Here is a 46031-nt window from a genome sequence, read left to right on the forward strand (position 1 = left end):
GGGCTGGTGCGGCCTGGGAGGGTGGGCGGGGACGCGGGGAGGGCCCCCCCGCCCGACGGGGCCCCCCTCACCGCGTACGCGCTTCCTCTGGAGGCCGTGACCGGATTCGAACCGGTGTAACTCGAGTTGCAGTCGAGCCCCTGAGCCTCTCGGGCACACGGCCAAGCGGTTGCTGCTTCGTGATCGACGTTAGGGGGCGGGGGGAGGGGGCGACAAGGGAAAGGGCGGGTACGCCATACGACTGCCATACGGCGTTCACGCACGGCCCTGAGGCCTACGACCAAGGGACGATCACGAGTGGGCACAGCGACAGGGCTCAAACCGTTCCACGCCCCTTACTCTGGGGAAATGACCGCCCCCGAACAGCGCGACGGCACCGATGCCCCGCGCCCCGCGCCGACCGACCTACCGCCGCCACCGTACGAGCGCCGCCGAGCCGCACGGCCGCACGACCGCCGTCAGGCCGGCGGGTCCCGGGCCGGTGTGGCCCAGGGCGGTCCCGCCGACCCGGACACCGGGCTGCCCGCGGACCTTCCCGCCGACCTGAAGACCGGGATACCCGGCGACGTGCGGCCCGGCATGCCGGACACCCTGCCCGGCGATCCGGGCGGGGCGGTCGCGGAGGCGGCCGCCGAGGGGGTGCTCGGGCGGACCTACCGGGCGCTGAGCGTGGGCATCGTCTCCGTGGTGTTCCTCATCGCGTTCGAGGCGACGGCGGTCGGTACGGCGATGCCGGTGGCCGCGCGCGAGCTGCACGGCATCCCGCTCTACGCGTTCGCCTTCTCCGCGTACTTCACCACCAGCCTCTTCGCCATGGTGCTCTCCGGCCAGTGGGCCGACCGGCGCGGCCCGCTCCAGCCGCTCGCCACCGGGATCACCGCCTTCGGCGTGGGGCTGCTGCTCTCCGGGGCGGCGGGCTCCATGTGGGTCTTCATCGCGGGCCGGGCGGTCCAGGGGCTCGGCGGCGGGCTGGTGATCGTCGCCCTGTACGTGGTCATCGGGCGGGCCTATCCCGAGCGCATCCGGCCCGCCATCATGGCCGCCTTCGCCGCGAGCTGGGTGATCCCGTCCGTGGTCGGGCCGCTGGCCGCCGGGACGGTGACCGAGCAGCTCGGCTGGCGGTGGGTCTTCGTCGGGATCCCCGTCCTGATCGTGATCCCGCTGGCCCTGGCCCTTCCGCAGATCCGCCGGATGGCCTCGGGCCCGGCGGACCCGGACGCGCCGGCGCAGCCGTACGACCGCCGGCGTATCCGCTTGGCGCTGGGGATCTCGGCGGGGGCCGGGCTGCTCCAGTACGCGGGCCAGGAGCTGAACTGGCTCTCCCTGCTCCCCGCCGCCGCCGGTGTCGCGCTGCTGGTGCCCGCCGTACGGGGCCTGCTGCCCACCGGGACCGTACGGGCGGCGCGCGGGCTGCCGTCGGTGATCCTGCTGCGCGGGGTGGCGGCCGGTTCGTTCATCGCGGCCGAGTCCTTCGTCCCGCTGATGCTGGTGACCCAGCGCGGCCTGACCCCGACCATGGCGGGCCTCTCCCTGGCGGTGGGCGGGGCGACCTGGGCGCTCGGCTCGTTCGTCCAGTCCCGGCCGCGCCTGGAGCCGTACCGGGAGCGGCTGATGGTGAGCGGGATGGTGCTGGTGGCCGCGTCCATCGCCGTCGCCCCCACTGTGCTGATCGAGGCGGTCCCGGTCTGGATCGTCGCCGTGGCCTGGGCCTTCGGCTGCTTCGGCATGGGCATGGTCATCGCCTCCACCAGCGTCCTGCTCCTGAAGCTCTCGGCCCCCGAGGAGGCGGGCTCCAACTCCGCCGCCCTCCAGATCTCCGACGGCCTCTCCAACGTCCTCCTCCTGGCCCTCGGCGGCGCCGCCTTCGCCGCCCTCGGCGGCAAGGCCCTGGGCGCGGCGGCCCACGGCACGGCGGCGACCGGCGCCACGGGCTCCCACCCGATGGCCTTCGCGGCGGTGTTCGTGCCGATGGCGGTGGTCGCGGTGGTGGGGGCGTGGGTGGCTACGCGGGTCGTTGTACGGGAGAAGTAGCAGTATCACTCTGGCCCCATGAGTGGTACCTTTCTGGTATGGCTATGAATCTGCGCATACGCGAGGACCAACAGGAAGCGCTGAAGCTCCGTGCCGAGCAGGAGGGCCGCAGCATGCACGCCATAGTGCTGCAGGCGATCGACCGCTATCTGGAGGTCGAGGCCGACCGGGAGTCGGTCCGTCGGCTCGGTGCGAAGTACGCGGTGCACCACGCCGAGCTGCTGCGGAGGCTGGGGGAGTAGTGAAATACCTGACGGTCCAGGAAGTTCTGGACCTGGCGGAGCTGGCGTGCGGGGGGCAACAGGTTGCGGTGCGTGACTTGGGGCTGCTCAGCTCGGCGGTCCACCGGCCCCAGTCGCAGATGTTCGGTGTCGAGGCGTACACCGACCTTTTCCAGAAGGCCGCCGGGCTGTTGCAGTCGCTGGCCGTGAACCGCCCGCTCATCGACGGCAACAAACGCATGGCGTGGATGTCCACCGTTGTGTTCCTCGACATCAACGGGACCGACATGGTCGGGGTCGACCAGGACGAGGCGTACAAGCTCGTCATCGAGGTGGCCATGGGCAGCCTGGAGGATGTGGACCTGATCGCGGGGCGGCTGAGGGCGTTGCACGACGCGATGTGAGCACCGTCTCGTCCGGCTCCGGCGCGGCTCGTTCGTACCGGGTTTCAACCGGGCCCCCGGTAGGGTGGCCCGGTTGTCGTATCGCGGGCCGGGCCCCTCGGACCGGGTGCGGTACGGGCAGCGCCCCACGTACCCGAGAGCCTCGAACCGGAGACCGTGACTACTACCACCGCCTCCTCCCATCACCTCTCACCCGCCTTTCCCGGCCGCGCCCCCTGGGGCACCGCCGGGAAGCTGCGAGCCTGGCAGCAGGGCGCCATGGAGAGGTACGTCCAGGAGCAGCCGCGCGACTTCCTCGCCGTCGCCACGCCCGGCGCCGGGAAGACCACCTTCGCGCTGACCCTCGCGTCGTGGCTGCTGCACCACCATGTCGTCCAGCAGATCACCGTGGTCGCCCCGACCGAGCACCTCAAGAAGCAGTGGGCGGAGGCGGCCGCCCGGATAGGGATCAAGCTCGACCCGGAGTACAGCGCCGGTCCGCTCAGCAAGGAGTACCACGGCGTCGCCGTCACCTACGCGGGTGTCGGCGTCCGCCCCATGCTGCACCGCAACCGGTGCGAGCAGCGCAAGACGCTCGTGATCCTGGACGAGATCCACCACGCCGGTGACTCCAAGTCCTGGGGCGAGGCCTGCCAGGAGGCGTTCGACCCGGCGACCCGGCGGCTCGCGCTGACCGGTACGCCGTTCCGCTCGGACACCAACCCGATCCCCTTCGTCCAGTACGAGGAGGGCAACGACGGCATCCGCCGCTCCTCCGCCGACTACACCTACGGCTACGGCAACGCGCTGGCCGACGGCGTCGTCCGCCCCGTGATCTTCCTCAGCTACAGCGGCAACATGCGCTGGCGCACCAAGGCCGGTGACGAGATCGCGGCCCGGCTCGGCGAGCCGATGACCAAGGACGCCATCGGCCAGGCCTGGCGTACCGCGCTCTCGCCCACCGGCGACTGGATCCCCAATGTGCTGGCCGCCGCCGACAAGCGGCTCACCGAGGTCCGCAAGGGCATCCCGGACGCGGGTGGGCTCGTCATCGCGACGGACCAGGAGGCGGCCCGCGCGTACGCCAAGATCCTGAAGAAGGTCACAGGCGAGACCCCGACGGTCGTCCTCTCCGACGAGAAGGCCGCCTCGAAGAAGATCGACAAGTTCAGCGCGGACACGTCGCGCTGGATGGTCGCGGTGCGCATGGTGTCCGAGGGCGTCGACGTGCCCCGGCTCGCCGTCGGCGTGTACGCGACCACCATCTCCACCCCCCTCTTCTTCGCCCAGGCCGTCGGCCGCTTCGTGCGCTCCCGCAGGCGCGGTGAGACCGCCTCCGTCTTCCTGCCGACGATCCCGATGCTCCTCGACTTCGCCAACGAGATGGAGGTCGAGCGCGACCACGTACTCGACAAGCCGAAGAAGGGCAGCGACGAGGAGAACCCGTTCGCGGAGGAGGACCAGCTCCTCGCCGACGCCGAGAAGCTGGAGGACGAGGAGACCGAGGACCAACTCCCTTGGGAGGCACTGGAGTCGGACGCGGTCTTCGACCGGGTGCTGTACGACGGCGCCGAGTTCGGCATGCAGGCCCACCCCGGCTCCGAGGAGGAGCAGGACTACCTGGGCATCCCCGGCCTCCTGGAGCCCGACCAGGTGCAGCTCCTCCTCCAGAAGCGGCAGAGCCGGCAGATCGCGCACAGCCGCCAGAAGCCGGCCGAGGAGGCCGACCTCCTGGAGAAGCCCGCCGAGGCCCGCCCGGTGGTCACCCACAAGCAGCTGCTGAGCCTGCGCAAGCAGCTCAACACCATGGTCTCCGCCTACACCCACCAGAGCGGCAAGCCCCACGGCGTGATCCACAACGAGCTGCGCCGCGTCTGCGGCGGCCCCCCGAGCGCCGAGGCGACGGCCCATCAGATCCAGACCCGGATCGCCAAGGTCCAGGAGTGGGCGACCCGGATGACGTGACGCGCGGGTGTCCCCTCCGCCCCGTGCGGCCCGTTCCGGTTCCTCCGGAACGGGCCGCACACGTATTTGTGGACACCTCGATCCACGGTGGGTCGACGCCGGTTCACGCGGAGTGCGCGCCGGGCCGCCGTCGCGTCTCTCGACCTGGACGCGCGTAGATGTTCGCGTTGCGGACGCCACCGCGCTGACCGGCGGTTATGTCGTACGGTCGAGGCCCGGTCCGCGGGAGCGCCCGGATTCTGGACGAGGGCTTCCGCTGAGCGGACTGGCTCGCTACTGTCCCGGCCATATGAACGCCCCGTGGCAGAGCCGCCGCGGAGCGCAGCCGGTGCCTATGGCCAGACCGGCGGCCTCTCCGTGCGTCGCCGCTGGGACCGGTGTCGCAACCCCCGGAACAGGGCCGCCGTCGCTCACCCGAAGAGGAGAGGGCGTCGTGACAGCGGAGACTTCCCAGACGCTCGACCGAGGACTGCGGGTCCTCAAACTGCTCGCCGATACCGACCACGGCCTGACCGTCACCGAGTTGTCCAACAAACTCGGGGTCAACCGGACGGTCGTCTACCGGCTGCTCGCCACCCTGGAGCAGCACGCCCTGGTCCGCCGCGATCTGGGCGGCCGCGCCCGGGTCGGACTCGGGGTGCTGCGGCTGGGCCGACAGGTGCACCCGCTCGTCCGGGAGGCCGCGCTGCCCGCGCTGCGCTCCCTGGCCGAGGACATCGGGGCCACCGCCCACCTCACGCTCGTCGACGGCAGCGACGCCCTCGCGGTCGCCGTCGTCGAGCCCACCTGGACCGACTACCACGTGGCCTACCGGGCGGGCTTCCGGCATCCGCTGGACCGCGGGGCCGCAGGCCGCGCCATCCTGTCCGCCCGCCGGCACACGAAGGCCGGCCACCCCGGCTACACCCTCACCCACGGCGAACTCGAAGCCGGCGCCAGCGGGGCGGCCGCGCCGCTGGTCGGGGTCTCGGGGGTGGAGGGGAGCGTCGGCGTGGTCATGCTCGCCGACGCCGTACCGGAGCGGGTCGGGCCCAGGGTGCTCGACGCGGCGAGGGAAGTGGCGGACGCGCTGCGGTAGGGCGTAGGAAGGGGACGCCCGTTCCGCATGCACGGGGACGGGCCGGGCGCAGGGGGAGCGCGACAGGAGCGCGAGCGGGCGGGGGCGCGGTCGGGCGTGCGCGGGTGTGTTCCCGTACGTCCGGCGCCGTGCGTGTTCGCGTACGTGCCCCGCTCCGTCCTTCCGGCCTCCGGTCCCGCTCCCGTACATGCGGCGGTCACGGGAGCGACGGCGTACGCCTGGCGCTTTCCCGCCCCCGCGCGGCGGCTAGATTGGACGTGTGCTCACTCGTCTCTCGCGCCCCCGCGCCCTCGCCCTCTGCGCGCTGCCCGTTCTCGCCCTGTTCGGCACGGCGGCCTTCGCGCCGCTCCCGTTCACCCTGGCGCAGCCCGGGGTGACGGCCGACGTGCTCGGCATGGACCGTGGCAAGCCGGTGATCACCATCACCGGCGCCGAGACCCGGACCACCGAGGGGCAGCTGCGGATGACCACGATCGTGGCCACCGGGCCCAAGGCGGACGTCCGGATCGGTGACGTGCTGGACGGCTGGTTCCGTACGGACCGTGCGGTCATGCCCCGGGACTCCGTCTACCCGACCGGCGGCTCCGAGAAGGAGATCGAGCAGCACAACCTGAACGACATGAAGGAGTCCCAGAACGTCGCCGTCGACGCGGCCCTGAACCAGCTGAAGCGCGAGCCCGGCTCGATGCGGGTGAGCGTGGACCTCGGCGACATCGGCGGGCCCAGCGCAGGTCTCTTCCTCTCCCTCGGCATCATCGACAAGCTCGACGGCGACGGAAGGGGCGGCGACCTCACCGGGGGCCGCACCATCGCAGGTACGGGGACGATCACCGCGGACGGCAAGGTCGGCGCGGTCGGCGGGGTCTCCATGAAGACCCAGGCCGCCCACCGCGACGGGGCCACCGTCTTCCTCGTCCCCAAGGCCGAGTGCCGCGAGGCGGAGGCCGAGCGCCCCGACGGCCTCCGGCTGATCCCCGTCACGACCCTGGGCGGCGCGGTGGACGCGCTCAGGGCGCTGGAGAGCGGTGGCAAGGTCCCGAGCTGCTGACCGGCCGGGACTCCGGCGCGGCCGACGGCGGCGGTACGGGGACCCCCCGGCCGGTGTCCGGCGGTACGGGGACCCCCCGGGCCTCCGCCGCCTCCGCCTCCGGCTCCGGTCCTTCCATCGTCCGCCACGACGGGAACACCAGCGGACTCAGCGTCGCCAGGAAGTACACCCCGCCCATCGCCAGCAGTGCCCCCGAGGCGCCCATCCCCTCCACCAGCAGCCCGGCCGCCAGCCCGCCCAACGGCATCGCGAACTCGCAGCCCGCGGTCAGCGCTCCCGAGACCCGGCTCCGCAGCCGGTCCGGCACCCGCTCGTAGACCACCGTCGTCAGGATCGGGTTCAGCACCCCGCCCGCGATTCCGCCCAGCAGCATGGTCACCGCCAGCGGCAGCACCGTCCCGCTCACCCCGGCGACCAGGAACCTCGGCGCACCGCACAGGATCACGCACACCGTGAACACCGCCCGCCGCGAGAACCGGTGCCCCACCGCCCCGTACAGCAGCGCCCCTGTCAGTCCGCCCGCCCCGAACAGCGCGGTCAGCAGCCCGATGTCCCGCGCCCCGCCCAACTCGGCCTCGGCGTGCACCGGGAGCAGGACGGCGTTCCATCCCTGGTCGGTGCCGTTCATGAACATCACCATCACCACGACCGACAGCAGCAGCCGGTGGCCCAGCAAGTGGGCGTATCCCTCGCGGAGTTCGCAGCCGTACGTCCGCAGCGACACGGGCGCCTCGGCCTTGCGCGGCTCGGCCGCGCCCACCCCCCGTACGCCGAGGGCGACCAGAGCCGCGGAGAGACCGAACGTCGCCGCGTCCACCAGGAGTACGGTCTCCGATCCGGCGAAGGCGATCAGGACCCCGGCGAGCGCCGCGCCGACCATCCTGGCCCCGCGCGAGACCGCGTCGAAGAGGCTGGCGGCGCGGGGGAGCGTGGTGCCCGCGTGCTCCGCGAGGTCGGGGACGAGCACGTACCGGGCGGTGTTGCCCGGTGTGTGGGCGAACCCGTTCAGCGCCATCAGCGCGCAGAGCGTCCAGAAGGGGAGGGCGCCCGCGTGGTGCAGGAGCGGGATCGCGGCGACGGCGAGACCGCACACCGTGTCCGAGGCGACGGCGACCCGGCGACGGCCGATCCGGTCGATGAACGGCCCGCCGATCAGCGCGGCGAGGACGACCGGCAAGGTGGCGCAGAAGGCGACGACACCCGCTCGGCCCGCGCTGCCCGTGGTCTCCAGGACGAACCAGGGGACACCGATCAGCGTGAGTGAAGTCCCGGCGGTGGAGATGGAGTTGGCCGCCAGCGTGGCGGCCAGCGGTGCGCGGCGGTGCACGGTCGATTCCCCCGTCCGTCCGCGTCAGGCCGTACGGAAGTTCGTGTGCCTGCTCCCGGCCCCGCCGCTCTGTGTCAGCCGGAGGCCGACCTCGACCATCGCCCAGCCCACTCGGGTCCGGAGGCGGGGGCGAGGGATGCGGAACGTCCCAGCCTCGTCGCGGAGTTCGGCGGCACGGTCCGTGTGCAGGCGAAGGTGGATGTGGGCGTGCATGGGTAAGTCCCTTCTGTGCATGGGCTGTCGGGGTGGGCTGCTCATTCGGAGGGGCGCGGGAACGTGTGCAGGTGGGTCCGGACGACGGCCGCTCCCTCGGTGCCTTCCGGGACGCGGTCGCGGTAGCTCTCGACGAGTGCGTGCATCTTCTCGGCCAGTTCAAGGGCGAGTTCGGGTGTGAGGTGCATCGTGAAGTCGCTCAGATCCCAGCTCCGCTGCCACTCCTTCGGCCAGTCGTCCATCGTGCCCAGCCAGGTGTTCAGCTCCTGGGCGTGGGCGGTGGCCGTCTCGTGCAGGACGAAGTCGATGGCCCCGCGGACCTCCGGGTCGGCATGGTGCCGGAAGTCGCTGCTCTCGACCGTCGAACCCTGGTGCACCGACCGCCACCAGCGTTCGCGCCCCTTGCCCAACTCCGGTGCGTCCTCGACCAGTCCGGCCTCCGCCAACTGGCGCAGGTGGTAGCTGGTCGCCCCGCTGGACTCGCCCAGCCGCTCGCCGAGCCGGGAGGCGGTGGCGGGGCCGAACTCGCGCAGGGTGTTCAGCAGCCGGAGTCGCAGGGGGTGGGCGATGGCGCGCAGGGCGCGGGCGTCGATCTGGTGGATCTTCCGGTCAGTGGCTCCGCGGTGACGGGCGCGGGGAGGCCCCTCGTTGTCTGGCATACCCTGACAGTAGAGTTGCAAAGGTTGCTTTGCAAGGGTTTTTTGCAACGAACCCTTTGCAACTCTCGGCTTCGCCCCGGGGGAGCCTCACCCCTCCTCGATGAACCCCTCCGCCACCAGCCACTCCTTCGCCACCTTGTGCGGGTCCTCCCCCTCCACGTCCACCTTCGCGTTCAGGGTCCGGGCGACCTCCGTCGTCAGCTTCTTCGCCAGGGGGGCCAGCAGCTGGGCGATCACCGGGTACTTCTCGAAGGTCGCCAGGTGGATGACGGGGGAGGCGTTGTAGTTGGGGAAGAAGTACTTGTCGTCCTCCAGCACGTCCAGGTCCATCGCCTCGATCCGGCCGTCCGTGGTGAACACCTCGCCCAGCAGGCAGGAGTCGGACTCCGAGACCTGGGTGTAGATGATTCCGGCGTCCATCTTCTGGATGTTGGCGGCCGGGATCCTCATCCCGTACCGCTTCTCCATGCCGGGCAGCCCGTCGTCCCGTGAGGCGAACTCGTTCTCCACGCAGATCGTCACCGCGGACGGGTTCGTCCTCGCCAGCTCGGCCACGTCCGAGAGGGACTTCAGCCGGTACGTGGCGTTGTTCTTCTTGCTGATGGCCAGCGCGTAGGTGTTGTCGAGCGGAGCCGGCGGCAGCCAGACCACGCCGTTGCCGCGGTCCTCGTCCCGTACCGCCTCGTACTGCTCCTGCGGGTCCACGATCGGGTCGGCGTGGCCGAGGAAGGTGATCCAGCCGGTGCCGGTGTAGTCCCACTGGGCGTCGGCGTCGCCGTTGATGATGGCCTCGCGGGCGCTGATCGAGCCCGGCAGGTTCGTGCGGTCGATCACCTCCGCCCCGGCCGCCTTGAAGACCAGGCCGGTCATCTGGCCGAGGATGATGTTCTCGCTGAAGTTCTTCGACGTCACCGTGAGCGTCGCGCCCTTGAGCGGCTCGCCCCGCCCGACCGAGCCCGGGGAGACGTCGTCCACCATCGGGGAGCCGCTCTTGAGGCCGCAGCCGGCCGCCAGCAGGGCCAGCGTCAGTGAGAGGGCCGCCATCCTCCGTACCCGCGAGGGCCTTCCGTACGTACTTCTCACCGCTCCTCCAACCCGCGCGGCGTCAGCGCCAGTTCGGCCAGCGAGGCCAGCCAGTCCACCAGCAGCGCCAGCACCACCGTCAGCACCGACCCGATCACCAGCACCGGCATCCGCTGCGTCTGGATCCCCGAGGTGATCAGGTCGCCCAGGCCGCCGCCCCCACCGAACGTGGCCAGCGTCGCCGTGCCCACGTTCAGGACCAGGGCCGTACGGACGCCCGCCAGGATCAGCGGCACCGCGAGCGGCAGCTCCACCTTGAACAGGACGCCCCGCCCGGACATCCCCATCCCGCGCGCCGCCTCGATCATGTTCGGCTCGATCGCCCGCAATCCGGCCACCGTGTTGGAGAGCACCGGCAGCACCGCGTAGATCACGATGCCGATGATCGCCGTACGCGGGCCGATGCCCAGCCAGATCACCAGCAGCGCCAGCAGGCCGATCGCCGGGGTCGCCTGCCCGATGTTGGCCAGCGCCGTGAAGACCGGGGCCGCCTTCCGCAGCCGCCGCCGGGTCAGTGCGATACCGAGCGGGATCGCGATGATCAGCACCCAGAAGGTGGAGATCGCCGTCAGCCGGACGTGCTGCCACCAGCGCAGCTGCACGTTTCCGCCGGAGAGGGAGTTCTCCGCGATGGAGTCCAGGTGGATGTTGGTGATCCAGACGTACGTGACCACCAGGATGGCCACCAGGGCCAGGGGGAGGACGACCAGTTTCCGCCAGGTGATCCTGCGGGCCGGTGCGGACGGGGCGGGGGCGGGGTCGCTCTCCTCGTCGTGGAACGCGTGGCCCTTGACGTCGTGCTCGCCCGGCGGCCGGGTGGGGGTGACCGGGCCCTTGCCGGAGCCGGACTGGTGGCTGGGGCTCATACTCCGCCGCCACCCCCCTCCAGCTCCTGCTCGGTCCGGTGGACGCGGGCCTCCTCCAGCTCGTGCTGGTGCTCGATGGCGGTCAGCCGGTCGGCCTCCAGCAGCTCCTGCACGTTGTCCATCAGCGTCTTCATGTCGACGACCCCGATGAACTCGCCGCGCCGCCCGGTCACCGCCACCCGCCCCCCGCTGTCGGTCAGCACCGCCTCCAGCGCGTCGTGCAGCGTGGCGTCCCGGGTCACCGTGTCGTGCACCAGCTGTCCGGCCCGCGCCAGCGAACCGCGCGCCCGCATCAGGTCGCCGCGCCGCAGCCACTTGTACGGGCGGTTGCGGCGGTCCAGCATCAGCAGCTCGTTGTGCGGGCCGTTCCGCAGCTTGTTGAAGATCGTCTGGAGCGGGTCCTCGACCGTCACCGTCGGGAAGTCCGCGATACCCACATCCCGTACGCGGGTGAGGTTGAGGCGCTTCAGGGCCGCGCCCGCACCGACGAAACCGGAGACGAAGTCGTCCGTCGGGTTGGTGAGGATCGCCTCGGGGGTGTCGAACTGCGCGATGTGCGACCGCTCCCGCAGCACCGCGATCCGGTCGCCCAGCTTGATCGCCTCGTCGAAGTCGTGGGTGACGAACACGATCGTCTTGTGCAGCTCGTGCTGGAGCCGGATCAGCTCGTCCTGGAGGTGGTCGCGGGTGATCGGGTCGACCGCCCCGAACGGCTCGTCCATCAGCAGCACGGGCGGGTCGGCGGCCAGCGCCCGCGCCACGCCCACCCGCTGCTGCTGGCCGCCGGAGAGCTGGCGCGGGTAGCGGCCGTGGAACTCGCGCGGGTCCAGACCCACCAGGTCGAGCATCTCCTCCACCCGGTCCTTCACCCGGGACTTGGACCAGCCGACCATCTTCGGGACCAGGGCGATGTTCTCCGCGACCGTCATGTGCGGGAAGAGCCCGGACGACTGGATCGCGTACCCGATCTTGCGGCGCAGCTTCACCGGGTCGATGTCGGTGACGTCCTCGTCGCCGATCCTGATCCGGCCCGAGGACGGCTCGATCAGCCGGTTGATCATCTTCAGCGTGGTGGACTTCCCGCAGCCGGACGGGCCGACGAAGATCACGGTCTCGCCGGCCTTGATCTCCATCGAGACGTTGTCGACGGCCGGGTTCGGGTTGCCCGGGTACTTCTTGGTCAGGTCCTCCAGCTGGATCGTGGCCCCGGAGGTGGCCGCGGTCCCCTCCGCCGCAACGGCCTCGGTCTCGGTCTCAGGCACGGATCCCCCTCGGGATGGTCAGCCGTCCCAGCAGGACGTAGGCGGCGTCGAAGAGCAGGGCGAGCACGACGATGCCGAGCGTGCCCGCCAGGACCTGGTTGATCGCGTTGGCGCTGCCCAGCGAGGCGATGCCCCGGAAGATCTCGTTGCCGAGTCCGGGCCCGGAGGCGTACGCGGCGATGGCGGCGATCCCCATCAGCATCTGGGTGGAGACCCGGATCCCGGTCAGGATCGGCGGCCAGGCGAGCGGCAGCTCCACCCGGCAGAGCCGGGCTGTCCGGGACATCCCGATGCCCGTCGCCGCGTCCACCAGCGCCGGATCGACGCCCCGCAGCCCCACGATGGAGTTCCGGACGATGGGCAGCAGCCCGTACAGCGTCAGGGTGATCACCGTCGGCGCGACCCCGAGCCCCACCAGCGGGATCAGCAGGCCGATCGCGGCCAGCGAGGGGATGGTGAGGATCGTCGCCGTGGAGGTGATGGCCAGCGAACCGCCCCAGCCGCTGCGGTAGCTCACCACCCCGATGACCACGCCCAGCACGGTGGCGATGACCATGCACTGGAAGACCGCGCTGACGTGCTGGAAAGCGTCCGTCAGGAGCTGCTGGTGGCGGGTGGTCAGGTACTCCCAGAAGCTCACACGGCACTCCTTCGGCTCGGTCGGCGCCGGGGTCCGGCCCGGGCGGCGCTCGGGTTTCCCCGGGCCCTCCCCTGCCCGGATTCCCCCGGCTCAGACGGTGTCCTGGGCCGCCTGTTCCACCAGCGGGATGATCCGCAGCGGAACCGGGTTCTCCATCACGATCGCCGTGGAGGCCCGGACGATGCCATCAAATCCGACAACCCGGTCGATCACCCGCTGGAGATCGGCGTTCGAGCGGGCGACGAGGCGGCAGAGCATGTCCCCGTGGCCGGTGGTCGTGTGCAGCTCCAGCACCTCCGGCACGCCGCCCAAATGGGCCCGTACGTCGGCTCCTTGACCCTGTTTGATCTCCAGCGTCGCGAACGCGGTGACCGGATAGCCGAGCGCCGCCGGATCGACGTCCGGGCCGAATCCGCGGATGACGCCATTCGACTGAAGGCGGTCCAGCCGCGCCTGTACGGTCCCGCGCGCCACGCCCAGCCGCCGGGATGCTTCGAGGACGCCGATCCGCGGCTCCCGTGCCAGCAGCACGATGAGCCGGCCGTCCAGATGATCGATCGCCATGGCTCTCCTCCGATGGTCAGCCTGTACAGATAGTCCGGCCATCATGGCGATCCGCTGCGCATATTGACCAGTGAATGCGCAAACTATTGCGCACCTTGCGATGCGGGGAGAGCCTTCGAACATGACTGAGACTCTGCACACCAGCCCTGACACCGCCGCGCAGGCCGACCGCTTCCCGGTGAAGGGAATGGACGCGGTCGTCTTCGCCGTGGGCAACGCCAAGCAGGCGGCCCACTACTACTCGACCGCCTTCGGCATGAAACTGGTCGCCTACTCCGGACCGGAGAACGGCACCCGCGAGACCGCGAGCTACGTCCTCACCAACGGCGCCGCCCGCTTCGTCTTCACCTCCGTGATCAAGGCGTCCACCGAGTGGGGCACCTTCCTCTCCGACCACGTCGCCGCCCACGGCGACGGCGTCATCGACCTCGCCATCGAGGTCCCGGACGCCCGGGCCGCCTACGCGTACGCCGTCGAGCACGGAGCCCGGGGCATCACCGAGCCGCACGAGGTCAAGGACGAGCACGGCACCGTCGTCCTCGCCGCCATCGCCACGTACGGCAAGACCCGCCACACCCTGGTCGAGCGCTCCGGCTACGACGGCCCCTACCTCCCCGGTTACGCCGCCGCCGCCCCGATCGTCGAGCCGCCGGCCAAGCGCACCTTCCAGGCCATCGACCACTGCGTCGGCAACGTCGAGCTGGGCCGGATGAACGAGTGGGTCGGCTTCTACAACGAGGTCATGGGCTTCACCAACATGAAGGAGTTCGTGGGCGACGACATCGCCACCGAGTACTCCGCCCTCATGTCGAAGGTCGTCGCGGACGGCACGCTGAAGGTGAAGTTCCCGATCAACGAGCCGGCGATCGCGAAGAAGAAGTCGCAGATCGACGAGTACCTGGAGTTCTACGGCGGCGCCGGCGTCCAGCACATCGCGCTCGCCACCAACGACATCGTCGCCACCGTCCGCTCGATGCGCGCGGCCGGTGTGCAGTTCCTGGACACCCCCGACTCGTACTACGACACCCTCGGTGAGTGGGCCGGGGAGACCCGGGTGCCGGTCGAGATCCTGCGCGAGCTGAAGATCCTGGTCGACCGCGACGAGGACGGCTACCTGCTGCAGATCTTCACCAAGCCGGTCCAGGACCGCCCGACCGTCTTCTTCGAGATGATCGAGCGCCACGGCTCCATGGGCTTCGGCAAGGGCAACTTCAAGGCACTCTTCGAGGCCATCGAGCGCGAGCAGGAGAAGCGCGGCAACCTCTGAGCCGTACATATCCCGCACACGACCGCGGTCCGGGGCAGCACCCCGGACCGCGGTCGTATGCGGGGGCGGACCGCCGTGGTCAGCGGCCCGTGGCCCCCGGGCCGCCCGGCGGCGGCTCGCCCAGGGCCTCCAGCGCCTCCCGCGCCTTCGGCGCGTCGAGGGGTGAGAACGCCGGGTTGGTGCGCAGCGCCTCGTCCAGGTGGCGGCGGGCCGCGCCGTGCTCGCCCAGCTGCCGTTCGATCATCCCCAGGTGGTACGCGTACGAGGCGTTCCGCACCCCCGTGTCCACCGCCCGGCGCGCGTACTCCAGCCCCTCCTCCGACCGCCCCGTCCGGTGCAGCGCCCACCCCAGCGCGTCCGCCACCGCCGCACTGCGGTGCTGCTTCTTCCACTGGGCGCGCAACAGCTCCACCGCCACGGCCGGGTCCCCGTGCCCGCTCTCGTACCGGGCCCGGAGCACGGACTCGTCCACCCCTGCCGCCTTCGACCGCGCCAGCAGCTTCTCCAGCTCGGCGTACTGGCTGCGGGCGTCCCCGTCGAGCCCGAGGGACGCGTACAGCTCGCCCAGTTCGAGGGCGTACAGCGGGCGCGGCAGCTTGGTGAGCGCGCTCTGGTACGCGGCCAGCGCCTCATCCGTGCGGTCCAGCGCGGCCAGCGCCCGGGCCCTGCCCGCCAGGGACGCGTGGTGGCCCGCGTCCGTGCGCAGCGCCGCGTCGAACTGCGCCACCGCCTCCTCCGGCTCGCCCCGCTCCCAGGCCAGCTCACCGAGCCGGTGCAGCGCCTCGGCCTTCTCGGCGGGGGTCGTCGCCCGGTCGGCGGCCTCCCGGGCGGTGGCCAGGGCGTCCTCGCGCCAGCCCCGGTCGCGGTAGAGCTCGGCGGTCCGGGCCAGCGCGGGGACGCCCTTGCGCAGCTCACCGAACTTCTCCGTCGCCTCGGTCGCCGCCTTCCGGTCCCCGAGGCCGGTGTACGCGTCGATCAGGACCGGGTACACCCGCCAGGTCTTCGGCTCCTGCTTCCGTACGGTCTCGCCCCACCGCTTCGCCGCCAGGAAGTCCTGCCGGGCGTTGGCCAGAGCCGCCATCCCCACCCAGGCCTCCCCGTTGCCCCGCTCGCCCGGCTGCGCCGCCAGCGACTGCTTCAGCGCCTCCTCGGCACGCTCGTAGTACGCCGCGTCCGCCGAGCGCCGCCCCCACTCCACGTACGCCGAACCGAGCGTCGCCCACGAGGGGGCGTCCTGCGGGTGGGACTCCACCCACCGCTGCCGGTCCCCGATCAGCGCGGTCAGGTCCGAGAGGGAGGCGGGGGAGCCCGCCGTCGCCGCCGCCTCGGCCCGCTCCACCGGCCCCGGTTCCTTCGGCGCGTCCCGGCCCCGGTCCGGTACGGCCACCAGCGCGCCGGCCAGCAGCACCCCCGCCGCCACCGCCCCGAACGCGGCCCGGCGCAGGGTCGTCCGCAGGGTGGGAGGGGGCGGCGGTACGGCGGTGGCGCCTTCGACGGGCGGAACGGAGAGGTCCGCACCGGGCGGCACGGACGGTTCCGCCCCGGGCACCGCATCGGACTCCGTGCCGGAGGCCGTACGGGGCGTCGTCGCGCCGGACCTCGCATCGCGCGCCCCGGCGTCGTGCGGGGACGGCTCCTGCGGCCGGCGGCGGGGCTCGGGATCCTGCTGGGGCATGACATCCATGACCATCACTGTGCGTCAGTCATACGAGCACACCGCGTTCCGGGATCGCCGCCGCCGACGGGTTCACACCATTGGCCCCGGGTGTCAGGCTTGGATCATGAGCGATCTTCTCGAACGGCTGCGCACCGGCCTTCCGCCCGAGGCCCTGATCACCGACCCGGACGTCACCGCGTCCTACGCCCGCGACATGGCGAGCTTCTGCGCGGCCGGCACCCCGGCCGTCGTCGTGCTCCCGCGCACGGTCGAGCAGGTCCAGCACGTCATGCGCACCGCTACCGCGCTGCGCGTCCCGGTCGTGCCGCAGGGCGCCCGTACCGGCCTGTCCGGCGCGGCCAACGCCTCGGACGGCTGCATCGTGCTCTCCCTGGTGAAGATGGACCGGATCCTGGAGATCAGCCCGGTCGACCGGATCGCCGTCGTCGAGCCCGGTGTCGTCAACGCGGTGCTCTCACGCGCGGTCGGCGAACACGGGCTGTACTACCCGCCGGACCCCTCCAGCTGGGAGACCTGCACCATCGGCGGCAACATCGGCACGGCCTCCGGCGGCCTGTGCTGCGTGAAGTACGGGGTCACCGCCGAGTACGTCCTCGCCCTCGACGTCGTCCTGGCCGACGGGCGGCTCCTCACCACCGGCCGCCGCACGGCCAAGGGGGTCGCCGGCTACGACCTCACCCGGCTCCTCGTCGGCTCCGAGGGCAGCCTCGGGATCATCGTCAAGGCCGTCCTCGCCCTCAGACCGCGGCCGCCGCAGCAGCTCGTCCTCGCCGCCGAGTTCCCCTCCGCGGAAGCCGCCTGTGACGCTGTGTGCCGGATCATGGAGGGCGGTCACACCCCGTCACTCCTCGAACTGATGGACCGTACGACCGTGCGTGCCGTCAACCAGCTCGCCTCCATGGGGCTGCCCGAGACCACCGAGGCGCTCCTCCTCTGCGCCTTCGACACGCCCGACCCGGCCGCCGACCTCGCCGCCGTCGGCGCGCTCTGCACCGCCGCAGGGGCCACCGACGTGGTCCCCGCCGACACGCAGGCCGAGTCCGAACTGCTCCTCCAGGCCCGCCGGATGTCGCTCCCCGCGCTGGAGGCCGTCAAGTCCGCCACGATGATCGACGACGTCTGCGTACCGCGCTCGCGGCTCGGCGCGATGCTGGCGGGCACCGCCGCCATCGCGGAGGAGTACGGACTCACCATCGGCGTCTGCTCCCACGCGGGCGACGGCAACACCCACCCCGTCGTCTGCTTCGACCACACCGACCCCGACGAGTCCCGCCGGGCCCGCGAGTCCTTCGACGCGATCATGGCGCTCGGTCTGGAGCTGGGCGGGACCATCACCGGCGAACACGGCGTGGGCGTCCTCAAGAAGGAATGGCTCGCCCGTGAACTGGGCGAGACCGGTATCGCGTTGCAGCGCTCCATCAAGGCCGCCTTCGACCCGCTCGGCCTCCTCAACCCCGGCAAGCTCTTCTGAACCCCGCTCCCCGCGGGGGCCCTCACGCCTCACCCTCCTGCGACGACGGCTCGTCCGCGGACCACGGGTCGCTCAGCCACAGGTCGTCCGCCGGCAGCGGGGCCAGCAGCTCCGCCAGCCCCTCGTCGATGCCGAGCCGCTCGCACTCGGTGCCCGGCGGCACGATCCGCAGGGTCCGCTCCACCCAGGCCGACACGGCGGCCGAGGGGACCTCCAGCAGGGCGTTGCCGTCGGGGGAGGTGAGGGCCACGCAGATCACGCTGCGCTGGTCGACCTTGGTCGGCCAGATCCGCACGTCCCCGTGCCCGCACGGCCGGAACACCCCTTCCACCAGCAGCTCCCGGGCGAACGTCCAGTGCACGGGCGACTCGGAGCCGATGTGGAAGGCGATGTGCACGGCGTACGGGTCGTCGGTGCGGTACGTCAGTCGGGCGGGGACCGGGATGGACCGCTCGGGGGACAGGACGAGCTTCAGCTCCAGCTCACGTTCCACGATGTTCATCATGAGAATGCACGACCTTCCGGTGCTCCTGGGGCGGTCCCGCTGACCGTCCCGCACAAGGAGAGAGCGCCCTCCCCGCCACCTATTACGCGACTTCCCAAGAAAACTTCGATCCGTTTCGGAAGTGGTCCCAAAGAGGCGGACCGGCCCGGGGGTACGCGGCGGTCTGATAGATGTGGACCCTTGTATGGAGGCCGTCCGCCCTCCCGGCGCCGAACGGCCTGAGGCCTCGAAGAGATACGGGACCCGCTGATGAGCGCGCCAACTCCGGCACCCGGTGACGACAGCCCCCGCGAGGGCTACTACCCCGACCCCTCCATCCCCGGCTACGTCCGGTACTGGAACGGTGCGGCCTGGGTCCCCGGTACGAGTCGGCCGGCGCCCGAGCAGCCCGCTGCCACCCCTTCCACCGCTCCTGCGCCCGCCCCTGCTCCGGCCTCTTCCCCGGCCCCTTCCCCGGCCCCTTCCCCTGCCTCGCAGGCCGGGTCGCAGGCCGCGCCGGTGGAGGAGACCGGGCCGATCTTCTTCGACGAGGAGGAGGCCGGGGGTGCGGCCTCCTCCGGGTCCGTCTGGCAGGCGGACTCCGCGCGTCAGGGCGGCTTCGGCGGCCCCGGGGACCGCCCGGTCGCGTGGGGCGGCCCGGCGCCGGAGCCCGCCGCCGACCCGAGGGCGTCCCTCGCCCAGGACCCGACCGGTGGCGCGCTGCCGGGGATGCGGGCACCCGAGGAGGAGGCGGCGGCGCGCCCGCCGACCGAGGGGACCGTCACGATCCGCGCGACGGGCCCGCGGCAGGCGGCGGCCGCCCACGCCCCGGCTCCCCAGGAGGCACCCCAGGGCCCGGTCCAGGTCTCCGCCGCCGCACCCGTGCCCACGCCGCCCCCAACTCCCGCGCCCACGCCGCCCCCGGCCGCCGCGTCCGGACCTGCCCCGGCTCCCGTCGCCCCGGCCCCCGAGCCCGTACGCCCGGCGGCTCTGCACACACCGCTCACCCCCGGCCCCGGCGGCGGTTCGGCCTCCTGGGCGCAGCAGGTCCACCAGCTGGCCCGGCCCGAACCGCAGCAGCAGGCGCCTGCACCGAACCAGCAGGGCCCCCTGCCCCCGCAGAACCAGCAGAGCCCCCAGCCGTCCCCCGTCGCGCAGGCCGCCCCCGTGGCCGCCGACCAGCCCGTCGTGCCCTGGAAGCCCCCGGCGGCCGACGACCCCTTCCAGCAGATGGTCCGGGCGCAGACGGCGGCCCGGCCCGCCGGGCTCGGCAAGCGGTTCGCTGCCCGGCTCGTCGACAACCTGGTGCTCGGCGCGGCGGTCGGCGCGGTGGCCCTCCCCCTGGCCACCCAGGGGTTGGACCACATCGACCGGAAGATCACCGCGGCCAAGCAGACCGGTGAGACCGTCACCGTCTGGCTGCTGGACTCCACCACCGGGGCGCTGCTCGGGGCCCTGCTCGCGGCCTTCCTCGTCCTCGGTTTCCTGCTGGAGGCGCTGCCCACCGCCAAGTGGGGCCGGACGCTCGGCAAGAAGCTGTTCGGGCTCGACGTGCGGGACATCGAGTCCCACGACACGCCCACGGTGGGGGCGGCCCTGCGCCGCTGGCTCGTCTACGGGGTGCTGGGGCTCCTGGTCATCGGCGTGGCCAATGTGCTCTGGTGCCTGGTCGACCGCCCCTGGCGCCAGTGCTGGCACGACAAGGCGGCGCGCACGTTCGTGGCGGGCTGACGGCGGAGCCGGGCCGGCGGCGGACCGGCCCGCCTATCGGAAGAGCCGACCGGCCGGGCGGAGACACGCGGGTCCGGCCTCGTATGCCGCCCCGCGTCCCCCGAACGCGCCTGAGCCGTTGCGGGCCCCGGTGGCCCGGGGTGCACTGCCCCCATGAGCAACGACCAGCCGACGCCCGGCCAGCCGCCCGAGGACGACGATCCGTTCCTCAAGAAGCCGCAGGAGCCCCCGCCGCCGTCAGACGGTCGGCCGCCGTTCGGACAGCCGCCGTACGGAAGTGCGCCGCCCCCTCCGCCGCCCCCGCCCCCGCCGAACGACCCGTACGGCAGCGGCGGGGGTTTCGGGGCTCCTGACCCGCTGGCCGGGATGCCGCCGCTGGCCGAGCCGGGCAAGCGGATCCTGGCGCGGCTGATCGACTTCCTCATCATCTCGATCCCGCTCTATCTGATCTCGCTGCCCTGGGGCGGGGCGATCGACGTCGACGGGGACGGCGGCAGAGGGTTCAACGCCGCCTACAGCGGCAACCAGTTGCTCTGGTCGCTCATCGGGCTCGCGGTGTACGTCGCCTACGACACGTACTTCACGCACAAGGACGGCCGCACGATCGGCAAGCGGCTGCTGAAGCTGCGGGTGGCGATGCTCAACGACGGGCGGGTGCCCGACACCAGCGCGGCGCTGATGCGGGCCGTCGTGCTCTGGGCCCCGGCGCTGCTGTGCTGCCCGTGCCTGTGGTGGCTGATCAACATCGTGCTGATGTTCACGGACAAGCCCTACCGGCAGGGGCTCCAGGACAAGGCGGGCAAGACCGTGGTGGTCGTGGCCCGTTAGGGGCGGACCGCTCAGAGGACCGATCACCGGACCGGGCCCCGGACCGATCACCGGACCGGGCTCAGGACGGCTCACCGGACCGGGCTCCGGCATGGCGACGGCCGGGCGGGTGGACACCCCCGCCCGGCTACCGGGACCGTGATCGGCTCAGCGGCGCAGCGAGTGTTCGCCCTCCCGCCGGGACGGGCGGCCGGACGGGACGCGCTCCTGGGCCCCGAAGGCCTCCGGCAGGTGGAGGGTACGGGTCGGGGCGCCGGCGGACGCGGTCCGCGGGCGGTCCGCCGGGCCGTGCGCGGCCGGACGCGGACGGGGCGCGGCCTGCGGCAGACGCACGGCCACCAGCAGGCCGAGCGCGAGTCCGGTGGTGGCGGCGATGGCCACGCCGATCTCCGATTCCGTACCGGAGAGCAGCAGCAGGGCGAGGGTGGTGCAGACGACGGTGGCCGAACCGTAGACGAGCTGTGCGGCGGTCGGACGCGGCATGGCGGTTTCCGTCCTCGGGACGTCGGATGGGCGGGTGGTCGGCACATGCACAGGCACCTTCCGACCCTACGACGGTGGATGCCCGACCGGGACCGGTAGTAAGCGTGACCTAACCCACGGTGCCGGTGCACAGGGGGCGCACGGAGTCACGCCTCTCACCAACCGGACAGCTCGGCGCGCCCGTTGACGGAGAATCTGTCCGCATACCGGAAAGGCGCTCCTGCATAGTGCACTTGGTCTGTTCAAGTCAAGGTCTGTCTTTTCGCTCGCAACTCCGATCGAATGTCGTCACTTGTGACGCGTTCACGCGCGCGGCCCTCTCCACACCCCCCTGGCCGCCGCGCGGGACGCCCGGGGAGGACTGCATCAAGTGATCAATCAGAGACGGGCGCTTCGCGCCGCTGCCGTTGTCGTGGCCATGGCTGCGACGGCCGCGACGGCGTCGACCTTCGCCACCGCCCAGGCGCATGACGTCACGTCAGGCCCTGCCGCTTCCGCCGCTCCCACCGTCGACCGCCATGACCCGGCGCCCGGCAAGGGGCACGTGGAGCACAACCTCGAAGGCCCCTTCAGCGAGCAGCAGGCGGCGCAGCGGGAGGCCGCGCTGGAGCAGGTGCTCGCCGGGGACAAGAAGGTGACCACCAAGGGCGGTTCCAAGGTCGTCAAGCTCGGCGACAAGAAGTACGTCGAGCTCGGCCGGGAGAAGACCGACAAGATCTTCACCATCCTGCTGGAGTTCGGGGACAAGGTCGACGACACGACCATGTTCGACCCGGACGGCGACGGCCCCAAGCCGCCGATCAAGAAGTACGGCGGCACGCCCGGCCCGGCGCACAACGAGATCGCCAAGCCGGACCCGAAGAAGGACAACAGCACCGCCTGGAAGGCCGACTACAACCGGGCGCACTTCGAGCAGCTGTACTTCGGCGAGGGCAAGGGCGTCCACTCGCTCAAGACCTACTACGAGAAGACCTCCTCGGGCCGCTACTCGGTCGAGGGCGAGGTCTCCGACTGGGTGAAGGTCGAGTACAACGAGGCCCGCTACGGCTCCAACTACTGCGGCCAGTCCAACTGCGCCAACGTCTGGGACGCGGTCCGCGACGGCGTCAACGCCTGGGTCGCCGACCAGAAGGCCAAGGGCCGCACGGACGCGGAGATCAAGGCGAACCTGGCCGAGTACGACCAGTGGGACCGCTACGACCACGACGGTGACGGCAACTTCAACGAGCCGGACGGCTACATCGACCACTTCCAGCTGGTCCACGCCGGTGAGGACGAGTCGGCCGGCGGCGGCGCGCAGGGCGGCGACGCCATCTGGGCGCACCGCTGGTACGCCTACGGCACCAACGCGGGCGCGACCGGCCCGGAGTACAATAAGGCCGGTGGCGCCCAGATCGGTGACACGGGCATCTGGGTCGGTGACTACACCGTCCAGCCCGAGAACGGCGGCCTGGGCGTCTTCGCCCACGAGTACGCCCACGACCTCGGTCTGCCGGACCTGTACGACACCTCCGGCGGCGGCGAGAACTCGGTCGGCTTCTGGTCCCTGATGTCGGCGGGCTCCTGGCTCGGCACCGGCAAGGGCGAGATCGGCGACCTGCCGGGCGACATGACCTCGTGGGACAAGCTCCAGCTGGGCTGGCTCGACTACGAGACGGCCAAGGCGGGCAAGACCTCGCTGCACAAGCTGGGCGTCTCGGAGTACAACACCAAGAACCCGCAGGCGCTCGTCGTCGAGCTGCCGGCCAAGCCCGTCACCACCACCGTCGTCAAGCCCGCCCAGGGCACCAAGCAGTGGTGGAGCGACCAGGGCGACAACCTGTCGAACACCCTGACCCGTTCCGTCGACCTGACGGGCAAGTCCTCGGCCAAGCTGGACCTTTCGGGCTGGTACGACATCGAGGCCGACTACGACTACCTCTACACCGAGGTGTCCGACAACGGCGGCACCAGCTGGACCGCGCTCGACGGCACCGCCGACGGGCAGGCCATCCCGCGTGACGCCAGCGACAAGCCGGCGCTGACCGACGTCTCGGGCTCGTACAAGAAGCTCTCCTTCTCGCTCGACGCCTACGCGGGCAAGAAGGTCGACCTGCGCTTCCGCTACCAGACGGACGGCGGCGTGAGCGGCAAGGGCTTCACCGCCGACGAGATCGTCATCACGGCCGACGGTGCCACGCTCTTCTCCGACAACGCCGAGGGCGACGACAACGGCTGGACGTCGAAGGGCTTCTCGCGGATCGGCGAGTCCTTCTCGAAGGACTACCCGCAGTTCTACATCGCGGAGAACCGCCAGTACGTCAGCTACGACGAGACCCTCAAGGTCGGCCCGTACAACTTCGGCTTCTCCACCACCCGTCCGAGCTGGGTCGAGCACTACGCGTACCAGACCGGTCTGCTGATCTGGCTCTGGGACACCTCCCAGAAGGACAACAACACCTCGGCCCACCCGGGCGAGGGGCTGATCCTGCCGATCGACGCGCACCCCAAGCCGCTGAGGTGGAAGGACGGCTCGCTCGTCCGCAACAAGATCCAGCCGTTCGACGCCCCGTTCAGCTGGTACCCGAACAAGGGATTCACGCTCCACAACGCGGACGTTCCGCTGTACATCAAGCCGGCCCTGGGCAACCCGGTCTTCGACGACCGCAAGGGCACCTACTGGTACAAGGAGAACCCGACGGGCAGTGTCAAGGTTTCTGACACCAACACCCGCATCTCCATCGTCCACGAGCCGCTGAACGGCTCCACGATGACCGTGCTGGTCGGCCCCTCGGGTCGATGATTTCGTAAAGCCGCAGGTCAGAGCATGATCGGCCGTTGCCCTCTAGCGGGCAGCGGCCGATCGTGTTTAGGTGCGTCTTGTTCACATCCTTATTGACACGACGTCTCACGGGGGAGTGCGGATCATGGCAGGCGGAGGTTTCTGCAGGTTGCCGAACGGCTCGGTGGTGGTGGCCCTGACCCTCACCAGACCGGGCGGTACGGGATCGGAGCCCGGCGCTCCGGTACGCGTGCTGGTCCACGCGGCGAACCGGGCGCGCGCCCTGACCAGGCTGCGCAATCTGGGGCTGCGGGCGGTCTATCTGCGCGGCAACGCGGCACCGCCGACGCCGGACGAGGTGACGGCGGTGCTGCACCACCCGGACGGCCTGCTGTGGCGGGGGGCGCCGTCGGCGGACGCGCCCGGCCGCTCGCCGCAGGCGCACCTGACGCTCCAGCCGGGCCAGGAGCTGTGGCACCCGATCCGCGCCCTGCTGGGCCCGGCGGGGCATGCCGGACCGGCCCGCCCGGCGGCTTAAGGGCTGTCCCGCGATCCCTGGCGGGCGCACGACGACAGCTACGGCGCCTCGCCGCGTTGTCGGAACGCCCGAATACATCCAGTATGCGGACGTCCCTCCGCCTTGCGATGCACCGCATCTGACGCCGCGCGCTGATCCACCAGGGATTGCGGGACAGCCCTTAGGTGCGGGCCGGACGCGGTCGCCCCGGGGCCTACAGGGCCTCGGCCACGACGGGCTTGCCGGAGAGCTTCACGCCGGCCGCCCGCAGCTCGTCCAGGGCCTTCTCGGTCGTCGCCGGTGCGACCCCGGCGGTCAGGTCGAGCAGCACGTGGGTGACGAAGCCCTCGCGGAACGCGTCCAGGGCGGTGGCCCGTACGCAGTGGTCGGTGGCGATGCCGACCACGTCCACCTCGGTGACGGACCGGTCGCGCAGCCACTGGGCGAGAGTGGTGCCGTTCTCGTCGGTGCCCTCGAAACCGCTGTACGCGGCCGAGTAGGCGCCCTTGTCGAAGACGGCCTCGATGGCCCCGGAGGCGACGGCGGGCGCGAAGTTCGGGTGGAAGCCCACCCCCTCCGTACCGGCGACGCAGTGCACCGGCCAGGAGTCGACGAAGTCCGGGGTCGCGGAGAAGTGGTCCCCGGGGTCGACGTGGTGGTCCCGGGTGGCCACCACGTGGCGGTAGCCGGGCTGGGCCGCGCCGATGAGGTCGGTGATGGCGGCGGCGACATCGGCGCCACCCGCCACCGCGAGGCTGCCGCCCTCGCAGAAGTCGTTCTGAACGTCCACGACGATCAATGCGCGGTGCATGGCGGGTGTCCTTCGGTGGGTGGGGGAGCGGGGTGGTGGTTCCACGTTCACGGTTCACGGGGGATGGCATCGAGCGTAGAGGTCGGGGCCTGACAATCAACCCCTACCCGTTTCGGCCACCCCGGCCCGTGGGGCGGCCGGTCCGACCCGTCCGGCGTTCGGGGACGAGACCTCCGCGGCGGGGACCACCGCACCTTCCGGACCGGGCCCCGCCCTCATGCGTACTCCGTCCCGATCACCGGCTCCCCCCGGGACAACTGCATCGCGGACAGCGGCAACCCGGCCCGGGCCGCGACATGCCGCTCCCGCGCCGCCTCCAACGGCTCCCGGGCCACCACCTCGCCGCCCCGCACCAGCTCCACCGGCAGCTCCCGCCCCGCCAGCTCCTTCGGGACCGCCCCGGTGCCGATCACCTCGGCCTCGGCCACCCCGTGCTCGTCCACCCGGCGCGCGGCCCACTTGCGGCCGCCCTTCGAGGACTTCGCACCGAGCGACTTCTTCGCCACCGGCACCAGCGGAGCGTCCGGCTCCGCCGACCCGGCGCGGGCCACCAGCTTGTAGACCATCGAGCACGTGGGGTGCCCGCTCCCGGTGACCAGCTGGGTGCCGACCCCGTACGCGTCCACCGGCGCGGCGGCCAGCGAGGCGATGGCGTACTCGTCCAGGTCCGAGGTGACCACGATCTTCGTGCTCGTCGCACCCAGCTCGTCCAGCTGCTGCCGCACCCGGTGCGCGACCAGCAGCAGGTCCCCGGAGTCGATCCGTACGGCACCCAGCTCGGGCCCCGCGATCTCCACCGCCGCCCGCACCGCCTCGGCCACGTCGTAGGTGTCGACCAGCAGCGTGGTGCCCCGCCCCAGCGAGTCCACCTGGGCCCGGAACGCGTCCCGCTCGGTGTCGTGCAGCAGGGTGAAGGCGTGCGCGCTGGTGCCGACCGTCGGGATCCCGTACCGGAAACCGGCCGCCAGGTCGGAGGTGGCGTCGAACCCTCCGACGTACGCCGCGCGCGCGGAGGCCACCGCCGACAGCTCGTGGGTGCGCCGCGCCCCCATCTCGATCAGCCGGCGCCCCCCGGCCGCGGCCGACATCCGTGAGGCGGCGGCGGCGACCGCGGAGTCGTGGTTGAGGATCGACAGGATCACCGTCTCCAGCAGCACGCACTCGGCGAAGGAGCCCTCCACCCGCAGGACCGGCGAGCCCGGGAAGTACACCTCACCCTCCGGGTAGCCCCAGATGTCGCCGCTGAAGCGGTAGTCCGCCAGCCACTGGAGAGTCGGCTCGTCCACGATGTGCCGCTGGCGCAGGAAGCCGATCATCTCGTCGTCGAAGTGGAAGTTCTCCACCGCGTCCAGCACCCGCCCGGTGCCCGCGACGACTCCGTACCGCCGCCCCTCGGGCAGCCGGCGGGTGAACGCCTCGAAGACGGAGCGGCGGGAGGCAGTGCCCGCCTTGAGTGCCGCCTGCACCATGGTCAGCTCGTACTGGTCGGTGAAGAGCGCGGTCGACGGAACGCCGACCCGTCGCCCGAGGTCCGCTGAGTTCATGGCTCGGATGCTACCCCCTATTCGTCAGAGTGACGAGATGTGGGGTCCGTTTGTGCGCCCGGCCCGTCCGAGTGGCAGCATGGGACAGGTGAGCGTTGCTACCCCGCTGGAGATCGAACGTCCCGATGCCGCCGAGGAGACCTTCGTGGTCCCCGAGCCGGACGTCCCGTGGGTGACGCTCGTCCACAACGACCCGGTCAACCTCATGAGCTACGTGACCTATGTCTTCCAGGCCTACTTCGGCTACTCGAAGGACAAGGCCCACAAGCTCATGCTGGACGTGCACCAGAAGGGCCGCGCCGTCGTCTCCAGCGGGAGCCGCGAGGAGATGGAGCGCGACGTCCAGGCCATGCACGGGTACGGGCTGTGGGCCACCCTCACCCAGGACCGCAACTAGAACCCCCTCAGCGCCCCCTGCCCCGTTCGACCCACCATCGGAGAATCCATGGCCGGCCATTTCGAGGCCACCCCGGGCGGCGGCGCGGCCGTCGCGCTCGACGAGGTCGAGATCTCGATCCTGCGCTCCCTCGCCGTGCAGCTGCTCGAACTGATCGGCCCGGGCGACACCCCCGCCGAGGGCGAGGACCCGCTCGCCGCGCTCTTCGCCGAGGGGCCCAGCAAGCCGCCCTCGGACCCGGCGCTGGCCCGGCTCTTCCCCGATGCCTACGGCGGCCCCGACGGGTCCGCCCCCGAAGGCAGGAGCGAGGAGGAGCTGCGGGAGCTGTCCGCCGAGTTCCGCCGCTTCACCGAGATGGACCTGCGGTCCCGCAAGCGCGAGGACGCCCTCACCGTCGTACGGACGCTGGACACCCTCTCGCCCGCCGGGGGAGGCGGGGCCGTGCTCACCCTCACCGCCGTGGAGTGCCGCGCCTGGCTCGGTGCGCTCAACGACCTGCGCCTCACCATCGGTACCCGGCTGGACGTCTCCGACGAGGACGAGGGCGAGAACGGCTCGCTCTACCGGCTCCCCGACAGCGACCCGCGCAAGCCCATGGTGATGGCCTACCTCTGGCTCGGCGCGCTCCAGGAATCGCTCGTCGAGACCCTGATGCCGTAATCGGCCGACGGTGTCCTCCGGGCCGGCCCGCACGCGTAATCCGCGCGTACGTCTTCGCTCAACGGACGCTCAGATCCGGGTAACGATCACCCCAAGACATAAGTGTCCGTTCGTGGGGGATGGAGTTTCTTGTCCGCTTTTATCTGTGGAGTGCGCCACAGAATGTCCCGTCGTGTCCTGTGGCGGCCGTGATAGATCTTCACGACCGCCCGGGGACGTCACCCCTGTTCCCGGGGGTCGCCACAAGCCGGCCGAACGCCGGTGGCACTCCATCCATATCCGGGGGGATCAGGACCTGGTCCGCAGCCTTGAGGGCGCGGATCGGCGTGGAGAAAGGCGCACCACACATGGCATCGGCACAGGTCGACGAGGGACAGGCCGACAGCGGAAGGCCCGGCGCGGACGCCGCGGCGGCCGAGACCGGTGGCGAGGGGTACCAGCGGGGTCTGGGAGCCCGTCAGATCCAGATGATCGCCATCGGCGGAGCCATCGGTACCGGGCTCTTCCTCGGCGCGGGCAAAGCGATCGACCGGGCCGGACCCAGCCTCATCCTGGCCTATGTCCTCGCGGGCCTGGTCATCTTCTTCATCATGCGGGCCCTGGGCGAACTGCTCATGTACCGCCCGGTGTCCGGCTCCTTCTCGGAGTACGCCCGTGAATTCATCGGGCCCTTCTTCGGATTCGTCACCGGCTGGACGTACTGGCTGTTCTGGGTCGTCACCGGAATCACCGAAGTCACCGCCGCCGCCACCTATATGACGTACTGGTGGGACATTCCCCAGTGGCTCTCCGCGCTCGCCTTCACCGTCATTCTCTACGGTGCCAACCTGATCTCCGTGAAGCTCTTCGGTGAGCTGGAGTTCTGGTTCTCCATGGTCAAGGTCACCGCGATCGTCGGCATGATCCTCATCTGCGCGGGCGTCCTGACCATCGGCTTCTCCGACGCGGGCGACACCGCGACCGTCTCGAATCTCTGGAACGACGGCGGGTTCTTCCCCAACGGCATCGGCGGCACGCTGATGACGCTCCAGATCGTCATGTTCGCCTTCCTCGCCGTGGAACTCGTCGGCGTCACGGCGGGGGAGTCCAAGGACCCCGAGACCGTGCTGCCCAGGGCCATCAACACCGTGCCGTGGCGCATCGCCGTCTTCTACGTCGGCGCGCTGATCATGATCCTCTCCGTGGTGCCGTGGTCCACCTTCAAGCCGGGCGTCTCGCCGTTCGTGAAGGCCTTCGAGGAGATGGGGCTCGGCATCGGCGCCGCCATCGTCAACTTCGTCGTCCTGACCGCGGCGCTCTCCTCCTGCAACTCCGGCATGTACTCCACCGGCCGCATGCTCCGCGACCTGGCCATGAACGGCCAGGGCCCGCGCGCCTTCACCAAGCTGACGAAGGGCGGCCTGCCGCTCGTCGGCACCACCTTCTCCGCCGCCCTGATGCTCGTCGGCGTCTGGATCAACTACCAGTGGCCTGGCGAGGCGTTCACCTACGTCGTCTCCTTCGCGACCATCTCCGGCATGTGGGCCTGGATCATGATCCTGATCAGCCAGATCCGCTACCGCCGCCTCGCCGACCGGGGCGTGCTCCCGCACTCCTCGTTCAAGGCCCCGGGCGCCCCGTACACGAGCTGGTTCGCGCTCTGCTTCATCGGCACGGTCATCGTGATGATGGCGGTCGACAAGGACGCCCGGATCTCGCTCTACTGCGCCCCGCTCTGGGCACTCGTCCTCGGCGTCTCCTACCTGGTGCTGACGTCGCGCAGCCCGGAGAACACCGCCTTCGCCAAGCGCTGACCCCTTCGACCCCGAGGGCGGGCCCGCTGACCACGGGCCCATGACCGGCCCTCCTCCCGGACACCCCGGCCACTCCCCCCACGGCCCCGGGTGCCCACCATGCGGCCCCCTGCGTACCACCCACCGGTACGCAGGGGGCCGCATGCTCAGACCGGCAGGGAACCGGGGGCGGCGTCGCGGGGCTGCGCACGCGCATCTGCGGCGTTGTCGTCAATCACCGACGCTCCGCGTCGACCCAACCCTCCGCCTTGCAGCCGCACGCACCCAGCCCCGCTTCTTCTCCCACCCCCCGGTTCCCGGTCGGTCTTATCCTGGCGCCATGCTGACCATCACCCAGGCGCTCCACGACCAGATCGTCGCCCACGCCCGCGCCGACCACCCCGACGAGGCGTGCGGTGTGGTGGCGGGTCCGGCCGGGACCGGGCGCCCCGAGCGCTTCATCCCCATGCTCAACGCCGCCCGCTCGCCCACGTTCTACGAGTTCGACTCCGGCGACCTCCTCAAGCTCTACCGCGAGATGGACGACCGCGACGAGGAGCCCGTGATCATCTACCACTCGCACACCGCGACCGAGGCCTACCCCTCCCGCACCGACGTGACGTACGCCAACGAGCCCGGCGCCCACTACGTCCTGGTCTCCACCGCCGACACCGACGGCTCCGGCCCCTTCCAGTTCCGCTCGTACCGCATCGTGGACGGCGAGATCACCGAGGAAGACGTACAGGTCGTCGAGGCGTACTGAGCCTCAGCGCTTCTTGCCGGGGGCCCCGCCGACCCGCCGGGCGGGTCTGGCACACTGCACCCCAGACCCGAACACAAGGCAGCAGGAACCAGGAAGCCGGTGCGAATCCGGCACGGTCCCGCCACTGTGACCGGACCCCCTCCCGTACGGACACCTCCGCGCGGGAGGGCGGCCCGGAAGCCAGGAACTGGCCCGCCGCCTTCTCCCGCATCGACCAGGGGACGCGGAAATCCCCCGGAGAGGCCCCGCCATGTCCCGGCGCACCCCCGCGCTCATAGCAGCCGCCGTGCTGCTCCCGCTCGCCCTCACCGCCTGCTCCTCCTCGGAGGGCCCCGACGCCAAGGGCAGGCCCGAGGCCGCGGCGAAGAGCGACGGCTTCCCGTACACCGTCACCAACTGCGGTGTCACCACCACGTACAAGGCCCCGCCGAAGCGCGTGGTCACCATGAACCAGCACGTCACCGAGATCATGCTGGAGCTGGGCCTGGCCAAGTCCCTCGTCGGCACCGCCTACCTCGACGACAAGGTCCTGCCGAAGTACGCGAAGGACTACGCCTCCGTCCCGGTCATCGCCAAGGAGTACCCCTCCTACGAGCAGGTCCTCGCCACCAACCCCGACTTCGTCTACGGCGGTTACGCCAGCGCGTTCGCCGCAGGCGACGGGCGCGGGCGCGAGGCGCTGAAGAAGTCCGGCATCGAGACCCGGCTCAACACCGAGAGCTGCGCCGAGGCCGACACCCCGATGGAGACCCTCTACGAGGAGATCCGCGAGGTCGGCCGCACCTTCGGCGTCACCGACCGCGCCGAGGCCTGGATCGAGCAGGCCAAGGCCGACAACGCGGCCACGGCCGAGAAGCTCAAGGACCTCAAGGCCCTGCCCGTCTTCGTCTACGACAGCGGCGACAAGACCGCGTTCACCGCGGGCGGCAAGGGCATCGGCAACGAGCTGATCAAGCGCGCCGGCGGCACCAACGTCTTCGCCGACCTCGACAAGTCCTTCGGGGACGCCTCCTGGGAGAACGTCGTCGCCCGCAAGCCCGAGGCGATCGTGATCTACGACTACGGCTCCACCACCGTCGAGCAGAAGAAGAAGCGCCTCCTCACCGACCCGGCCCTGGCGGACGTCCCGGCCGTCAAGAACAAGCGCTTCGCGGTGATGCCGCTCTCCGACGTGGTCCTCGGCGTCCGCGTCCCCGCCGCCGTCGAGAAGCTCGCGGCCCAGCTCCACCCGGCGGCCACCACCCCGTGACCTGCCGCGCCCCCGCACCGCGGCGGCTGCTGCGCTACACCCTGGTCGTCGGCGTCCTCGCCGCCCTCCTCGCAGCCGCCGTGGTCGCCGCCCTCGCCCTCGGCTCCGTCCGCATCCCGCCCGGCCAGGTGATAGACATCCTGACCGGGCGGGCGGAGGCGAGCCCGTTCCGCACGATCGTCCTGGACGTGCGGCTGCCCCGGGTCCTGCTCGGCATCGTCGTCGGCGCCGGACTGGCCGTCATCGGCACGGTCCTCCAGGCCCTCGTACGCAACCAGCTCGCCGACCCGTTCCTCCTCGGCGTCTCCTCCGGGGCCTCCACCGGCGCGGTCCTGGTGATCGTCCTCGGCATCGGCGCCTCCCTCGCCACCACCGTCACGATCCCCGCCGCCGCGTTCGCGGGCGCCCTGCTCTCCCTGCTGCTCGTCTACACCCTGGCGCGCGGCGGAGGCGGTCTCACCACCAACCGGCTCGTCCTCGCCGGGGTCGCCGTCTCCTACATCCTCTCCGCCCTGACCAGCCTGATCCTGGTCACCTCCGCCCGCGCCGACCACCTCCAGGAGGTCCTCTACTGGACCCTCGGCGGCCTCGGCGCGGCCCGCTGGGACATGCTCGCGCTCCCCGTGACCGCCCTGATCGCCGGTACGGCCGTCCTCCTCACCCTGGCCCGCCCGCTCGACCTGCTCCTGGTGGGGGAGGAGGGCGCGACCGTGCTGGGCCTGGACACCGCCCGCTTCCGGGCCGCCGTCTTCGTCCTCGCCTCGCTGATGACCGGGGCGCTCGTCGCGTACAGCGGGGCCATCGGCTTCGTCGGGCTGATGGTCCCGCACATGGCCCGGATGGCGGTGGGCGCCTCGCACCGCGCGCTGCTGCCGGTGGTCGCGCTCGGCGGCGCGGTGTTCCTGGTCCTCGCGGACCTCGCCGCCCGCACGCTCGCCGCCCCGCAGGACATCCCGGTCGGCGTGCTCACCGCGCTCACCGGCGGCCCGTTCTTCCTGTGGATGCTGCGGCGCAGGCCGGAAGGGGCACCGGCATGAGCACCGTACGCTCCGCGCCTCCGGCCGGGGGCGGCGCCCGCACGACCACCGCAGGTACGGCTGAGGGAGTGCCCCGCATGAAGACGCCACTCCCCGAGGGAGCCCGCCCGTGACCACCCTGCGCGCCGAGGCCCTCTCGTACGGCACCGGCGAAGGCCGCCACCTCGTCGACGCGGTCGACCTCACCGCCGCCGACGGCGAGACGGTCGGCCTGGTCGGCCCCAACGGCAGCGGCAAGACCACCCTCCTGCGCTGCGTCTACGGCACCCTGCGCCCCACCCACGGCCGGGTCCTCCTGGACGGCGACGACCTCGCCACCCTCCCGGTGAAGGCCCGCGCCCGCCGCATCGCCACCGTCCCGCAGGAGAGCCACGCCGGGTTCGAGCTGACCGTCGGCCAGGTCGTCGCCATGGGCCGTGCCCCGCACAAGCGGTTCTGGGAGGCGGACAGCGCCGCCGACACCGCCCTGGTCACCGACGCCCTGGAGCGGGTCGGGATCGCCGCGCTCGAACCCCGTACCTTCGCCTCCCTCTCCGGCGGCGAACGCCAACGGGCCCTGGTCGCCCGCGCCCTGGTCCAGCAGCCCGCGCTCGTCGTCCTGGACGAGCCGACCAACCACCTGGACATCCGCTACCAGCTGGAGATCCTCTCCCTGGTCCGCGGCCTCGGCACCACCAACCTGCTGGCCCTGCACGACCTCAACCTCGCCGCGTACTACTGCGACCGCGTCTACGTCCTCAAGGACGGCCGGGTCGTCGCCTCCGGCACCCCGGAGGAGGTGCTGACGGCGGAGCTGCTGGGCGAGGTGTACGGCGTCGCCGCCGAGGTGAGCACCCACCCGAAGACCGGCGCCCCCACCGTCGTCTACCTCCCGGAAGGGCCCGGACGCCCCGCGCTGTCCAGATGATGGTCGCCAATCATCCACCATGTGGGATCACACTCGGGTTTCCGGACCGGGAATCGATACGATGCCCGCATGGTTCCCCATGACGTGAGCAACAGGACGCCGGGCACACTGCTCGTCGCGCGGCTGCACGTCGACCTGTGCAGGCTCAAGAGCGCGATCTGTCCCCCGCCCGCAGCCTGACCGCGAGCCGCACGGCCTGACCGCCGGGCCCGCGCGAGCCCCACGCCCCACACCCCCTGCGCGGGGGAAGAAACGCGCGCCCCACGCCACCTCCCGCTTTCGACAGGAGCCCACGCCATGGCCATCGAGGTCCGCATCCCGACCATCCTCCGCACCTACACCGACGGCGCCAAGGCCGTCGAAGGCAACGGGGACACCCTCGCCGACCTCTTCGCCGACCTGGACAGCCGCCACAACGGCATCCGTGAGCGACTCGTCGACGCCGCGAACGGCGAACAGCTCCGCCGCTTCGTGAACGTCTACCTCAACGACGAGGACGTCCGCTTCCTGGACGGCATCTCCACCAAGCTCAGCGACGGCGACAACGTCACCATCCTCCCGGCCGTCGCCGGCGGCATGCGCTGATGCGGTACGACTCCCCGCTGGCGGCCGTGGGGAACACCCCCCTCGTCCGCCTCCCGCGGCTGTCCCCGTCCGAGGACGTCCGCATCTGGGCCAAGCTGGAGGACCGCAACCCCACCGGCTCGATCAAGGACCGCCCCGCGCTCCACATGGTCGAACAGGCGGAGAAGGACGGCCGGCTCACCCCCGGCTGCACCATCCTGGAGCCCACCAGCGGCAACACCGGCATCTCGCTCGCCATGGCGGCCAAGCTCAAGGGCTACCGCATCGTCTGCGTCATGCCGGAGAACACCTCGCAGGAGCGGCGCGACCTGCTCGCCATGTGGGGCGCCGAGATCATCTCCTCCCCGGCCGCCGGGGGCTCCAACACCGCCGTCCGCGTCGCGAAGGAGCTGGCCGCCGAGCACCCGGACTGGGTGATGCTCTACCAGTACGGCAACCCGGACAACGCGGGCGCCCACTACGCCACCACCGGCCCGGAGATCCTCACCGACCTCCCCTCCATCACGCACTTCGTGGCGGGCCTCGGCACCACCGGCACCCTGATGGGCGTCGGCCGCTACCTCCGCGAACACCGCCCCGGCATCCAGGTCGTCGCCGCCGAGCCGCGCTACGACGACCTGGTCTACGGCCTCCGCAACCTGGACGAGGGCTTCGTCCCCGAGCTGTACGACGCCTCGGTCCTCACCACCCGCTTCTCGGTCGGCTCCGCCGACGCGGTCACCCGCACCCGCGAACTCCTCCAGCAGGAGGGCATCTTCGCGGGCGTCTCCACCGGCGCCGCGCTCCACGCGGCGATCGGCGTGGGCAGGAAGGCGGTCAAGGCGGGGGAGAGCGCGGACATCGTCTTCGTGGTGGCGGACGGTGGCTGGAAGTACCTCTCGACGGGCGTCTACACGGCCGAGACCACGGAGGCGGCCATCGAGACGCTCCAGGGCCAACTCTGGGCGTAGCACCAGCCCGTCCGGGCGCACCACCCCAGCCGGCCCGGCGTCGGAGGACATCCTCACGCCGGGCAGGGGTCCGCCCCCACAGGCCCGGGGCACCCTTTCCAGCCCCTGTGGCGCTTGAGGAGCGGGGCCCGGGGCAGCGCCCCGAGGGGCCCCGCCCTCACCCCGCCCCCAACCCCCGCACCCGCTCCCACACTCCCGCGTCCACCACGCCCACCCGGCGCCGGAACGCCCCCACGCGAACCTCCCGCAACTCGTCCGTCTCCAGGAAGCTCCGCCGGCCCCGCTGATCCCCGACCGCCCCCGCCGGCAGCGGGATCACCCCGGGCCGCCCACCCTGGTCCTTGCTGGTGATCTTGGCGACGAGCGCCGTGGCGCCCCGCCCCCGTCCCCGTACGGAGAGGACCAGGCACGGCCGGTCCTTGGACCCGGGCCCGTCCTCGTACGGCACATCGGCCCACCACACCTCACCCGCCCGAGGCGCACGCCCCTCCCCGCGCCCCGCCGGACCCGAGGGCCGAGACGGAGGCCTGGTCGATGCCGCAGGCCGTCCGGGCCGTCCTGATCGCCCGGGCCCCCGCCCATCCGGCCCCCGCCCCGACCGTCCGCGCCCGTCCACCACCGCGGCGACGAGGGCCAGCAGAACCACGGCGACCAGCGCCACCCACCAGAACGTGTCCATGCCCCGACCGTACCGGCGCCGGGTACGCCCCTCATGCCCCGCCCACGCCCCGCCCGACGCCGGCCCCCGGGCGGCGCGCCCGGGCCCACGGTGGACGCGCTTCCATCGAACCGGTGACAGAGCAGGTGAGTTCCCCCACAACGGCAGGCGGCAGAGGAGCGACGCGGAGTTCCGCGCCTTACGCTCGACGGACCGCAAGACGTTCCGGCAAGCAGGACGCGCACGGCCCCACCCGCACGACCTGCCCGTACGAACTCCACCCGCACGCACCCACCCGCACGAACCCTCCCCGTTCCCAGGTCCCGGAGGTTCACGCTCCATGAAGCTCACCGTCGTCGGCTGCTCCGGCTCGTTCCCGTCCCCGGGGTCGGCATGCTCGAGCTACCTCGTAGAGGCCGACGGCTTCCGGCTGCTCCTCGACATGGGCAACGGCGCCCTGGGCGAGCTGCAGCGCCACGTCGGTCTCTACGACCTCGACGCCATCTTCCTCAGCCACCTCCACGCCGATCACTTCATCGACATGTGCGCGTACTTCGTGGTGCGCTACTACCGCCACGACGGCGCCCGTCCCGTCCCCCTTCCGGTCTACGGCCCCGAGGGCACCGAGCAGCGCCTGACCGCCGCGCACGGCGACACCCCGTCCGACCGGGCGATGAGCGAGGTCTTCGACTTCCACACGCTCAAGGGGGACGCCTTCGAGATCGGCCCCTTCTCGGTCGTGACGGAGAAGCTCCGGCACCCCGTCGACACCTTCGGCATCCGGATCGAGCACGGCGGCTCCACCCTCGCCTACTCCGGCGACACGGGGACCTGCGACGCCCTGGAGGAGCTGGCCCGGGACGCGGACCTGTTCCTCTGCGAGGCCTCGTTCGTCGACGGCAAGGAAGACATCCCCGACCTGCACCTCAACGGCCGGGAGGCCGGTGAGGCCGCCGCCCGCGCGGGTGTGCGCCGACTGGTCCTCACGCACATCCCGCCCTGGACGGACGAGGCCCGCAACCTCGCCGACGCGCAGGCGGCCTACCCGGGTCCGGTCGAACTGGCCGTGCCGGGCGCGGTGTACGAGGTCTGAGTACGCGTACGACGAGACCCCCGCCTCCAGGAGGAGGCGGGGGTCTCGTCGTACAGGCCGTGAGGTGCGTACGGGCTACTTCGCCTCGGCCTTCTGCAGCTCGGCCAGCTCCTCGTCCGACTCCCGGCCCGGGGTCGGGAGGTTGAACTTGGTGATCGCGAAGCGGAAGACGACGTAGTAGAGCGCCGCGAAGCAGAGGCCGACCAGGACCAGCAGCCAGGGCTTCGACGCGATGCCGAGGTTCAGCAGGAAGTCGATCAGGCCGGCGGAGAAGCCGAAGCCGTCCCTGATGCCGAGCGCCCAGGTCAGGGCCATCGACACACCGGTCAGCACGGCGTGGATCGCGTACAGCACCGGGGCGATGAACATGAAGGTGAACTCGATCGGCTCGGTCACACCGGTGACGAACGAGGTCAGCGCGAGGGAGAACATCATGCCGCCGACGACCTTGCGGCGCTCGGGGCGGGCGCAGTGGACGATGGCGAGGCAGGCCGCCGGGAGGGCGAACATCATGATCGGGAAGAAGCCGGTCATGAACTGCCCGGCGTTCGGGTCACCGGCCAGGAAGCGGGCGATGTCACCGTGCTTGCCCTCGAACTCACCGGCCTGGAACCAGGGGAAGGAGTTCAGCAGGTGGTGCATGCCGACCGGGATCAGCGCACGGTTGGCGACACCGAAGATGCCCGCGCCGACGGCGCCGGAGCCGACGAGCCACTCACCGAAGTTGTGCAGACCGGTGCCGAGGACCGGCCAGATCAGACCGAAGACGATACCGATGACGAGACCCGCGAAGGCGGAGAGGATCGGGACCAGGCGGCGGCCGCTGAAGAAGCCCGCCCAGTCGGGCAGCTTCGTCCGGTAGAACTTCTGGTACAGCAGCGCCACGACGATGCCCATCACGACACCGCCGAGGACACCGGCGTTGACCGGGGCGTCGTTCATCACGATCTTGCCGTCGGCGACGCTGGCGACCTGGGGCAGGTTGCTGTCCGTGAAGGTGGCGAGCACCTTCTGGAAGACGAGGTAGCCGGTGACGGCGGCGAGCGCGGTGGAGCCGTCCGACTTCTTGGCGAAGCCGATCGCGATGCCGACGGCGAAGAGCAGCGGCATGTTGTCGAGGAGGGCGCCACCGCCGGCGGCCATGTATCCGGCGAGCTTCGTGATGAAGGTCGGGAAGGAGTCGCGGCCCAGCATGTCGCTCTGGCCGAAGCGGACCAGGAGCGCGGCGGCCGGCAGCACGGCGACCGGCAGCATGAGGCTGCGGCCGATGCGCTGCATGACGGCCATGGCGCCGGCGCCCTTCTTCTTCTCGGCCGCGGGTGCGGTCTCAGCCGTAGTCATCAACTTCCTCCATGGGACACGGTGCCGCCCGGGACGATCGATGAGGGGAGGCGGCGACTCGACAGACGGCGGCAGACAGCCGTGGTCTGGACCACTCAGTGGTGTAGACCAGTTTTAGCACGGTGAGGGTTAGATAAGGAACCTGCAATTCCCTGTTGATTCGCGGTAGTAGATCCGGCACGTTCGGTGACATGCGCAAGGCCCCCGGACCGACTGGTCCGAGGGCCTTGCGCGATCCGGGGAAGCCCCGGCTGACCTGCTACTTCGTGAGATCCTTCTCGATCTGGCGCTCGATCTCCTCCGGCTCCCGGCCGGGGGTCTTGAGGTCGAACTTGGTGATCGCGAAGCGGAAGATCACGTAGTAGACCACCGCGAAGCACGCGCCGATCGGGATGATCAGCCACGGTTTCGTATCCAGGTGCCAGTTGACGATGTAGTCGATCAACCCGGCCGAGAAGCTGAACCCGGCATGCACCCCCAGCAGCCAGGTGATGCCCATCGAGGCCCCCGTGAGCACCGCGTGCACGCCGTACAGCAGCGGCGCGACGAACATGAACGAGAACTCGATCGGCTCCGTCACGCCGGTGACGAACGAGGTCAGCGCCACCGACACCATCAGCCCGCCGACCTCCTTGCGGCGCTCGGGGCGCGCGCAGTGGGTGATCGCCAGCGCGGCGGCGGGCAGGCCGAACATCATGATCGGGAAGAAGCCCGAGGTGAACTGGCCGGCCGACGGGTCCCCGGCGAAGAACCGGGAGATGTCGCCCTGGACGGTCTGGCCGTCCGCCCCGGTGAACTCGCCTGCCTGGAACCAGAAGAACGTGTTCAGGAACTGGTGCATGCCGATCGGGATCAGCAGCCGGTTCGCGAAGCCGAAGATGGCCGCGCCCCACGAGCCGAGGCCGATCAGCTGCTTGGAGAACCAGGTCAGCCCGTCGCCCACCGGCTGCCACAGCAGCCCGAACAGCACGCCGAGAACCACGCAGAGGAACGCCATCAGGATCGGCACCAGGCGCCGGCCGTTGAAGAAGCCGAGCCAGTCGACCAGCTTGGTGCGGTGGTAGCGCTGCCAGACCACGGCGGTCAGCAGGCCGATCAGGATGCCGCCGAGGACGCCCGGGTTCTGCGGTTCGCCCGCGGGCAGCTCGTCCGTCACCGTTCCGTCGATGGGGAACGCGCCGAGGACCCCCCGGTAGACCAGGAAGCCCACGACGGCGGCGAGCGCGGTGGAGCCGTCGGCCTTCTTGGCGAAGCCGATGGCCACGCCGATGCAGAAGAGCAGGGGGAGGCCGACCTTGCCGTCGAGGATCGCCGTGCCTCCGTTGAGCAGCACCAGGGAGGTCTTGTCCCAGAAGGCGCCGTGCAGATAGGAGGAGAACAGGTTCCCGAGGCTGACGAGCAGGCCGGCCGCGGGGAGGACGGCCACCGGGAGCTGGAGGCTGCGGCCGACCTTCTGCAAGCCCTGGACCGGCCCGTTCCACCATCGTGGCTGCGATGCCGCAGCGGCGCTCGAACTCATCGGCGTCCTTTCCGGAACTGGCCTCGTTTGGCGGTTGTCCGAAACTGGTGTAGACCAGTTGCGTCACGGTCCGGGCCCGCCTCTGGGGCAGGGTGCCGGTGATCGTTATCTTTGGTGATAGTGCGGTTACCCGCCCGCGAAGTTGGGCCAACCGTGCGTTACCGTGACGAAACGGACCCGCAGCGGGCGGCCCGTCTGCACGCGAAAACCAGGGAGAAGGCATGGCCACCAAGGCTGAGAAGATCGTCGCCGGGCTCGGCGGCATCGAGAACATCGACGAGATCGAGGGCTGCATCACCCGGCTGCGCACCGAGGTCCACGACGCCAGCAAGGTCGACGAAGCCGCCCTCAAGGCCGCCGGAGCCCACGGAGTCGTGAAGATGGGCACCGCGATCCAGGTCGTCATCGGCACCGACGCCGACCCCATCGCCGCCGACATCGAAGACATGATGTGACCGGCTGACACCCCGCCGCCGTCACGCCGTAGGCCCCCGCACCCCCCGGTGCCGGGGCCTACGCCGTACACGCACGCCCCCCGGCCCGCCCCCGGGCCCCGGCCCCCCGGCCCTCACGCACCCGAACGGAGCCACCCCCGCCAACGGATAGGGTCGGCCCATGTCTCGCATCGACGGCCGCACCCCCGAACAGCTCCGCCCCGTCACCATCGAACGCGGCTGGAGCAAGCACGCCGAGGGCTCAGTCCTCATCTCCTTCGGCGACACCAGAGTCCTCTGCACCGCCTCCGTCACCGAAGGCGTCCCCCGCTGGCGCAAGGGCAGCGGCGAGGGCTGGGTCACCGCCGAGTACTCCATGCTGCCCCGCTCCACCAACACCCGCGGCGACCGCGAAGCCGTACGCGGCAAGATCGGCGGCCGCACCCACGAGATCAGCCGCCTGATCGGCCGCTCCCTGCGCGCCGTCATCGACTACAAGGCCCTCGGCGAGAACACCGTCGTCCTGGACTGCGACGTCCTCCAGGCCGACGGCGGCACCCGTACGGCCGCCGTCACCGGCGCCTACGTCGCCCTCGCCGACGCCGTCACCTGGGCCCAGGGCAAGAAGATCGTCAAGGCCGGCCGCAAGCCGCTCACCGACACCGTCGCCGCCGTCAGCGTCGGCATCGTCGACGGCACCCCCCTCCTCGACCTCTGCTACGAGGAGGACGTCCGGGCCGAGACCGACATGAACGTCGTCTGCACCGGCGACGGCCGCTTCGTCGAGGTCCAGGGCACCGCCGAGGGCGCCCCCTTCGACCGCAAGGAGCTGGGCTCGCTCCTGGACCTCGCCACCGCGGGCTGCGTCGACCTCGCCGCCCTCCAGCGGGACGCCCTCGCCGCCACGCAGAACGCCTAGCCACTCACCCTCCCCGGGGGAAGAGGCAACCGAACAAGCACCCCAGCGCGTCGTCACGGGCACGGGCGCACGGGTCGAACCGTGCGCCCGTCCGCGTAACCATCCCGGGGAGGGACCGCACCATGGCTTCGCGCCGCCACCAACGCCTCGCACTCGCCACCGCCGCCGCCCTGCTGACGCTGACCACCGCCGTCGGCTGCGCCGGCCTCGACAAGGCCCTCGACTGCGTCCGCACCGCCGACGCCATCGCCACCAGCGTCGGCAACCTCCAACGGGCCGTCTCCAGCGCCTCCGACGACATCACCCAGGCCTCCGAAGCCCTGGACGAGATCGACCGCGAACTCAAGAACCTCGGCGACACCACGGACGACGCCGACCTCTCCCAGGCGGTCGACGACCTCAAGGCGGGCGTCACGAACGTGCGCCAGTCCATCGAGAAGGGCGACGCCACCCCCGACATCACCCCGGTGACGGACGCGGCGGGCGAGATCGGCAAGGTCTGCACCCCGTAGGCCCCACCCCCCGGCGCGGCGATAATCGGTGCATGAAGCGCCTGATCCTCGCCACCCGCAACGCCGGGAAAATCACCGAACTGCACGCCATCCTCGCCGACGCGGGACTCGACTACGACCTCGTCGGCGCGGACGCGTACCCGGACATCCCCGACGTCAAGGAGACCGGCGTCACCTTCGCCGAGAACGCGCTCCTCAAGGCCCACGCCCTCGCCCAGGCCACCGGCCTCCCGGCCGTCGCCGACGACTCCGGCCTCTGCGTCGAGGTCCTCGGCGGCGCCCCCGGCATCTTCTCGGCCCGCTGGTCCGGCATCCACGGCGACGACCAGGCCAACCTGAACCTGCTCCTGGCCCAGCTCGGCGACATCGCGGCCCCCCACCGCACCGCCCACTTCGCCTGCGCCGCCGCCCTGGCCCTCCCCGACGGCACCGAACGCGTCGTCGAGGGCCGCCTCCCCGGCACCCTGCGCCACACCCCGTCCGGCACAGGAGGCTTCGGCTACGACCCGATCCTCCAGCCCGACGGCGAGACCCGCACCTGCGCGGAACTGGCCCCGGCCGAGAAGAACGCCATCAGCCACCGCGGCAAGGCGTTCCGGGCGCTGGTGCCGGTGGTGCGGGAGCTGGTGGGGTGACACGCCACTCCGGACATCGAGAGGGCCGCCCCTGGCCGGCCAGGGGCGGCCCTCCCGGTTCCTGTGCGGCCGGTGGGACTCGAACCCACACGGGATCTCTCCCACGGCGTTCTAAGCGCCGCTCGTATGCCAATTCCGACACGGCCGCATCTGAGAGCCATGCTAGCGGGGAGGGTGTCCCCCACGGTACGGGCATACGAATCAGGCTCTTGTCCGACTCCTCGGTCGTCGCTTACGGCACGTGAGCGGCCATCGTCCGGCATCCCCAGACGGCGTGCTGTGCCCCGGATGCTGTCGGCCGACGCCGCTGCAGCCCGTGACTCGTCTGTGGTGAAGGGGAGATCCGGTTGCGGGCGGTTCAGCCCCGGGTAGTGGCTGACGTCGGTTCCGGCGGCGGCGACAAGGCGGCCCGCTTGTCGGACGGTTGCGTCCGTCATCCGGAGGGGGCCGGAGGGGCAGGCCGACGCAGAGGTCAGAACTTCGGTGCCGGTGCCTGGGCCTGGACCAGTTCGGCGGCCTCCTCCGCCGTCTCCACCGAGGGCGGGGAGCCGGACAGGGGCTGCTGGGCGGTCTCCTTCATGCAGGCCACCGCGATCACGCCGACCAGGGCCGCGGCCATCGCGTAGTAGGCGGGCATCAGGTTGGAGCCGGTCCAGCTGATCAGGGCGGTGATCACCAGCGGGGTCGTGCCGCCGAAGATCGACGCGGAGAGGTTGTAGCCGACCGAGAGGGAGCCGTAGCGGACGTTCGTCGGGAACAGGGCCGGGAGGGACGCCGACATCGTGCCGAGCATGCAGACCAGGGAGAGGCCCAGCATCAGCATGCCGGCCGTGACCGGGACGATGCCGTCGATCCGGATGAGGAGGAACGCGGGGAGGGAGAGGAAGAGGAAGCCCAGCATCCCGCTCATCAGCAGCGGTTTGCGGCCGAAGCGGTCGGAGAGCCGGCCGACCTGGGCGATGACCGTCATCAGCAGCACCATCACGGCGAGCAGGATCAGCAGCCCGTGCGTCTCGCTGTAGCCGAGTTCGTCGGAGAGGTACGTCGGCATGTACGACAGCAGCATGTAGTCGGTGATGTTGTACGCGCCCACCAGGCAGATGCAGAGGATCAGCGTCGGCCAGTACTGGCGGAAGATCTTCGCCAGGTCCCCCTTGGCCGTCGTCTCCACGCCGTCCGCCGCCTCGCTCGCGTGCGCCGTGCCGCCCTCCAGCTTCTGGAAGGCCGGGGTCTCGTCGAGCCTGAGTCGCAGGTAGAGGCCCACCAGGCCCAGCGGGCCCGCGACGAGGAACGGGATCCTCCAGCCCCAGGACTCCATCTGGGCGGTGTCCAGGAGGGCGTACAGGGCCGTCACCAGCCCGGCCGCGCACACGTAGCCCGCCAAGGTGCCGAACTCCAGGAAGCTGCCGAAGAAGCCACGGCGCTTGTCGGGGGCGTACTCCGCGATGAACGTGGACGCGCCCCCGTACTCACCGCCCGTTGAGAAGCCCTGGAGCATCCGGAAGAAGATCAGCAGGACCGCGGCCCAGACCCCGATCGTGTCGTAGGAGGGGATCAGGCCGATGGCGAACGTCCCCACCGCCATCAGGATCATCGTCAGTGCGAGGATCTTCTTGCGGCCGATCTTGTCACCCATCGGGCCGAAGAACATGCCCCCGAGCGGCCGTACGAGGAAGGCCACCGCGAAGGTCGCGAAGGAGGAGAGGAGCTGGGTCGTGTCGTTCCCGGACGGGAAGAACACATGGCCGATCGTGACGGCCAGGTAGGAGTAGATGCCGAAGTCGAACCACTCCATGGCGTTCCCGAGCGAGGCGGCCTTCACGGCCCGCTTCACCGCGGCGTCGTCCGTGACGGTGATGTCCGTCCTGCGCAGCGGCGGGTTCCTGCGCTTGCGGATGGCCCGGAAGAGCGCGGGGTGGCGTTTGACCGCTTCGGGGTCGGCCGCCTGGTGGGGGTCGGGGGCCGCCATGGCCGGGGTCCTTTCCTCGGAGGGTGTTCCAGGAAAGGCTTCTGCGCGGCGGTGGCGGTCGCAAACCGACTTCACGGCCGGATGCGATGTCCCTCACATGTTCCCGGCACCCTTCCCCGTGCGCGTTCCCGAGGCCGGGCGGACGGGTGTGTTGCCGTGGCGTACGGGGCGGGGGACGTGGAGGGTACGGCTCCGCCCCGCTCCGATGGCCCATCCGGGGCGGGGCGGGGCGGGGCGGGTGGCCTCAGATGCCCAGGTCCTTGATGATCTTCGCCACGTGGCCCGTCGCCTTGACGTTGTAGAAGGCGTGCTCGACGTCGCCGTCCTCGTCCACGACGATCGTGGAGCGGATCACGCCCGTCACCACTTTGCCGTAGAGCTTCTTCTCGCCGAAGGCTCCGTACGCCTCCAGGGTCTCCTTGGACGGGTCGCCGACCAGCGTGACCTTGAGGTTCTCCTTCTCGCGGAACTTCGCGAGCTTCTCCGGCTTGTCGGGGGAGACGCCGATGACGTCGTACCCGGCGCCCGTGAGGAGGTCGAGGTTGTCCGTGAAGTCGCAGGCCTGCTTGGTGCACCCGGGGGTAAGCGCTGCCGGGTAGAAGTAGACGATGACCTTGCGGCCCTTGTGGTCCGCGAGCGAGACCTCGTTGCCGTCGGCGTCGGGAAGGGTGAAGGCCGGAGCGGGGTCGCCGGGCGTGAGTCGCACGCTCATGGGGGTTCTCCTCGGGTGGTGCGCGGGTCGGACGGGACCGAGCGTAATAGGGGTGCCGCCGGGTGTGCGGGGGTTCGAGCTGACAGACTGTCGACGAAGGTTCAGATGAAGGTTTACCGGAGACACGACCACGGAGGCGGCGCAGTGTCGGATGCCAGGACCCCTGCGCAGATCGAGGCGGACATCATCAGCAGGCGCGAGCAGCTCGCTGTGGTGCTCGACGAGATCGGGGTGCGGGTACACCCGAAGACGATCATCGGTGACGCGAAGGCGAGGGTGGCCGCGAACGTGGACCGTACGGCCGGCCGGGCGTTCGTCGCGGTGAATCGCTCGGTGTCGGAGGTGAAGGCCCAGTTCGTCGCGGCGGACGGCTCGCCGCGGCTGGAGCGGGTGATCCCCGCCGCGCTGCTGGTGGTGGGGGTGGTGGGGCTGCTCAGCGTCTCGAAGCGCCGCCGGAAGTGACGGGTCCGATGCGCTCCCCGGTGGGCTGTACGGGCTCCGGTGGGCCGTACGGGCCCCTCGGGCGTGCGCGGGGTCGTGGTGACGGTAGGTTGCGGGCGTGAGCGACAAGACCCACGACGATGACAAGCTGCCCATCCGCATGTTGCACGACCGTGTCCTGGTGCGGAACGACTCCGCCGAGGGCGAGCGGCGTTCCGGTGGCGGCATCCTGATCCCCGCGACGGCCGCGGTGGGCCGCCGGCTCTCCTGGGCGGTGGTGGTCGCGGTCGGCCAGAGCGTGCGGACAGTGGAGCCCGGGGACCGGGTGCTGTACGACCCCGAGGACCGTGCCGAGGTCGAGGTGCGGGGCGTGGCGTACGTGCTGATGCGCGAGCGCGACCTGCACGCGGTGGCGGCGGACCGGTTCGAGGGGTCGGTGGACTCCACCGGGCTGTATCTGTAGGGATCTGTAGGGCGAGCGTGGGGGGGGGGGGGGGGGGGGGCGGGGCGCGCAACGCCCCGCAGAGACCGTTTTCTGTGTGTGTCCCACACCCACAACACAC

The 46031-nt window shown here is 71.2% G+C and carries 47 protein-coding genes, 2 tRNA genes and 1 riboswitch; of the genes, 29 read left to right on the forward strand and 20 right to left on the reverse strand.

The features are described 5' to 3' along the window. Positions 1–88: 88 nt before the first annotated feature. Positions 89–163: transfer RNA gene (locus tag AC0682_RS18065), tRNA-Cys, on the reverse strand. A gap of 416 nt (positions 164–579) precedes the next feature. Between AC0682_RS18065 and AC0682_RS18070 the strand changes: the two genes are divergently transcribed. From AC0682_RS18070 to AC0682_RS18095, 6 genes are all read left to right on the forward strand, one after another. Further along, complete coding sequence (locus AC0682_RS18070) at positions 580–2031, forward strand: MFS transporter (RefSeq protein WP_478533910.1); 1452 nt, start codon at positions 580–582, stop codon at positions 2029–2031. Positions 2032–2075: 44 nt separating this feature from the next. Then, positions 2076–2273 carry a CopG family transcriptional regulator gene (locus tag AC0682_RS18075; protein WP_381059006.1) on the forward strand — a complete coding sequence of 66 codons (198 nt, stop codon included), beginning with the start codon at positions 2076–2078 and terminating at the stop codon, positions 2271–2273. After that, complete coding sequence (locus AC0682_RS18080; protein ID WP_478533822.1) at positions 2273–2656, forward strand: type II toxin-antitoxin system death-on-curing family toxin; 384 nt, start codon at positions 2273–2275, stop codon at positions 2654–2656. The genes AC0682_RS18075 and AC0682_RS18080 overlap by 1 nt, the downstream gene beginning before the upstream one ends. A 156-nt stretch (positions 2657–2812) precedes the next feature. Further along, the gene (locus AC0682_RS18085) at positions 2813–4600 is read left to right on the forward strand and encodes a DEAD/DEAH box helicase (protein ID WP_478533823.1); all 1788 of its coding nucleotides are present in this window, start codon (positions 2813–2815) and stop codon (positions 4598–4600) included. Positions 4601–5033: 433 nt separating this feature from the next. Further along, positions 5034–5678, forward strand: coding sequence for an IclR family transcriptional regulator (locus AC0682_RS18090; protein WP_478533824.1), 645 nt, complete (start codon positions 5034–5036; stop codon positions 5676–5678). Between the two features lie 259 nt (positions 5679–5937). Next, the gene (locus AC0682_RS18095) at positions 5938–6726 is read left to right on the forward strand and encodes a S16 family serine protease (RefSeq protein WP_478533825.1); all 789 of its coding nucleotides are present in this window, start codon (positions 5938–5940) and stop codon (positions 6724–6726) included. Here the strand turns inward: AC0682_RS18095 and AC0682_RS18100 are convergent. The 8 genes from AC0682_RS18100 to AC0682_RS18135 form a co-directional block, all read right to left on the reverse strand. Further along, entirely contained in the window at positions 6686–8053 is a 1368-nt protein-coding gene (locus AC0682_RS18100) for an MFS transporter (protein WP_478533826.1), read from the reverse strand. The genes AC0682_RS18095 and AC0682_RS18100 overlap by 41 nt on opposite strands. Before the next feature lie 24 nt (positions 8054–8077). Continuing rightward, positions 8078–8266, reverse strand: a complete 189-nt coding sequence (locus tag AC0682_RS18105) for a hypothetical protein (RefSeq protein WP_478533827.1) — start codon at positions 8264–8266, stop codon at positions 8078–8080. A 41-nt stretch (positions 8267–8307) separates the two neighbouring features. Further along, entirely contained in the window at positions 8308–8925 is a 618-nt protein-coding gene (locus AC0682_RS18110; RefSeq protein WP_478533829.1) for a helix-turn-helix domain-containing protein, read from the reverse strand. 87 nt (positions 8926–9012) lie between these two features. Next, positions 9013–9969 carry a glycine betaine ABC transporter substrate-binding protein gene (locus AC0682_RS18115; protein ID WP_478533831.1) on the reverse strand — a complete coding sequence of 319 codons (957 nt, stop codon included), beginning with the start codon at positions 9967–9969 and terminating at the stop codon, positions 9013–9015. Between the two features lie 35 nt (positions 9970–10004). After that, on the reverse strand, positions 10005–10874 hold the full coding sequence (locus AC0682_RS18120; RefSeq protein WP_478533832.1) for an ABC transporter permease: 870 nt from the start codon (positions 10872–10874) through the stop codon (positions 10005–10007). Further along, positions 10871–12136: a betaine/proline/choline family ABC transporter ATP-binding protein gene (locus AC0682_RS18125; protein ID WP_478533834.1), complete on the reverse strand. Its 1266-nt coding sequence runs from the start codon at positions 12134–12136 to the stop codon at positions 10871–10873. The genes AC0682_RS18120 and AC0682_RS18125 overlap by 4 nt, the downstream gene beginning before the upstream one ends. Continuing rightward, positions 12129–12776 (reverse strand): ABC transporter permease, encoded by a 648-nt coding sequence (locus tag AC0682_RS18130; RefSeq protein WP_478533835.1) that lies wholly within the window; start codon positions 12774–12776, stop codon positions 12129–12131. Before AC0682_RS18130 ends, AC0682_RS18125 begins: the two co-directional genes overlap by 8 nt. 90 nt (positions 12777–12866) lie before the next feature. Beyond that, on the reverse strand, positions 12867–13340 hold the full coding sequence (locus tag AC0682_RS18135; RefSeq protein WP_018488595.1) for an Lrp/AsnC family transcriptional regulator: 474 nt from the start codon (positions 13338–13340) through the stop codon (positions 12867–12869). A 121-nt stretch (positions 13341–13461) separates the two neighbouring features. Here AC0682_RS18135 and hppD point away from each other — a divergent pair, with 121 nt between their 5' ends. Further along, entirely contained in the window at positions 13462–14607 is a 1146-nt protein-coding gene (gene hppD, locus AC0682_RS18140) for a 4-hydroxyphenylpyruvate dioxygenase (RefSeq protein ID WP_103418862.1), read from the forward strand. A gap of 79 nt (positions 14608–14686) precedes the next feature. Here the strand turns inward: hppD and AC0682_RS18145 are convergent, their stop codons facing one another. Further along, positions 14687–16291 carry a tetratricopeptide repeat protein gene (locus AC0682_RS18145; protein ID WP_478533836.1) on the reverse strand — a complete coding sequence of 535 codons (1605 nt, stop codon included), beginning with the start codon at positions 16289–16291 and terminating at the stop codon, positions 14687–14689. Positions 16292–16388: 97 nt separating this feature from the next. Here AC0682_RS18145 and AC0682_RS18150 point away from each other — a divergent pair, with 97 nt between their 5' ends. Continuing rightward, the gene (locus tag AC0682_RS18150; RefSeq protein WP_478533838.1) at positions 16389–17756 is read left to right on the forward strand and encodes an FAD-binding oxidoreductase; all 1368 of its coding nucleotides are present in this window, start codon (positions 16389–16391) and stop codon (positions 17754–17756) included. Between the two features lie 22 nt (positions 17757–17778). Here the strand turns inward: AC0682_RS18150 and AC0682_RS18155 are convergent, their stop codons facing one another. Continuing rightward, the gene (locus AC0682_RS18155) at positions 17779–18261 is read right to left on the reverse strand and encodes an SsgA family sporulation/cell division regulator (protein WP_478533840.1); all 483 of its coding nucleotides are present in this window, start codon (positions 18259–18261) and stop codon (positions 17779–17781) included. Between the two features lie 249 nt (positions 18262–18510). Here AC0682_RS18155 and AC0682_RS18160 point away from each other — a divergent pair, with 249 nt between their 5' ends. Both AC0682_RS18160 and AC0682_RS18165 read left to right on the forward strand, forming a co-directional pair. Then, entirely contained in the window at positions 18511–19971 is a 1461-nt protein-coding gene (locus AC0682_RS18160) for an RDD family protein (RefSeq protein WP_478533841.1), read from the forward strand. A gap of 153 nt (positions 19972–20124) precedes the next feature. Beyond that, complete coding sequence (locus AC0682_RS18165) at positions 20125–20799, forward strand: RDD family protein (protein WP_478533842.1); 675 nt, start codon at positions 20125–20127, stop codon at positions 20797–20799. A gap of 147 nt (positions 20800–20946) precedes the next feature. Here the strand turns inward: AC0682_RS18165 and AC0682_RS18170 are convergent, their stop codons facing one another. Next, entirely contained in the window at positions 20947–21282 is a 336-nt protein-coding gene (locus AC0682_RS18170; RefSeq protein WP_478533843.1) for a hypothetical protein, read from the reverse strand. A 370-nt stretch (positions 21283–21652) separates the two neighbouring features. On the opposite strand from AC0682_RS18170, the gene AC0682_RS18175 reads away from it, so the two are divergent. Beyond that, complete coding sequence (locus AC0682_RS18175) at positions 21653–24064, forward strand: immune inhibitor A domain-containing protein (protein WP_478533844.1); 2412 nt, start codon at positions 21653–21655, stop codon at positions 24062–24064. Positions 24065–24188: 124 nt separating this feature from the next. Then, positions 24189–24581, forward strand: coding sequence for a hypothetical protein (locus tag AC0682_RS18180; protein WP_478533845.1), 393 nt, complete (start codon positions 24189–24191; stop codon positions 24579–24581). Positions 24582–24774: 193 nt separating this feature from the next. On the opposite strand, the gene AC0682_RS18185 is transcribed toward AC0682_RS18180, so the two are convergent. Both AC0682_RS18185 and AC0682_RS18190 read right to left on the reverse strand, forming a co-directional pair. Further along, positions 24775–25371, reverse strand: a complete 597-nt coding sequence (locus AC0682_RS18185) for an isochorismatase family protein (protein WP_478533846.1) — start codon at positions 25369–25371, stop codon at positions 24775–24777. Between the two features lie 215 nt (positions 25372–25586). Then, positions 25587–26915 carry a nicotinate phosphoribosyltransferase gene (locus AC0682_RS18190; RefSeq protein ID WP_478533847.1) on the reverse strand — a complete coding sequence of 443 codons (1329 nt, stop codon included), beginning with the start codon at positions 26913–26915 and terminating at the stop codon, positions 25587–25589. Positions 26916–26994: 79 nt separating this feature from the next. Here AC0682_RS18190 and clpS point away from each other — a divergent pair, with 79 nt between their 5' ends. The 10 genes from clpS to AC0682_RS18240 all read left to right on the forward strand — a co-directional run bounded on the left by clpS (position 26995) and on the right by AC0682_RS18240 (position 35235). Next, entirely contained in the window at positions 26995–27312 is a 318-nt protein-coding gene (gene clpS, locus AC0682_RS18195; RefSeq protein WP_478533848.1) for an ATP-dependent Clp protease adapter ClpS, read from the forward strand. Between the two features lie 48 nt (positions 27313–27360). Beyond that, complete coding sequence (locus tag AC0682_RS18200; RefSeq protein WP_478533849.1) at positions 27361–27972, forward strand: DUF2017 domain-containing protein; 612 nt, start codon at positions 27361–27363, stop codon at positions 27970–27972. Between the two features lie 347 nt (positions 27973–28319). Continuing rightward, a complete protein-coding gene (locus tag AC0682_RS18205; RefSeq protein WP_478533850.1) occupies positions 28320–29765 on the forward strand; it encodes an amino acid permease in 1446 nt (481 codons plus the stop codon). 319 nt (positions 29766–30084) lie between these two features. Further along, positions 30085–30507: a M67 family metallopeptidase gene (locus AC0682_RS18210; RefSeq protein WP_103418873.1), complete on the forward strand. Its 423-nt coding sequence runs from the start codon at positions 30085–30087 to the stop codon at positions 30505–30507. A gap of 89 nt (positions 30508–30596) precedes the next feature. After that, positions 30597–30697: riboswitch (cobalamin riboswitch) on the forward strand. A gap of 60 nt (positions 30698–30757) precedes the next feature. Further along, entirely contained in the window at positions 30758–31756 is a 999-nt protein-coding gene (locus tag AC0682_RS18215; RefSeq protein WP_478533852.1) for an ABC transporter substrate-binding protein, read from the forward strand. Further along, entirely contained in the window at positions 31753–32793 is a 1041-nt protein-coding gene (locus AC0682_RS18220) for a FecCD family ABC transporter permease (protein ID WP_254812466.1), read from the forward strand. The genes AC0682_RS18215 and AC0682_RS18220 overlap by 4 nt, the downstream gene beginning before the upstream one ends. A 109-nt stretch (positions 32794–32902) precedes the next feature. Further along, positions 32903–33700 (forward strand): ABC transporter ATP-binding protein, encoded by a 798-nt coding sequence (locus AC0682_RS18225; protein ID WP_478533854.1) that lies wholly within the window; start codon positions 32903–32905, stop codon positions 33698–33700. A gap of 69 nt (positions 33701–33769) precedes the next feature. Further along, complete coding sequence (locus tag AC0682_RS18230) at positions 33770–33880, forward strand: putative leader peptide (RefSeq protein WP_311600399.1); 111 nt, start codon at positions 33770–33772, stop codon at positions 33878–33880. A gap of 117 nt (positions 33881–33997) precedes the next feature. Then, complete coding sequence (locus AC0682_RS18235) at positions 33998–34285, forward strand: MoaD/ThiS family protein (protein WP_254812468.1); 288 nt, start codon at positions 33998–34000, stop codon at positions 34283–34285. After that, positions 34285–35235, forward strand: coding sequence for a PLP-dependent cysteine synthase family protein (locus AC0682_RS18240; protein WP_254812469.1), 951 nt, complete (start codon positions 34285–34287; stop codon positions 35233–35235). The genes AC0682_RS18235 and AC0682_RS18240 overlap by 1 nt, the downstream gene beginning before the upstream one ends. A 157-nt stretch (positions 35236–35392) precedes the next feature. Here the strand turns inward: AC0682_RS18240 and AC0682_RS18245 are convergent, their stop codons facing one another. Next, positions 35393–35914 carry a type II toxin-antitoxin system PemK/MazF family toxin gene (locus AC0682_RS18245; RefSeq protein WP_478533855.1) on the reverse strand — a complete coding sequence of 174 codons (522 nt, stop codon included), beginning with the start codon at positions 35912–35914 and terminating at the stop codon, positions 35393–35395. 319 nt (positions 35915–36233) lie between these two features. Between AC0682_RS18245 and AC0682_RS18250 the strand changes: the two genes are divergently transcribed. Further along, on the forward strand, positions 36234–36986 hold the full coding sequence (locus AC0682_RS18250) for an MBL fold metallo-hydrolase (RefSeq protein WP_478533856.1): 753 nt from the start codon (positions 36234–36236) through the stop codon (positions 36984–36986). Between the two features lie 75 nt (positions 36987–37061). Here AC0682_RS18250 and AC0682_RS18255 read toward each other — a convergent pair whose 3' ends face one another. Further along, a complete protein-coding gene (locus AC0682_RS18255) occupies positions 37062–38327 on the reverse strand; it encodes a PTS transporter subunit EIIC (protein ID WP_478533857.1) in 1266 nt (421 codons plus the stop codon). 259 nt (positions 38328–38586) lie between these two features. Next, positions 38587–39846 (reverse strand): PTS transporter subunit EIIC, encoded by a 1260-nt coding sequence (locus tag AC0682_RS18260; RefSeq protein ID WP_478533858.1) that lies wholly within the window; start codon positions 39844–39846, stop codon positions 38587–38589. Between the two features lie 221 nt (positions 39847–40067). Between AC0682_RS18260 and AC0682_RS18265 the strand changes: the two genes are divergently transcribed. From AC0682_RS18265 to rdgB, 4 genes are all read left to right on the forward strand, one after another. Then, entirely contained in the window at positions 40068–40301 is a 234-nt protein-coding gene (locus AC0682_RS18265; protein ID WP_015608814.1) for a PTS sugar transporter subunit IIB, read from the forward strand. Between the two features lie 160 nt (positions 40302–40461). Continuing rightward, entirely contained in the window at positions 40462–41199 is a 738-nt protein-coding gene (gene rph / locus AC0682_RS18270) for a ribonuclease PH (protein WP_478533859.1), read from the forward strand. Between the two features lie 122 nt (positions 41200–41321). Further along, the gene (locus AC0682_RS18275; protein ID WP_254812474.1) at positions 41322–41711 is read left to right on the forward strand and encodes a hypothetical protein; all 390 of its coding nucleotides are present in this window, start codon (positions 41322–41324) and stop codon (positions 41709–41711) included. Between the two features lie 32 nt (positions 41712–41743). Further along, on the forward strand, positions 41744–42346 hold the full coding sequence (gene rdgB, locus AC0682_RS18280; RefSeq protein ID WP_478533860.1) for an RdgB/HAM1 family non-canonical purine NTP pyrophosphatase: 603 nt from the start codon (positions 41744–41746) through the stop codon (positions 42344–42346). 64 nt (positions 42347–42410) lie between these two features. On the opposite strand, the gene AC0682_RS18285 is transcribed toward rdgB, so the two are convergent. The 3 genes from AC0682_RS18285 to bcp all read right to left on the reverse strand — a co-directional run bounded on the left by AC0682_RS18285 (position 42411) and on the right by bcp (position 45027). Then, positions 42411–42494, reverse strand: a tRNA-Leu gene (locus tag AC0682_RS18285). Between the two features lie 324 nt (positions 42495–42818). Beyond that, positions 42819–44315, reverse strand: coding sequence for a glycine betaine/L-proline transporter ProP (proP, locus tag AC0682_RS18290; RefSeq protein WP_478533862.1), 1497 nt, complete (start codon positions 44313–44315; stop codon positions 42819–42821). Positions 44316–44559: 244 nt separating this feature from the next. Further along, positions 44560–45027 carry a thioredoxin-dependent thiol peroxidase gene (bcp, locus tag AC0682_RS18295; RefSeq protein ID WP_254812476.1) on the reverse strand — a complete coding sequence of 156 codons (468 nt, stop codon included), beginning with the start codon at positions 45025–45027 and terminating at the stop codon, positions 44560–44562. A 144-nt stretch (positions 45028–45171) separates the two neighbouring features. On the opposite strand from bcp, the gene AC0682_RS18300 reads away from it, so the two are divergent. Together AC0682_RS18300 and AC0682_RS18305 are read left to right on the forward strand one after the other, a co-directional pair. Further along, on the forward strand, positions 45172–45489 hold the full coding sequence (locus AC0682_RS18300) for a DUF3618 domain-containing protein (protein ID WP_254812477.1): 318 nt from the start codon (positions 45172–45174) through the stop codon (positions 45487–45489). A gap of 97 nt (positions 45490–45586) precedes the next feature. Next, complete coding sequence (locus AC0682_RS18305; RefSeq protein ID WP_254812478.1) at positions 45587–45931, forward strand: GroES family chaperonin; 345 nt, start codon at positions 45587–45589, stop codon at positions 45929–45931. The last annotated feature ends 100 nt before the right edge of the window (positions 45932–46031 follow it).

This window comes from Streptomyces sp. NPDC043746, assembly GCF_056436485.1.

Coding starts and splice junctions, on each gene's coding strand:
- AC0682_RS18070 (WP_478533910.1), top strand. CDS start 580: ATGCCGGACACCCTGCCCGGCGATCCGGGCGGGGCGGTCGCGGAGGCG.
- AC0682_RS18075 (WP_381059006.1), top strand. CDS start 2,076: ATGAATCTGCGCATACGCGAGGACCAACAGGAAGCGCTGAAGCTCCGT.
- AC0682_RS18105 (WP_478533827.1), bottom strand. CDS start 8,266: ATGCACGCCCACATCCACCTTCGCCTGCACACGGACCGTGCCGCCGAA.
- AC0682_RS18110 (WP_478533829.1), bottom strand. CDS start 8,925: ATGCCAGACAACGAGGGGCCTCCCCGCGCCCGTCACCGCGGAGCCACT.
- AC0682_RS18115 (WP_478533831.1), bottom strand. CDS start 9,969: ATGGCGGCCCTCTCACTGACGCTGGCCCTGCTGGCGGCCGGCTGCGGC.
- AC0682_RS18120 (WP_478533832.1), bottom strand. CDS start 10,874: ATGAGCCCCAGCCACCAGTCCGGCTCCGGCAAGGGCCCGGTCACCCCC.
- AC0682_RS18135 (WP_018488595.1), bottom strand. CDS start 13,340: ATGGCGATCGATCATCTGGACGGCCGGCTCATCGTGCTGCTGGCACGG.
- hppD (WP_103418862.1), top strand. CDS start 13,462: ATGACTGAGACTCTGCACACCAGCCCTGACACCGCCGCGCAGGCCGAC.
- AC0682_RS18145 (WP_478533836.1), bottom strand. CDS start 16,291: ATGGATGTCATGCCCCAGCAGGATCCCGAGCCCCGCCGCCGGCCGCAG.
- AC0682_RS18150 (WP_478533838.1), top strand. CDS start 16,389: ATGAGCGATCTTCTCGAACGGCTGCGCACCGGCCTTCCGCCCGAGGCC.
- AC0682_RS18155 (WP_478533840.1), bottom strand. CDS start 18,261: ATGATGAACATCGTGGAACGTGAGCTGGAGCTGAAGCTCGTCCTGTCC.
- AC0682_RS18160 (WP_478533841.1), top strand. CDS start 18,511: ATGAGCGCGCCAACTCCGGCACCCGGTGACGACAGCCCCCGCGAGGGC.
- AC0682_RS18165 (WP_478533842.1), top strand. CDS start 20,125: ATGAGCAACGACCAGCCGACGCCCGGCCAGCCGCCCGAGGACGACGAT.
- AC0682_RS18170 (WP_478533843.1), bottom strand. CDS start 21,282: ATGCCGCGTCCGACCGCCGCACAGCTCGTCTACGGTTCGGCCACCGTC.
- AC0682_RS18180 (WP_478533845.1), top strand. CDS start 24,189: ATGGCAGGCGGAGGTTTCTGCAGGTTGCCGAACGGCTCGGTGGTGGTG.
- AC0682_RS18185 (WP_478533846.1), bottom strand. CDS start 25,371: ATGCACCGCGCATTGATCGTCGTGGACGTTCAGAACGACTTCTGCGAG.
- AC0682_RS18190 (WP_478533847.1), bottom strand. CDS start 26,915: ATGAACTCAGCGGACCTCGGGCGACGGGTCGGCGTTCCGTCGACCGCG.
- clpS (WP_478533848.1), top strand. CDS start 26,995: ATGGGACAGGTGAGCGTTGCTACCCCGCTGGAGATCGAACGTCCCGAT.
- AC0682_RS18200 (WP_478533849.1), top strand. CDS start 27,361: ATGGCCGGCCATTTCGAGGCCACCCCGGGCGGCGGCGCGGCCGTCGCG.
- AC0682_RS18205 (WP_478533850.1), top strand. CDS start 28,320: ATGGCATCGGCACAGGTCGACGAGGGACAGGCCGACAGCGGAAGGCCC.
- AC0682_RS18210 (WP_103418873.1), top strand. CDS start 30,085: ATGCTGACCATCACCCAGGCGCTCCACGACCAGATCGTCGCCCACGCC.
- AC0682_RS18215 (WP_478533852.1), top strand. CDS start 30,758: ATGTCCCGGCGCACCCCCGCGCTCATAGCAGCCGCCGTGCTGCTCCCG.
- AC0682_RS18230 (WP_311600399.1), top strand. CDS start 33,770: ATGGTTCCCCATGACGTGAGCAACAGGACGCCGGGCACACTGCTCGTC.
- AC0682_RS18235 (WP_254812468.1), top strand. CDS start 33,998: ATGGCCATCGAGGTCCGCATCCCGACCATCCTCCGCACCTACACCGAC.
- AC0682_RS18240 (WP_254812469.1), top strand. CDS start 34,285: ATGCGGTACGACTCCCCGCTGGCGGCCGTGGGGAACACCCCCCTCGTC.
- AC0682_RS18245 (WP_478533855.1), bottom strand. CDS start 35,914: ATGGACACGTTCTGGTGGGTGGCGCTGGTCGCCGTGGTTCTGCTGGCC.
- AC0682_RS18250 (WP_478533856.1), top strand. CDS start 36,234: ATGAAGCTCACCGTCGTCGGCTGCTCCGGCTCGTTCCCGTCCCCGGGG.
- AC0682_RS18255 (WP_478533857.1), bottom strand. CDS start 38,327: ATGACTACGGCTGAGACCGCACCCGCGGCCGAGAAGAAGAAGGGCGCC.
- AC0682_RS18260 (WP_478533858.1), bottom strand. CDS start 39,846: ATGAGTTCGAGCGCCGCTGCGGCATCGCAGCCACGATGGTGGAACGGG.
- AC0682_RS18265 (WP_015608814.1), top strand. CDS start 40,068: ATGGCCACCAAGGCTGAGAAGATCGTCGCCGGGCTCGGCGGCATCGAG.
- rph (WP_478533859.1), top strand. CDS start 40,462: ATGTCTCGCATCGACGGCCGCACCCCCGAACAGCTCCGCCCCGTCACC.
- AC0682_RS18275 (WP_254812474.1), top strand. CDS start 41,322: ATGGCTTCGCGCCGCCACCAACGCCTCGCACTCGCCACCGCCGCCGCC.
- rdgB (WP_478533860.1), top strand. CDS start 41,744: ATGAAGCGCCTGATCCTCGCCACCCGCAACGCCGGGAAAATCACCGAA.
- proP (WP_478533862.1), bottom strand. CDS start 44,315: ATGGCGGCCCCCGACCCCCACCAGGCGGCCGACCCCGAAGCGGTCAAA.
- bcp (WP_254812476.1), bottom strand. CDS start 45,027: ATGAGCGTGCGACTCACGCCCGGCGACCCCGCTCCGGCCTTCACCCTT.